Annotated in this window: 55 protein-coding genes (2 of these 55 cut by a window edge); 17 read left to right on the forward strand and 38 right to left on the reverse strand. The window is 52.3% G+C overall.

Features of this window, described 5'->3' with window-relative positions:
• On the reverse strand, window positions 1-77 hold the start of the coding sequence (locus E9531_RS10220) for an Rne/Rng family ribonuclease (protein WP_136573657.1). The gene continues 3,040 nt to the left of window position 1, outside the view; 77 of the gene's 3,117 nt are visible here — the first part of the coding sequence; it begins with the start codon at window positions 75-77; the stop codon falls past the left edge of the window.
• 179 nt (window positions 78-256) lie between these two features.
• The gene (locus E9531_RS17645) at window positions 257-538 is read right to left on the reverse strand and encodes a hypothetical protein (RefSeq protein WP_211343414.1); all 282 of its coding nucleotides are present in this window, start codon (window positions 536-538) and stop codon (window positions 257-259) included.
• 340 nt (window positions 539-878) lie between these two features.
• On the opposite strand from E9531_RS17645, the gene E9531_RS10230 reads away from it, so the two are divergent.
• The 8 genes from E9531_RS10230 (at window position 879) to E9531_RS10265 (ending at window position 8,178) form a co-directional block, all read left to right on the forward strand.
• Window positions 879-1,877: an RluA family pseudouridine synthase gene (locus E9531_RS10230; RefSeq protein WP_136573659.1), complete on the forward strand. Its 999-nt coding sequence runs from the start codon at window positions 879-881 to the stop codon at window positions 1,875-1,877.
• 329 nt (window positions 1,878-2,206) lie between these two features.
• On the forward strand, window positions 2,207-2,524 hold the full coding sequence (gene grxD, locus E9531_RS10235) for a Grx4 family monothiol glutaredoxin (protein ID WP_136573660.1): 318 nt from the start codon (window positions 2,207-2,209) through the stop codon (window positions 2,522-2,524).
• A 21-nt stretch (window positions 2,525-2,545) separates the two neighbouring features.
• Entirely contained in the window at window positions 2,546-3,931 is a 1,386-nt protein-coding gene (gene guaD, locus E9531_RS10240; RefSeq protein WP_244610070.1) for a guanine deaminase, read from the forward strand.
• A 37-nt stretch (window positions 3,932-3,968) separates the two neighbouring features.
• Entirely contained in the window at window positions 3,969-4,370 is a 402-nt protein-coding gene (locus tag E9531_RS10245; RefSeq protein ID WP_136573661.1) for a group II truncated hemoglobin, read from the forward strand.
• A gap of 223 nt (window positions 4,371-4,593) precedes the next feature.
• Window positions 4,594-6,375 carry a methyl-accepting chemotaxis protein gene (locus tag E9531_RS10250; protein WP_136573662.1) on the forward strand — a complete coding sequence of 594 codons (1,782 nt, stop codon included), beginning with the start codon at window positions 4,594-4,596 and terminating at the stop codon, window positions 6,373-6,375.
• Between the two features lie 182 nt (window positions 6,376-6,557).
• On the forward strand, window positions 6,558-7,055 hold the full coding sequence (locus E9531_RS10255; RefSeq protein ID WP_136573663.1) for a MarR family winged helix-turn-helix transcriptional regulator: 498 nt from the start codon (window positions 6,558-6,560) through the stop codon (window positions 7,053-7,055).
• The gene (locus E9531_RS10260) at window positions 7,052-7,825 is read left to right on the forward strand and encodes a DNA alkylation repair protein (RefSeq protein WP_136573664.1); all 774 of its coding nucleotides are present in this window, start codon (window positions 7,052-7,054) and stop codon (window positions 7,823-7,825) included. The genes E9531_RS10255 and E9531_RS10260 overlap by 4 nt, the downstream gene beginning before the upstream one ends.
• A gap of 14 nt (window positions 7,826-7,839) precedes the next feature.
• Entirely contained in the window at window positions 7,840-8,178 is a 339-nt protein-coding gene (locus E9531_RS10265) for a DUF6616 family protein (protein ID WP_136573665.1), read from the forward strand.
• 109 nt (window positions 8,179-8,287) lie between these two features.
• On the opposite strand, the gene ggt is transcribed toward E9531_RS10265, so the two are convergent.
• The 8 genes from ggt to E9531_RS10305 all read right to left on the reverse strand — a co-directional run bounded on the left by ggt (window position 8,288) and on the right by E9531_RS10305 (window position 19,069).
• Window positions 8,288-10,258: a gamma-glutamyltransferase gene (gene ggt, locus E9531_RS10270; RefSeq protein WP_136573666.1), complete on the reverse strand. Its 1,971-nt coding sequence runs from the start codon at window positions 10,256-10,258 to the stop codon at window positions 8,288-8,290.
• Window positions 10,259-10,377: 119 nt separating this feature from the next.
• Window positions 10,378-11,646, reverse strand: coding sequence for a phenylacetate--CoA ligase family protein (locus E9531_RS10275; protein ID WP_136573667.1), 1,269 nt, complete (start codon window positions 11,644-11,646; stop codon window positions 10,378-10,380).
• A 169-nt stretch (window positions 11,647-11,815) separates the two neighbouring features.
• Window positions 11,816-12,625 carry an ABC transporter ATP-binding protein gene (locus tag E9531_RS10280; protein ID WP_136573668.1) on the reverse strand — a complete coding sequence of 270 codons (810 nt, stop codon included), beginning with the start codon at window positions 12,623-12,625 and terminating at the stop codon, window positions 11,816-11,818.
• 213 nt (window positions 12,626-12,838) lie between these two features.
• Complete coding sequence (locus E9531_RS10285) at window positions 12,839-14,167, reverse strand: ABC transporter substrate-binding protein (protein ID WP_136573669.1); 1,329 nt, start codon at window positions 14,165-14,167, stop codon at window positions 12,839-12,841.
• 98 nt (window positions 14,168-14,265) lie between these two features.
• Entirely contained in the window at window positions 14,266-15,342 is a 1,077-nt protein-coding gene (locus E9531_RS10290) for a branched-chain amino acid ABC transporter permease (RefSeq protein ID WP_136573670.1), read from the reverse strand.
• Between the two features lie 24 nt (window positions 15,343-15,366).
• Entirely contained in the window at window positions 15,367-16,296 is a 930-nt protein-coding gene (locus tag E9531_RS10295) for a branched-chain amino acid ABC transporter permease (RefSeq protein WP_136573671.1), read from the reverse strand.
• A gap of 30 nt (window positions 16,297-16,326) precedes the next feature.
• On the reverse strand, window positions 16,327-17,133 hold the full coding sequence (locus E9531_RS10300; protein ID WP_136573672.1) for an ABC transporter ATP-binding protein: 807 nt from the start codon (window positions 17,131-17,133) through the stop codon (window positions 16,327-16,329).
• A 1-nt stretch (window position 17,134) separates the two neighbouring features.
• The gene (locus E9531_RS10305) at window positions 17,135-19,069 is read right to left on the reverse strand and encodes an AMP-dependent synthetase/ligase (RefSeq protein ID WP_136573673.1); all 1,935 of its coding nucleotides are present in this window, start codon (window positions 19,067-19,069) and stop codon (window positions 17,135-17,137) included.
• 260 nt (window positions 19,070-19,329) lie between these two features.
• Between E9531_RS10305 and E9531_RS10310 the strand changes: the two genes are divergently transcribed.
• Window positions 19,330-20,046: a Crp/Fnr family transcriptional regulator gene (locus tag E9531_RS10310; RefSeq protein WP_211343415.1), complete on the forward strand. Its 717-nt coding sequence runs from the start codon at window positions 19,330-19,332 to the stop codon at window positions 20,044-20,046.
• Between the two features lie 324 nt (window positions 20,047-20,370).
• Here the strand turns inward: E9531_RS10310 and E9531_RS10315 are convergent, their stop codons facing one another.
• The gene (locus E9531_RS10315; RefSeq protein ID WP_244610071.1) at window positions 20,371-20,907 is read right to left on the reverse strand and encodes an outer membrane protein assembly factor BamE; all 537 of its coding nucleotides are present in this window, start codon (window positions 20,905-20,907) and stop codon (window positions 20,371-20,373) included.
• A gap of 54 nt (window positions 20,908-20,961) precedes the next feature.
• On the opposite strand from E9531_RS10315, the gene E9531_RS10320 reads away from it, so the two are divergent.
• The 3 genes from E9531_RS10320 to E9531_RS10330 all read left to right on the forward strand — a co-directional run bounded on the left by E9531_RS10320 (window position 20,962) and on the right by E9531_RS10330 (window position 23,345).
• On the forward strand, window positions 20,962-21,180 hold the full coding sequence (locus tag E9531_RS10320; RefSeq protein WP_136573674.1) for a DUF3460 family protein: 219 nt from the start codon (window positions 20,962-20,964) through the stop codon (window positions 21,178-21,180).
• A 110-nt stretch (window positions 21,181-21,290) separates the two neighbouring features.
• Window positions 21,291-22,229: a segregation and condensation protein A gene (locus E9531_RS10325; RefSeq protein WP_136573723.1), complete on the forward strand. Its 939-nt coding sequence runs from the start codon at window positions 21,291-21,293 to the stop codon at window positions 22,227-22,229.
• A 93-nt stretch (window positions 22,230-22,322) separates the two neighbouring features.
• A complete protein-coding gene (locus tag E9531_RS10330) occupies window positions 22,323-23,345 on the forward strand; it encodes a DUF3014 domain-containing protein (protein WP_136573675.1) in 1,023 nt (340 codons plus the stop codon).
• A gap of 21 nt (window positions 23,346-23,366) precedes the next feature.
• Here the strand turns inward: E9531_RS10330 and xerD are convergent, their stop codons facing one another.
• Together xerD and E9531_RS10340 are read right to left on the reverse strand one after the other, a co-directional pair.
• Window positions 23,367-24,266: a site-specific tyrosine recombinase XerD gene (gene xerD / locus E9531_RS10335; RefSeq protein WP_136573676.1), complete on the reverse strand. Its 900-nt coding sequence runs from the start codon at window positions 24,264-24,266 to the stop codon at window positions 23,367-23,369.
• 82 nt (window positions 24,267-24,348) lie between these two features.
• Complete coding sequence (locus tag E9531_RS10340; RefSeq protein ID WP_425293580.1) at window positions 24,349-25,326, reverse strand: tripartite tricarboxylate transporter substrate binding protein BugE; 978 nt, start codon at window positions 25,324-25,326, stop codon at window positions 24,349-24,351.
• Window positions 25,327-25,731: 405 nt separating this feature from the next.
• Here E9531_RS10340 and E9531_RS10345 point away from each other — a divergent pair, with 405 nt between their 5' ends.
• Window positions 25,732-26,418: a hypothetical protein gene (locus E9531_RS10345; RefSeq protein WP_136573678.1), complete on the forward strand. Its 687-nt coding sequence runs from the start codon at window positions 25,732-25,734 to the stop codon at window positions 26,416-26,418.
• 84 nt (window positions 26,419-26,502) lie between these two features.
• Here the strand turns inward: E9531_RS10345 and fghA are convergent, their stop codons facing one another.
• From fghA to dusA, 5 genes are all read right to left on the reverse strand, one after another.
• The gene (gene fghA / locus E9531_RS10350) at window positions 26,503-27,333 is read right to left on the reverse strand and encodes an S-formylglutathione hydrolase (protein ID WP_136573679.1); all 831 of its coding nucleotides are present in this window, start codon (window positions 27,331-27,333) and stop codon (window positions 26,503-26,505) included.
• Between the two features lie 100 nt (window positions 27,334-27,433).
• Window positions 27,434-28,543: an S-(hydroxymethyl)glutathione dehydrogenase/class III alcohol dehydrogenase gene (locus E9531_RS10355; protein WP_136573680.1), complete on the reverse strand. Its 1,110-nt coding sequence runs from the start codon at window positions 28,541-28,543 to the stop codon at window positions 27,434-27,436.
• A 144-nt stretch (window positions 28,544-28,687) separates the two neighbouring features.
• A complete protein-coding gene (locus tag E9531_RS10360; protein ID WP_136573681.1) occupies window positions 28,688-28,975 on the reverse strand; it encodes a metal/formaldehyde-sensitive transcriptional repressor in 288 nt (95 codons plus the stop codon).
• 296 nt (window positions 28,976-29,271) lie between these two features.
• A complete protein-coding gene (locus E9531_RS10365; protein ID WP_136573682.1) occupies window positions 29,272-30,483 on the reverse strand; it encodes a M20 aminoacylase family protein in 1,212 nt (403 codons plus the stop codon).
• A 100-nt stretch (window positions 30,484-30,583) separates the two neighbouring features.
• On the reverse strand, window positions 30,584-31,573 hold the full coding sequence (dusA, locus tag E9531_RS10370) for a tRNA dihydrouridine(20/20a) synthase DusA (protein ID WP_136573683.1): 990 nt from the start codon (window positions 31,571-31,573) through the stop codon (window positions 30,584-30,586).
• Window positions 31,574-32,136: 563 nt separating this feature from the next.
• Here dusA and E9531_RS10375 point away from each other — a divergent pair.
• Window positions 32,137-32,880, forward strand: a complete 744-nt coding sequence (locus E9531_RS10375) for an IPTL-CTERM sorting domain-containing protein (RefSeq protein WP_136573684.1) — start codon at window positions 32,137-32,139, stop codon at window positions 32,878-32,880.
• A gap of 54 nt (window positions 32,881-32,934) precedes the next feature.
• On the opposite strand, the gene E9531_RS17485 is transcribed toward E9531_RS10375, so the two are convergent.
• From E9531_RS17485 to queG, 14 genes are all read right to left on the reverse strand, one after another.
• Window positions 32,935-33,105, reverse strand: coding sequence for a hypothetical protein (locus tag E9531_RS17485; protein WP_158291760.1), 171 nt, complete (start codon window positions 33,103-33,105; stop codon window positions 32,935-32,937).
• Window positions 33,105-34,655 (reverse strand): phospholipase D-like domain-containing protein, encoded by a 1,551-nt coding sequence (locus E9531_RS10380; protein WP_136573685.1) that lies wholly within the window; start codon window positions 34,653-34,655, stop codon window positions 33,105-33,107. The genes E9531_RS17485 and E9531_RS10380 overlap by 1 nt, the downstream gene beginning before the upstream one ends.
• Window positions 34,656-34,842: 187 nt before the next feature.
• Entirely contained in the window at window positions 34,843-36,714 is a 1,872-nt protein-coding gene (ptsP, locus tag E9531_RS10385) for a phosphoenolpyruvate--protein phosphotransferase (RefSeq protein WP_136573686.1), read from the reverse strand.
• Window positions 36,715-36,776: 62 nt separating this feature from the next.
• Window positions 36,777-37,046 (reverse strand): HPr family phosphocarrier protein, encoded by a 270-nt coding sequence (locus tag E9531_RS10390; RefSeq protein ID WP_136573687.1) that lies wholly within the window; start codon window positions 37,044-37,046, stop codon window positions 36,777-36,779.
• Window positions 37,015-37,491 (reverse strand): PTS sugar transporter subunit IIA, encoded by a 477-nt coding sequence (locus E9531_RS10395; RefSeq protein ID WP_136573688.1) that lies wholly within the window; start codon window positions 37,489-37,491, stop codon window positions 37,015-37,017. The genes E9531_RS10390 and E9531_RS10395 overlap by 32 nt, the downstream gene beginning before the upstream one ends.
• A gap of 60 nt (window positions 37,492-37,551) precedes the next feature.
• Window positions 37,552-38,814, reverse strand: coding sequence for an MFS transporter (locus E9531_RS10400; RefSeq protein ID WP_136573689.1), 1,263 nt, complete (start codon window positions 38,812-38,814; stop codon window positions 37,552-37,554).
• Between the two features lie 104 nt (window positions 38,815-38,918).
• Complete coding sequence (locus tag E9531_RS10405) at window positions 38,919-39,674, reverse strand: YggS family pyridoxal phosphate-dependent enzyme (RefSeq protein ID WP_136573690.1); 756 nt, start codon at window positions 39,672-39,674, stop codon at window positions 38,919-38,921.
• Window positions 39,675-40,004: 330 nt separating this feature from the next.
• On the reverse strand, window positions 40,005-41,051 hold the full coding sequence (locus E9531_RS10410) for an AbrB family transcriptional regulator (RefSeq protein ID WP_136573691.1): 1,047 nt from the start codon (window positions 41,049-41,051) through the stop codon (window positions 40,005-40,007).
• 159 nt (window positions 41,052-41,210) lie between these two features.
• Window positions 41,211-42,716, reverse strand: coding sequence for a tripartite tricarboxylate transporter permease (locus tag E9531_RS10415; RefSeq protein ID WP_136573692.1), 1,506 nt, complete (start codon window positions 42,714-42,716; stop codon window positions 41,211-41,213).
• Complete coding sequence (locus tag E9531_RS10420; protein WP_136573693.1) at window positions 42,713-43,150, reverse strand: tripartite tricarboxylate transporter TctB family protein; 438 nt, start codon at window positions 43,148-43,150, stop codon at window positions 42,713-42,715. Before E9531_RS10420 ends, E9531_RS10415 begins: the two co-directional genes overlap by 4 nt.
• Before the next feature lie 164 nt (window positions 43,151-43,314).
• On the reverse strand, window positions 43,315-44,352 hold the full coding sequence (locus E9531_RS10425; protein WP_136573694.1) for a Bug family tripartite tricarboxylate transporter substrate binding protein: 1,038 nt from the start codon (window positions 44,350-44,352) through the stop codon (window positions 43,315-43,317).
• Between the two features lie 190 nt (window positions 44,353-44,542).
• Window positions 44,543-45,916 (reverse strand): sensor histidine kinase, encoded by a 1,374-nt coding sequence (locus E9531_RS10430; RefSeq protein WP_425293581.1) that lies wholly within the window; start codon window positions 45,914-45,916, stop codon window positions 44,543-44,545.
• A 110-nt stretch (window positions 45,917-46,026) separates the two neighbouring features.
• Window positions 46,027-46,698: a response regulator gene (locus E9531_RS10435; RefSeq protein ID WP_136573724.1), complete on the reverse strand. Its 672-nt coding sequence runs from the start codon at window positions 46,696-46,698 to the stop codon at window positions 46,027-46,029.
• Between the two features lie 6 nt (window positions 46,699-46,704).
• Window positions 46,705-47,838 carry a tRNA epoxyqueuosine(34) reductase QueG gene (queG, locus tag E9531_RS10440; protein ID WP_211343416.1) on the reverse strand — a complete coding sequence of 378 codons (1,134 nt, stop codon included), beginning with the start codon at window positions 47,836-47,838 and terminating at the stop codon, window positions 46,705-46,707.
• A 156-nt stretch (window positions 47,839-47,994) separates the two neighbouring features.
• On the opposite strand from queG, the gene tsaE reads away from it, so the two are divergent.
• Together tsaE and E9531_RS10450 are read left to right on the forward strand one after the other, a co-directional pair.
• Complete coding sequence (gene tsaE / locus E9531_RS10445; RefSeq protein ID WP_136573696.1) at window positions 47,995-48,462, forward strand: tRNA (adenosine(37)-N6)-threonylcarbamoyltransferase complex ATPase subunit type 1 TsaE; 468 nt, start codon at window positions 47,995-47,997, stop codon at window positions 48,460-48,462.
• Window positions 48,463-48,548: 86 nt separating this feature from the next.
• Window positions 48,549-50,066 (forward strand): N-acetylmuramoyl-L-alanine amidase, encoded by a 1,518-nt coding sequence (locus E9531_RS10450; protein ID WP_136573726.1) that lies wholly within the window; start codon window positions 48,549-48,551, stop codon window positions 50,064-50,066.
• 131 nt (window positions 50,067-50,197) lie between these two features.
• Here the strand turns inward: E9531_RS10450 and E9531_RS10455 are convergent, their stop codons facing one another.
• Genes E9531_RS10455 through E9531_RS10480 form a run of 6 tightly spaced genes read right to left on the reverse strand, consistent with a single transcriptional unit; the run spans window position 50,198 to window position 56,847 of the window.
• Window positions 50,198-51,832: an Ig domain-containing protein gene (locus tag E9531_RS10455; RefSeq protein ID WP_136573697.1), complete on the reverse strand. Its 1,635-nt coding sequence runs from the start codon at window positions 51,830-51,832 to the stop codon at window positions 50,198-50,200.
• 39 nt (window positions 51,833-51,871) lie between these two features.
• Window positions 51,872-54,022: a type IV pilus secretin PilQ gene (locus E9531_RS10460; protein WP_136573698.1), complete on the reverse strand. Its 2,151-nt coding sequence runs from the start codon at window positions 54,020-54,022 to the stop codon at window positions 51,872-51,874.
• Between the two features lie 12 nt (window positions 54,023-54,034).
• Window positions 54,035-54,568, reverse strand: a complete 534-nt coding sequence (locus E9531_RS10465) for a pilus assembly protein PilP (protein ID WP_136573699.1) — start codon at window positions 54,566-54,568, stop codon at window positions 54,035-54,037.
• 36 nt (window positions 54,569-54,604) lie between these two features.
• Window positions 54,605-55,219, reverse strand: coding sequence for a type IV pilus inner membrane component PilO (locus E9531_RS10470; protein WP_136573700.1), 615 nt, complete (start codon window positions 55,217-55,219; stop codon window positions 54,605-54,607).
• 21 nt (window positions 55,220-55,240) lie between these two features.
• Window positions 55,241-55,813: a PilN domain-containing protein gene (locus E9531_RS10475; protein WP_136573701.1), complete on the reverse strand. Its 573-nt coding sequence runs from the start codon at window positions 55,811-55,813 to the stop codon at window positions 55,241-55,243.
• Window positions 55,813-56,847 (reverse strand): pilus assembly protein PilM, encoded by a 1,035-nt coding sequence (locus E9531_RS10480; protein WP_425293577.1) that lies wholly within the window; start codon window positions 56,845-56,847, stop codon window positions 55,813-55,815. The genes E9531_RS10475 and E9531_RS10480 overlap by 1 nt, the downstream gene beginning before the upstream one ends.
• 287 nt (window positions 56,848-57,134) lie before the next feature.
• Here E9531_RS10480 and E9531_RS10485 point away from each other — a divergent pair, with 287 nt between their 5' ends.
• A protein-coding gene (locus E9531_RS10485) for a penicillin-binding protein 1A (protein ID WP_136573703.1) crosses the window boundary here: on the forward strand, window positions 57,135-57,671 show its start. The gene runs 1,878 nt beyond the window's last position; 537 of the gene's 2,415 nt are visible here — the first part of the coding sequence; its start codon is at window positions 57,135-57,137; the stop codon falls past the right edge of the window.

Raw genomic sequence — 57,671 nt, forward strand, 5'->3', positions numbered from 1 at the left:
TCGAGTAATTTCTGCCCATCAACGATGGCTAAACGACGCTCTTCTGCCTGCGTGGCATTGATCAACATCCGCTTCATGGATGCATTCCTTTATTCGATTGGTCAGGTGCATAAAGCAAGCCTCACTTGCATCAGCAATACACCAAACCAGGTGTTCAAACGTTGGCAGACTCTTTCAATCTGCCTCTGGCGCCTTTGCTGGCACTGAACATCAATCGACCAAGGAAACAGTAATACCTACCACGCACACACTGCACTTACCGTGTCAGCCTTTCGGGTGGAGGCAATACCAAGATAGAAGCGACAGCAGAATACATCTGACGCAACACAGGCTTTCTCCTGCGCGCTGCCAACCACTGCTCAACCTCTTGTTGAATGGCGTGCCAACCTGCAGTGCGGCAAGCGCACTGACGCGTTTGCTCGAGCACCAGCCCGAGCAACAGCAAGGTTAACAATACAAGCATCAACATAGGATCGCTCAACAACAAAAAGCAGCGCGCCGCCAGCACCTGTGCTGTTGGGCTATTGTCGTGGTGCATTGAGCACACACTGCAACTGCTTCTTTTAAAAATTCCAATCGATTATTTGTTCAATGCCATCTATTGGCACTGCTGCATCCAAGTTGTTATCGGCTTATGGCAAGCAGCAGAACCAATCTGGCTCATTTGCCCTATATATGGCCCCGCAAAGAGAAAGGCGATCCTTTGGCGCTGTGAAATTGGCCGAAATAGCCTGCAGCTATGCTTTGCGTGACGACAATCCCTCTAATGCACTACACTCGCAGCGCTTCAAAGGCCGTCATCAACCTTTCATATAGGCGGGCCAATTATAGAGGCCAAATACATGATTACGCACGCGGCCTGACACTCTTTATCAAAAATGGCACCCCCAACTCCAAAGCCGTCGGCACCTCAAGTTCAGTTTCTCACCGTGCAAGAAGAGTGGGCTGGGCAGCGGCTCGACAATTTTTTATTCCGCACAGTCAAAGGGGTTCCTAAAACCCATATTTATCGCCTCATCCGAAGTGGGCAAGTGCGCATCAACAAAGGGCGTGCGCAAGCAGACTCCCGCCTAGCTGAGGGCGACGTCATTCGCGTGCCACCAGTGCGCCATGCGGATGAAGCAAAAACCGCAACGTCTGCACCACAAGCGCCAGCAAAAAGTTTCCCGATTTTGTTTGAGGATGATTGGCTGCTGGCCATCAACAAGCCTGCAGGCGTAGCCGTACATGGAGGCAGCGGTGTCAGCTTTGGCGTTATTGAGCAATTGCGTGCAGCCAGACCAGAAGCACGCTTTCTTGAGTTGGTCCATCGCCTAGACCGCGAAACCTCCGGCATCTTGTTAATCGCCAAAAAGCGCAGCGCCTTGACCCATGTGCAAAACCAATTTCGAGAACGCAGCACTGGAAAAACCTACTTGAGTTTGGTCAAAGGCCTATGGCCAGCCAATCTGAAGGTGATTGATACCCCTTTGCGCAAATACTTGCTTGCTGATGGTGAGCGGCGCGTGCGACCAACAAACAAGGACGACGCAGAAGGCATGCGCGCACTCTCGCTCGTGCAAGTACGCCAAACCTTTGCGGCCGTCCCGCAACACGGCTTGCCTGCAACCAGCCTGATTGAAGTCACCATCAAAACGGGGCGTACGCATCAGATTCGCGTTCACACAGCCAACAGTGGTCACCCAATTGCAGGCGATGACAAGTACGGCGATTTCGACTGGAACAAAAGATTAGCCAAACACGGCCTGGGCCGCATGTTCCTGCACGCATGGCGCCTGCGTTTTACACATCCCAACAACGGCCAATCGATTGAATTATTGTGCGAGCCCGGCAATGATTTATTCAATCCAGTTGATACACCTAGAACTGCGAACTAACTATCCGAGTCAGTCACAGGAGCTAATTCTCTTGTGCCACGCAAGCGTAACCGTAGAACCTGTTAATGACCTCCACACAGTCACGCAAGACTTTAAAAAAAAGAGGCAATGGAAGACGCCTGTTGCAGCACATACACCTTTGTGCGCAAAACGGGCAACGCCGCAATGCACTTTTTGAGGCCTTACCCTTTGGACTCCAGCGCGTTCTGCGTGACAGATCGTGAACACGTTCCTAGGGTTTCACCGCAGTTTCGCTGCAGCAACCTGAAGAATTTGACACAATCACGCTTAATCAAACGTATTACCCAAGACAAACAGGATTACTTCCCATGAGCGACGTTCAACAACGCATTGACCAATTGGTTAAATCCAACCCTATCGTTCTATTTATGAAGGGCTCGGCCAGTTTCCCGATGTGCGGTTTTTCCGGCCGTGCCACCCAAATTCTGAAAGCCTCAGGCGTTGATCTCAAAACACTGACCACAGTGAATGTTTTGGACGACGCCGAGATTCGCCAAGGCATTAAAGACTACAGCCAATGGCCCACTATTCCGCAGCTCTATATCAATGGCGAGTTCATTGGTGGCTCAGACATCATGATGGAGATGTACGAGTCTGGTGAATTGCAAAAGCTGTTGGCGGCGTAAGACCCACACGCCAAGTCCGCTTTGGCACAAGCATCTTTGACACCGCATAAGCCGCACGGCGCACCCCGTCTTCAAGGGTATCGTGCGGCTTTGCTGCGTTTTGACAGCCAAGGCCAGCCACTGTTTGACAGCGATGGACTGCTCATTGTGGAGACTGCACTAGCACACGCCGCATCCAGCACAACAAAGGCAACGTCCTCGCGCCCAGGGCTGATTGTTGCGGCAGGCTCCTATTCAGCTTTACACCGCCAGTATGCAGAGGTCCCAACCACGCACTGGCCAAGGCACATCATTGCACCCGGCTTCATAGACCTGCATGTGCACTACCCGCAAACAGACATCATTGGTGCGCCAGCTGACGGATTGCTGCCTTGGCTGGAGCAATACACCTTTCCTGCTGAAACCCATTTCTCAAGTGACTCGCATGCACAGGAAGTCGCCGTTTTTTTCCTGCAAGAGTTGCTGCGCAATGGGGTAACGACTGCTTTGGTGTTTGCCTCCTCCCACCCTGAATCGGTCAATGCCCTCTTTACTCAAGCCCAGCAGCAGCATTTGCGGTTGATCACCGGTAAAGTCCTGCAAGATCGAAACAGCCCTGAAGGGGTGCGCGACGATACAGAACAAAGCCTATTAGACACAGAGCAACTCATTCACCGTTGGCACCAGCATGAGAGGCTCGGATACGCCATCACTCCGCGCTTTGCGCCTACCAGTAGCCACCAGCAACTCTATGGCGCTGGCGAGCTTGCGCTGCAGTATCCAGATACCTGGATTCAAAGCCATGTGGCAGAAAATCTCGATGAGCTGCGTTGGGTCAAGACACTGTATCCGCAAGCACGCTCCTACCTCGATGTCTACCGCCAAGCGGGCCTATTGCGTCCACGCGCCATTTATGCACATTGCATTCACCTAGACGATGCGGACAGGAGATTGATGCACGACACGCACACCGCCGCAGCCGTCAGCCCCACCAGCAATTTGTTTTTAGGCAGTGGTTTTTTTGATTTTGCTGCCGCCAAACACACCGGCATGCCGTGGGCCTTGGCCAGTGATGTGGGAGCTGGCACCAGTTTTTGCCCACTGCAAACGATGCTGGCTGCCTACTATGTGGGACGAGAAGGCCAAACGAAAGAAGGCCTCTCTTTAGCGCCCTCCACACTTTGGTGGCACCACACTGGGGCTGGGGCTGCTGCTCTCGGTTTGCACAATCACATAGGCAATCTGCAGCCAGGCCTTGAGGCTGATTTTGTTGTACTCGACCCTCACGCGAGCCCATTACTGTCACGCCGCAGTCAGCAAGCCAATACTTTGCAAGAGCAATTGTTTGCCCTGATCGTGCTGGGTGACCAACGCGCTATTGCCCACACCCACATTGCTCCGCGCATTGCCCTTTCGAATGCACTTTAGGTCAGTTGCCCAACCGTCCAATCTCTATCACCAAACCATGCAAACTATTGAAGAGCCGACACCACATGCCACGCCATTTGAATGGATTGGCAAAGAAGAGCGCGTACGCGCGTTGGTTGACCGCTTTTATGACTTGATGGATCTGGAGCCCGCCTACCAAGCATTGCGTGCCGCCCACGGCAGCACACTAGACGATGCACGTAACAAACTATTTTGGTTCCTGTGTGGCTGGCTTGGTGGCCCAGATTATTTTGTGGAGCGGTTTGGCCACCCACGACTACGCATGCGCCATATGCCGTTCTCGATTGGTATTCGCGAACGAGATGAATGGGTTGCCTGCATGATTCAGGCGATGCAGGAAACGGATGTTCCGCCCGCCCTACAAGAAAAACTGGCCCACAGCTTCATGCAGACAGCAGACTGGATGCGCAATCGCTAGTGCACACACGCCTCCCCTGGTCAAAACCAATATAGTGAATATGCACTGAGTCAGTCTGTCCATTTCTGCCGTGCCACAACAGTATTGCTCGCAACCATTGAGACGCTACACTTTGACACTTCATTCAAGTTGCTGTTTACTCGCGATACGATTCGTAAAGCGTGTGCGCTGACGCTCCGCCCCTTCAAGCCCGACCCAACCCAAAAGCCAGAAAGTACTGCGTATGTGGTTTTCCAATCTCTCTATTCGCTCTAAGCTTTTGTGGGCTTTTTTCTTGCTCGTAGCCTTAGCTGGTGTGCTGGGGGCCGTATCGCTGCGCCAGCTCATGAACGTGCACTTGAGCAGCGAAGAAGTCAATCTGCGCTGGTTACCTGCGATTGCTGAATCCGGTGAGCTGGCTGCGTCCTTAAACCGTGTGCGCCGGGTTGAAGCGCGCTTATCCACAGCACTGGATCGCGCAGACCTAACGCAAATGCAAACGCTCATTCAAGAACGCTTGGGCAACGTCAGTACCCATGAAAAGCAATTTGAAGAGATTGCCAAAGACCCACAGGCTAGTGCATTGATGCAAGAGTACGTGCGAATGCGCACAGCCTATGACGCGACACGTGCCAAGATATTGGAAGACATGCAGCGCGCTATTCAATACTTTGAAACCCAAGGCAGCCGCGACCAGGCCTTACTGCAAGAAGTGCGCAACTACTATGCAGGCCCGATGGATGATTCTTTCGCGCTGGTTGAAGACCAAGTCTCCAAACTCCAAAGCTGGAGCAGCGAAAAAGCCAACGAGGCCAATATCCTTGTTGCCAAAGCCTACCAACGGGCCATCGTTCAAATCAGCGTAGTGCTGGCCTTGGCCATTGCGGCAGCAATCACGCTTGCGCTGAGCATCACCCGCTTAATCACAACCCCGTTGCAACGCGCCGTTTCGGCCATGCAAGCCGTATCCCAAGGTAACTTGACGGAACGTATCGCAGGCGCCGGGCAAGACGAAATGGGGCAGATGCTGAAGGCCCTGGAATCGATGCGCAGCAAGCTTGAAGACGTGGTGTATGGCGTTCGCAGCAATGCCGAAGGCGTCGCCGCTGCCAGCAGTCAAATTGCGCAAGGCAATAACGATCTGTCCATTCGCACAGAGCAGCAAGCCAGTGCGCTGGAGGAAATTGCAGCCTCCATGGAAGAGCTCGGATCGACCGTGCACCAAAATGCAGACCATGCCCGCACCGCCAATCAAATGGCCATTGCAACGACACAGACCGCAACGCAAGGCGGTCAAGTCATGCAACAAGCTGTCCAGACGATGCAAAGTATTTTGGATGGTGGGCGCGAGATTGAAGACATCATCGGTGTCATTGACAACATTGCCTTTCAGACCAATATTCTTGCGCTCAATGCAGCCGTGGAAGCAGCACGTGCGGGCGAGCAAGGGCGGGGCTTTGCGGTGGTAGCCCATGAAGTACGCAACCTGGCCCAACGCAGCGCAGAATCCTCCAAAGAAGTGAAGGCACTGGTAGCTAACAACGCCTCCCGCGTCAACCGCGGTGCCGAACTTATCGAACAAGCTGGCAAAGCCATGCAGGAAATCGTTCAGAGTATTCGCCGCGTAACCGATCTCGTAGGTGAAATCAGCGCCGCTAGCACGGAACAAAGCGCAGGGGTTTCACAAGTAGGCGAGGCTATTGTGCAAATGGACCAAGTCACCCAACGCAACGCGGCATTAGTCGAAGAAAGCGCAGCCGCAGCAGCCAGCCTCAACCAACAGGCGCAGGAACTGGTGTCTGCAGTAGAAGTGTTCAAATTGGCCGAAACGCGTAATCACACAGCGTTAAACAGCACCAATCGACCGGCAATGCTACCGCCCCACAGCAATCCACCCCATGCCCGGCATACCAACTTTTCGGCAGCAATGGCCGCATCGTCTCCCCATGCTACTGCACCGGCCCGCAGCAACCATTTAGCCTCCCCTCGACATTCCAAAGATGACGAAAACTGGGAAAGCTTCTAAACACCTGATCCCCACTGCAAGCGGACCGCCATCCCCTGGCCTCTGATCTTGTAATGCCCCTATCTCGCGCACCTGCCGATACTCAATTCAAGCACGCTCTCTGCGTGCTTTTTTATTGCATGCTTCATTTATAAAGATAATTCAAGATAATATAATTAGCCACCCAACAAAACATAAGAACCATGAAACTTGAACAGAAATACGAAGCACTGCTCGGTGAAATGCTTGAGAAAAAATCACAAGGCATACATCAGATTCGTGCTTGTTTCCAACTCTTATCACTGGCATCGTCGATTGACCGTGATTGCGCCACCCGCCTAGCACCGCACGGTCTTTCCGAAGGGCGGTTTGTGATGCTGTTTCTGCTCAACGCAGCATTTCCGAACGGTTTAGCACCTAACGTGCTCGCAGAAAAAGCTGGCATCAGTCGAGCCACGGTCACAAGTCTGCTCGATGGTTTAGAACAGCTCCAACTGGTTACTCGCCACGCTGATCCCAATGATCGTCGTGCGTTGCAAATTCACTTAACCAATGAAGGGCAAGATGTGGCTAAAACAGTCACTGACCAACATGCCGAATGGATTGCCGGGCTGTTAAAGCCGCTGTCAGCCACCGAATTGGAGCTACTTAGTAGCCTACTTGCAAAGGTGGCCGCACCACTCAACAACAAAATCGCATGACAGTCAAACCATTGCGCAAAGGGGCCAGTCGCACGGCAGATATTCCCGCCGATATTCTTGCGGCGCTATCGCACGGAACAATACCAAGCGCCACCCTTACAGAAGGCCTCGCTCTTGACCAATCTATATTGGTGCGTACGACTTTCCCACACCTCTCCCCCCCTACATTGCAAGCAATTGATGCTGCGTGCAAACAAGGAATTCTGAAGCGAATGCGCAGTATCAGCGCAGCCCTACTGGCAGAACTGGGCAATCAAGCGATTGATCAGTGCCAAAACCACCTCTCTGACACGGTAAGGGGATGGGCATGCTTCATGGTGGGACACTCGCCCTATCAGGATGTGAACGCACTGCTTAACGCAATCCACCCCTTAGCCGATGATGCGCATTTTGGTGTCCGCGAATGGGCGTGGCTGGGCGTGCGCGCTGCGTTGAGTAACGACCTGCAAGGCTCCATTAGTGCATTGTCGCAATGGACTGCATCGCCATCAGAGCGGGTACGGCGCTTTGCTTGCGAGGCCTTGCGCCCCCGCGGTGTCTGGTGCGCGCACATAGCCGCACTCAAACGAGCCCCCAGCATGGCATTGCCTATTTTGCAGCCACTGCGTACAGACCCGTGCACCTACGTTCAAGACTCTGTCGCCAATTGGCTTAACGATGCAGCCAAAGACCATCCGCATTGGGTGCAAACACTTTGCACCCAATGGCTGCATGACTGCCCGTGTGAAGCCACCGCCCGCATTTGCCTGCGCGCTCAACGCAATCTGTAAAAAGGAAAGAAGCAATGTCTCATTACCTTGTCGAACTATACACACCAAATGCAGCATGGCGCACTCTTTCAACCGCCTTGCGCCAGCAATTCATCGCCAGCATTGTCCAAGCAATGGGACAGCTCAGCGAAATGGGAGTTGAGATAGTGGCACTCGGCCAAACCGCCCAAGAAATAGATTGCCCCACTACACACGAATTCGTTGGCATTTGGCGTTTTTCAACTCCTGAAGCGCGGAAGGCATTACTGGCAGGAATCAAAGCCTCCGGCTGGTACACCTACTTTGACCACATCAACGCAAGCTGCGATAACGACACATTTGCAAGCCACCTGCACCAGTTGGAAACTTGCTGAGCAACCACCCATAGCAACAAATCAAAAGCCTGCTTCCTTTTACCAAGGAAGCAGGCTTTTCCATTTATGCACAAACACCCCATGGTGCAAGTGCATTCGCTATGGCGGCTTATTGTGTGCCATCGCCCAAGACAATACCTTCACGACGTGGATCCACGCCGCCTTCCCATTGGGTCTTGCCATCACGTGTAACACGCATGATGGTGGAGATACCACTGGACTGGGCTGAATTAGAAATGGTGTGTCCCTTGGCTTTGAGGCCATCCATCAAACCACTCAAGTCCAAAGTCGTGTTGGCACCATCCACGCTGGTCGTGCGACTATTGCTTGCTCCAAAATCGACCAGTGAGGTCGCTTGTTGTGCATCCAGATTCCAATCCAATGCCCCAACGACCGTTTTCAACACATATTGAATGATGGTGCCACCGCCTGGGGAGCCTGTAGCCATCAAGAACTCGCCCGGCTCAGTACCTTTAAACACGATCGTGGGCGCCATGGTGCTGCGTGGGCGTTTGCCAGCATCCACACGGTTGGCGACCAAATTGCCGTTGGCATCCAGAGGGTTGGCAGAAAAGTCTGTCAATTGGTTCGAAAGCAAGAAGCCATCGACCATGTGGAAAGACCCCATGCTCGATTCGACCGTAGACGTGACTGATGCCACGTTGCCGTATGCATCGGTAATCGAGAAATGCGTTGTGCCATGTTCAACAGTCGTATCGATGCCTTGCCGCTGTGCAGATCCGAAGTCTCCTGCCGTAGCTACACCCATGCTTTGATCCAAACTGATCAAACTGGCCCGTTGCTTGAGGTAGTCTTTGTTCAGCATGCTGGCCACGCCTTGACCAGGCAGCGGCACAAAGTCGGTATCAGCCACGTACTTGTCGCGGTCTGCATAAGCCAGGCGAGACGCTTCGGAAACCAAGTGCACCCCCATCACGCTTGGAATACCACCTTCATTGTCCGGATCTGCGGGAGGGTATTGCTTCAGGTCGAAATTCTCCAAAATACCCAAGGCTTGCACAATCGCAATGCCACCTGAAGAAGGAGGCGACATGCTGCAAATGTAGTAAGCATTGCGGTAAGTTGTACACACAGGCTCACGCTTTTTCGGCTCGTAAGCAGCCAAATCCTGCAGGGTCATCAAACTGGGAGTCATAGGCGTGCGAGCCGCGTCATCACCCACTGTCTGACCGGCCTTGGCCACAATTGCCTTAGCAATTTCACCTTGATGCAACGCATCGGCACCTCGTTCAGCCAAAGCCTGCAAAGTTTTGGCGTATGGCACGTTGGTCATGGTCTCGCCGCTCTTGCGTGGCGATCCATCTGTATGGAAAAAGGTTGCTACGGCGTTGGCATCCAGCGCCAGATTATTGGCATTACTGGCAATGGCACTGCCCAAACGCGCAGGAATCACAAAGCCTTGATCAGCCAGCTTAATGCCCTCATCAAAGAGCTGATTCCATTGCAATTTGCCGTGCTCAGTCTGAGCCATCTCAAGCATACGCATGACGCCCGGCACGCCAATGGAGCGTCCACTGCGACGCGCACTTGGCACGGGTGCCCCGGAATCTGCATCTGCTTGTTCTTGCCGCTGCAGGTAGTAGTTGGTTGCAGCAGCAGGCGCTGTTTCACGGCCATCATAGGCCGTCACTTTTTTGGTTGCGGCGTCGTAGTACATCATGAATGCGCTACCGGCCAATGTGCTCGATTGTGGCTCCACCAAGCCCAAAACGGCTTGTACTGCGACAGCGGCATCAGCGGCCGTTCCGCCTGCGCGAAGCACCTCACAACCTGCTTTGCTGGCCAAAGGCGTATTCGCAACAACCATGTAGCTGTTGGAGTATTTAGCTTTGTAGCCCAGACGGTAACCAGAAGGAGCCTCAGGCGCTGCAGGGTCGCCAGGTTGGCCGGACCCGACAACTACCCCAGCCCCGTTACTGGAGCTGACGGTGCAGCTATTGGGGTTGGTGTCAACAATCAAGCCATTATCGACAACCAGATTGTCGCTACCACCGCCACATGCAGCCAAAAAAATTGCGAAGGCAATGGGGGTAAGCAATAACAACGGTTTATTTTTCATCAAGGAGCCTTTACGGTAAGACGTAGAAAAGTTCTGCAAAATGTGCGGCCATCATGCATGCATCTTCAGTGCCAGAACTTTTGTTTTTCTGTAAACAAAGCAACAAAACCAATGCACCCTCAGGTGTAGCTTCTGGCGTCTTCAATCACCTTCCCATCGTTTGGCAAAGCTCCTGGGGCAAGGCATTGCACATCCCCCCTTAGTTTGGTCACTTCACGAATGGCCGCCGCCAAGGGCGCCTGCAAAGTTTCAGCGCTATCTGCCGTTTCAACCTGAAGCGTCATTTGGTCATTGGCCATTTCACCTGTGACAACCAAACGCGCTTTGCGAATCGCAGGAAAACGTCCGATGATTTCTGCCACTTGCCCTGGATGCACAAACATGCCGCGAACCTTGGTGGTTTGGTCTGCACGGCCCATCCAGCCCTTGATACGCGTATTGGTCCGCCCCGTCGGGCATGTGCCAGGCAACACAGCAGAAAGGTCTCCAGTTCCGAAGCGGATCAAAGGGTAATCGGGGTTCAGCGTCGTCACGACCAACTCGCCCACTTCGCCCTCTGAAACAGGTTCGCCCGTACCGGGGCGAACAATCTCCACGATGACATGCTCATCCAAAACCAAGCCCTCCCGTGCTTGGGTTTCGTAGGCAATCAGTCCTAAGTCTGCCGTGGCATAACACTGGTAGGCTTGGACGCCACGCGCCGCGAACCAATCACGCAAAGATGGAGGAAAGGCCTCCCCCGACACCAGCGCTTTGCGCACACTGGCTATCGACACGCCCAATTCCTGCGCCCGTTCAAGCAGCAATTTCAAAAAGCTGGGTGTGCCAGCGTACGCGGCGGGCTTGAGCTCTGCCATGGCATGTACCTGCTGTTCTGTCTGGCCCGTCCCCCCAGGAAAGACCGAACACCCAAGCGCATGCGCGCCGCTTTCCATCATGGAACCCGCAGGTGTGAAGTGGTAGCTGAAGCTATTGTGAACCAAGTCACCGGCCTGAAAGCCTGCCGCCCGCATGGCACGGGCCATGCGCCAGTAATCTGCGCGAACACCTTCTGGCTCATATATGGTGCCTGGACTGGCAAATACGCGTGGCATTGCTGCGCCATAGCCAATAGCGCTGAAGCCACCGAAGACATCGCTCTGGCGCTGCTGCTGTTGCCGCTGCAGCAATTCGTATTTGCGAATCACAGGCAACCGGGCCAACGCCTGACGATTATCGATCGAAGAGGCGTCAACACCTTCCAAGAGCTGCGCGAAAGCGCTGGTTTGGCGCTGCGCGTGTGCAATCTGCATGGGTAGCGCAGCCATCAAAGAAGCTTCACGTTCCTGCGCGGAGCGCTCCTCCTCCGGGGCAAGCGCTACAGCTTGCGTATGATTGGGGCTTGCCATCCGTTGTCTCCTGTCTAATTGATGTCACTGGATTTGCGTTGCAAACACCCATAGTGCTGCAACTGTCTCTGCAGACTGCAATCAAAGTTTTTGGTGAAGGGCTTACATGCACATCAGCATGAAGCATTTGCAACACGCTTGCTGCGCGAGCGTTCCTGATAGGCCTAGGTCATGCAAGCCAACGTTTGCGGCGCTTATAGCTTTTGACATCGCGAAAACTTTTGCGACCATCCCCACCGACGCCCAGATAAAACTCTTTCACGTCAGAGTTATTGGCCAAGTCTTGAGCCTTGCCATCCATCATGATGCGACCGGACTCCATGATGTAGCCGTAGTCTGCATACTTCAGCGCCATATTCGTGTTTTGCTCTGCCAATAAAAAAGTCACTTTTTCTTTGGTATTGAGGTCCTTGACGATATGGAAGACCTCCTCAACGATTTGCGGCGCCAATCCCATCGATGGCTCATCAAGCAACACCAGATTAGGGTTGGTCATCAAGGCACGACCAATAGCACACATCTGCTGCTCGCCTCCTGAGGTGTAAGCTGCTTGCGACGCACGGCGCGTTTTCAGCCTTGGGAAATAGGTGTAGACCTTATCCAAATTGGCGGCAACTTCACCCTTGTCGGCACGGGTGTAACTGCCAGTCATGAGGTTCTCTTCAATGGTGAGGTGGGCAAAGCAGTGCCGCCCTTCCATCACCTGAACCACACCGCGTTTCACCAAATCTGCTGGCGAGAGGTTTTCGATACGTTCGCCTCGCAGCTCAATCGAACCTTTGGTGACATCCCCACGCTCGGCCTTGAGCAGGTTGGAAATGGCCCTTAACGTGGTCGTTTTACCTGCGCCGTTGCCACCCAGAAGGGCCACAATCCCACCTTCAGGAACCTGCAGCGAAACGCCTTTGAGCACCAAGATCACATGGTTGTAAATCACCTCAATGCCGTTGACGTTGAGGACGATGTTGGGCTGACTCATAAAGGGCAACTCCAGTAGTTTGAACTGTGTGTCAAAAAATAGGCCTTTGGCACCACCTTCGCTATCACGGACAGGATGAGGTGCCTAGCACTGTGGTCAATCTGACCTGAGCTGCCTACACGATACGAAACAAACACCGGTAGACAGTTTTTCGCGATTTTGAAGAGTCTGGCCCTCCTGACCCTTCATAAAACGCGTAGTGCAGCAATCACATTACGCCCCGCAATCGGCTTGCTCACGGCGCTTGAGGTTCTTCTCTGCCAAGTATTTGTCTGCACCGTCTTTGATCATCTTGTCGAGCACGGCTGGATCAGCTTCATACCAATCAGAGAGATTGCCCCATTGCTTACCATCCCACTCGTGCACACGCACACTGGTGGAGCCCATATGGTTGGCGCAGGTGGTTTGCAGCGGACGGATGATGCCGTCAAAGCCAAGTTCCTTGAGACGCTCTGCTGTCAGATTCAGGTTCTCCATACCCCACTGCACTTGTTCTGGGGTCATCACCTTGCCCTTGCCAAATTTTTCCTGCGCAGTGCGAATAGCCTCTACCGTCAGCATCTGAATGATCACGCCACGCGTGTACAGCACTGAGCCAACTTCATTTTTGTCGCCTGTGCCTTGCCCTTTGCCATGCACATAAGTGAGGATGTCTTGCGCGACTTTGGTGTCCTGACCATAGCCATTCAACGCAAGTGCCTTGTAGCCTTTGGCACCATCACCAATGTCGCGCACATCTGGCTCTGCACCTGCCCACCACACACCGTAAATTTTGTTGCGCGCGTAACCAGTAGCCTGCGCCTCTTTCAACGCCGTAGAGTTCATCACACCCCAGCCCCACAGAAACACATAGTCAGGGCGGCTTTGACGAACCTGCAGCCAAGTGGATTTTTGCTCTACACCAGGTGCGGTCACAGGCAACAGCTGCAATTCAAAACCGTGCATTTTGGCGCGCTCTTGCATTACAGGAATAGGCTCTTTACCAAAAGGGCTGTCGTGGTAAACCAGCGCGATTTTCTTGCCTTTGAGCTTATCCAGACCACCTAACTCTTTACCCAAATGCTGAACCAGCGCATCCGCACCAGTCCAGTAACTACCCAGATACGGGAAGTTCCATTTGAATGCCATCCCGTCGGCAGCAATAGACAGGCCATAGCCCAAGGTAATCAAAGGAATTTTGTCTGTATTGGCCTTTTCTGTCAGGGCAAACGTGACACCAGTTGATTGCGGATCGAACAAGGCCACACCTGGACGACTCTTCAAGCGTTCATAGCACTCCACGCCACGGTCTGTTGCATAGCCAAACTCACATTCCTCGAACGACATTTTCACGCCATTGATCCCACCATCGCGCTCGTTGACCAGCTTGATGTAGTCCTGCTTGCCGTTGGCCCATGGAATGCCGTTTGGAGCATAAGGCCCCGTACGGTAGGACAGCAATGGAATGAACTGCTCCGTCTGCGCTGAGGCAACAGGGGTAAAGCCCATGGTCGCCGTGGCCAAAACGGCGGCGGCCAAAAGAGTGGTTTTGATGCGCTTCATGGTTTGTCTCCTTAACGGTTGTTTATGGTTGCGGGAACGAAAAAACTCACACGAAATACAACGAACAGCTTGGTGCATCTATTGCGCGGCCTTGCCAATCAATGCGGGAAAGGCCAAATACGCAGCTTCTGTTTGGCCGTTGACCACAACTTGGCCAAGCCATGCGGCTCCACAATCAGGAACCACACGATCAATGCGCCAAAAATCATCAATTCGGTATGGGCCACACCTGCGGTGGAAATACTCAAACCAAACAGGCCAAACAGCCAAGGCAAAAATTGGTTCAGGAAAATGGGTAAAACCACAATAAACCCTGCCCCCAAGAAGCTGCCCATGATGGAGCCCAAGCCGCCAATAATGACCATGAACAGCAGGCGAAAGGACACCTCAACAGAGAATGCAGCAGGCTCCCATGCGCTCAGGTGGATAAATGCCCACAACGCGCCAGCCATACCGATGATGAACGAACTGACCGCAAAAGCGCTGAGCTTGGCGTACATAGGGCGAATACCAATCACCGCAGCGGCCACATCCATATCACGAATGGCCATCCATTCGCGTCCAATCGCACTGCGCACCAAATTCTTGGCTAGCAAAGCAACGACCACTAGCAGCGCCAGACAGAACAAGTAACGCGACAAGGCTGAATCAAGCGGATAGCCAAACACTTGCAGGTGATTGACCGAAACCGAACCTGAAGGCGAGTAATTGGTGAACCATTTCACGCGCAGGAACATCCAGTCAGCGAAAAACTGTGCGGCCAAGGTCGCCACAGCCAAATACAACCCCCGCACACGCAAGCTGGGCAAACCAAACAAAATACCAAAAAACATGGCACACAAACCGCCCAAAATTACCGCAGGCACCAAAGGCATGCCTTGAAAACGGGTGTAAAAATTCCAGGCACCGTAAGCCCCTACGGCCATAAAAGCGCCCGAGCCGAGTGAAATCTGGCCGCAATATCCAACCAGAATATTCACGCCCAAGGCAGCCATCGACATGATGACCAACGGTATCAAAATCGCACGAAAGAAATAATCGCTAGCGAACATGGGCACCACCACAAAAAGTGCCGCCAAAATCAGTGCCATGGCGATTCGATCTTGCCGAATAGCGAATATTTGCTGGTCAGCACGGTACGTGGTTTTGAACTGACCGTTTTCTCTGTAAAACATGGGTTGTCTCCTTGGTTGATTTGGTCAGACGCGATCAATGATTTTTTCGCCAAACAAACCTTGAGGCCTGAAGAGCAGGAACACCAGTGCCAGCACATAGGCAAACCAAATCTCGATACCGCCGCCCACATAAGGCCCCAAATACACCTCTGAGAGCTTCTCTCCTACACCAATAATCAGCCCGCCGATGATGGCGCCGGGCACAGACGTCAAGCCGCCCAAAATCACTACAGGCAAGGCACGTAACGCGATGGTGGTTAATGAAAATTGCACCCCCAATTTGCTGCCCCAAATCATCCCCGCCACCAGTGCGACCACGCCTGCGACACACCACACAATCACCCAAATACGATTCAGAGGAATACCCACTGACTGCGCGGCCTGATGGTCATCAGCCACGGCGCGCAACGCCCGGCCTGTACTCGTTTTCTGGAAAAACAACGTCAGCAAAGCCACCAGCGCAGCGGCGATCACTGCGGCATACAGGTCTTCTTTGTTGATCATCACACCACCATCGAACACCGAATCAAGCATGAACACCGGGTCTTTGGGCATGCCGATATCAATGCTGTAGACATTGCTGCCAAACAAAGTTTGGCCCAAGCCGTCAAGAAAGTAGGTAATCCCCAATGTGGCCATCAACAGGGTTGCTCCTTCCTGGTTGACCAGATGCCTCAACACCAAACGCTCAATCACCCACGCCACGGCAAACATGCACAAAGCGGCAATCGCAAAAGCCAGCAAATTGGCCAAAATTTTGCTTTCAAAGCCAAACCATTGCGGCAACCAAGCCGAGAAGCGAGCCATCGCCAGCGCTGCGAACAACACCATCGCACCCTGCGCAAAATTGAACACGCCTGAGGCCTTGAAAATCAACACAAAGCCTAACGCGACCAAGGAATACAGCATGCCTGTCATCAGGCCGCCAAACAAGGTTTCAAGAAAAAATGCCATGCCTAGAGTCTCCTGTTGCGTGCGCCATCATCAGTGTGAGCTGCCCAAGTAGGCCCGGATCACTTCTTCGTTATTGCGGACCTCATCAGGAGAGCCGTCGCCAATTTTTTTCCCGTAATCAAGCACAACCACCCGATCAGAGATATCCATTACCACGCCCATATCATGTTCAATCAACACAATGGTGGTGCCAAACTCCTCATTAATCTCCATGATGAAGCGGCTCATATCCTGCTTCTCTTCCAGGTTCATGCCTGCCATGGGCTCATCAAGCAGCAATACCTGCGGCTCCATCGCCAAGGCACGCCCCAAATCCACGCGCTTTTGCAAGCCATATGGCAGTTGCCCAACAGGGGTTTTGCGAAACGCTTGAATTTCTAAAAAGTCGATGATGTTTTCAACAAACTCGCGGTGCTTGATCTCCTCACGTTCAGCCGGGCCAATGCGCAATGCCTGCAGCAAGATATTGCTTTTGATTTTGAGGTTACGCCCCGACATGATGTTGTCGATCACACTCATGCCTTTAAACAGCGCCAGATTCTGAAAAGTACGCGCAACCCCCATCTCAGCCACCTGGCGCGAGTTCATGTGTGAAAACGTCTGACCACGAAATGTGATGCTTCCCTCTGAAGGCGTATAGACCCCGTTGATACAGTTGAGCATCGAACTCTTGCCCGCACCATTGGGGCCAATGATTGAGCGGATTTCGTGCTCGCGCACATTGAAGGAAATATCGGTCAAGGCCTTTACGCCACCAAAACGCAGACTGATGTTTTGCACATCCAAAATCACCTCGCCTGTTTTGCGGCCTGCCGTAGATTCGTTGTAGTTGCTCATGTCAAGCCCCCTTTGTCGCAGCGGGAAAAGTTTGAGCAGGCAGAATGCTCAGCGTGGCACTCACGCTGCCAGTGCGGCCATCCTCAAATTTCACCAGTGTTTCAATGAACTGCTCGCTCTTGCCGCCATACAACGCATCAATCAACACTGCGTATTTCTCAGCCACAAAGTTGCGGCGAATTTTGCGTGTGCGGGTCAATTCATCGTCATCGGGGTCGAGCTCTTTGTGCAGCACCAAGAATCGCTTGATTTGGGTCGCTTCCATACCCTCTTCAGTCGCAAGCTCTTGGTTGATTTTTCCAACGCATTCGGCGATCAACTCCAACACCGCCGTTTTGCCAGCCAAGTCGACATAACCGGCGTACGGCAGGTTGCGTTTTTCTGCCCAATTGCCGACCGCTTCAAAATCAATATTGATAAAGGCACACACCTCGTCACGATCATGGCCAAAGCACACGGCTTCTTTGATTTGAGGGAAAAACTTGAGCTTGTTTTCAATGTAGTTGGGCGCAAACATCGCCCCGCCATTGAGTTTGCCCACGTCTTTGGCGCGATCAATGATGCGCAATTGCCCATCAGAATCAAGTACCCCGGCATCGCCCGTGAGGAACCAACCTTCGGCATTGAAAATTTCAGCTGTTGCCTCAGGGCGCTTGTAATACTCTTTGAGGATCGAAACCCCTTTGACCAATACCTCGCCACTCTCGGCAATTTTCAACTCAATACCAGGCGCGGCTTCGCCCACTGTATTGAGTTTGACGCGGCCATTCTTTTGCAGGCAAACATAGGCACATGTTTCGGTCTGTCCATACAACTGTTTGAGATTGATGCCGATGGAGCGGTAAAAACGAAACAATTCAGGCCCAATCGCAGCACCTGCGGTATACGCCACCCGAATACGCGAAAAACCCATGACGTTGCGCAAAGGCCCGTAAATCAGCGCGTTGTACAACGCATACATCAACCGGTCGGCAGCACCAACTGATTGGCCATCCAAAATATCAGCCCCGACACGTTGAGCCAACCCCATCGCTTTGCCATACAACCAACGCTTGAATTTGGATGCATCTTCCATACGGATTGAAACCGTCGTCAGCAGCCCCTCAAATACCCGTGGCGGCGCAAAGTAGTAAGTCGGACCGATCTCTTGCAAATCGATCTGCACCGTCTCGGCCGACTCGGGACAATTGATCGTGAAACCGGCAACCAACCATTGGGCAATTGAAAACAAATGGTCCCCCACCCAAGCAGGAGGAAGGTAGGTAATCATGTTGTCTTTGGCGTTTAGACCATCAACATCCATCCCCCCTTTAGCAGCACTCGAAAACGAGCGGTGCGTTTGACAGACCCCTTTGGGTTTTCCCGTCGTGCCCGAGGTGTACAAAATGACAGAAACATCATCAGGCTGCCCAGCTTGCAGCCAAGCGTCCCAAGCCCCTGGGTTGGCTTGATCCCACTGCTGCCCGCGTTCAAGCAATTGCGCCACACTCACCAAACCGGGTTGGTCGTAACTGCGCATACCTCGGGGATCGTCGTACACGATGTACTGCAAACGGCTATCGGATTGTTGGATTTCCAGCAGCTTATCCACCTGCTCCTGATCTTCTGCAAACGCAATGTGGGCGTTTGCATCTTCCAGCACATACGCCATCTCAGCTGCCACAGCGTCTTGGTACATTGGCACGGGCACGGCGCGCAAGCACTGCGCTGCCAGCATGCTCATGTAGAGATAAGGTCGATTGCTAGAAACCAGTGCTAAGTTATGCCCCTGCTGCAATCCAAGAGAAGCCAGACCGCAGGCCAGATAGCGCACGTCACGCGCTACATCGCTCCAGCTCCACGTCTGCCAAATGCCGTATTCTTTTTCCCGAATGGCCGGGTCCTGTGGTCTTTGCTGTGCGTGCTGCTGCATCAACCGCGGAAATGTTGTCTCCATGTCCTTTGCCTTCCTTTGCACAAACGTTTTTCGTTAATGGGGGCTTGACGTTTTATGGTGGATGGAGCGCTTGCTCATGCGCTATCCATGCAGGCATCGTAGTGGCAACTTTGACGTTTTAATGTCCTTACAACGACAATCTTGGGAAAACCCTAGACAGGAATTTCCCTTGGATGTCTTGGCCGAGACCGCTCAAAACAACCATTTTCCCTGACCATTTCATGTGTATCTAATCTCTATACAGGCCTTGGACTTCGCCCATGAAAACGCCAAACGAGCGCAAACTCCCCTACATGCTGCAAACGCGGCGCACGCCGACTGCACAGGAACTCGCAAGCATTCCGTGGCTGGTCTCCCTCAAGCCCCAAGACAGGCGTTTGGCTGAGCAAGCACTGGAAGTCGGAGATTGCCTTCAAGGCGACTACGTCTGCATTGCCGGCAAACCGGTACGCTATTGGCTAGGTGTGATTGATGGCCTGCTGAAGATGAGCAACAACCGCGCAGACGGCAGCAGCATCAGCTATGCAGGTCTCCCCACTGGGGGCTGGTTTGGGGAAGGCACAGCGCTCAAACGCGAGCACTACCGCTACGACATTCAAGCCTTACGCAAAAGTACCATTGCAGCTTTGCCAGTAGATACTTTTCATCTGCTGCTGAACCGATCGATTGAGTTCAACCGCATCATCATGAACCAGCTCAGTGAGCGCGTGGGGCAATTCATCACCAGCCGTGAGACCGACCGAATGAGCAATCCTGACTCACGGGTAGCCCGCTCATTGGCCGCCTTGGTCAACCCCGTTCTAGCCCCAAGCTCAGACAATGCCCTGCGTATTACCCAGCAGGAACTCGCCTATTTGGTTGGCCTATCACGCCAGCGGGTGAATATGGCCTTGGTCAAACTAGCACAAGAACAGTTGATTGCACTCGAATATGGTGGCTTGCAAGTGCTAGACAGGGCCGCATTGACTGATTATTAAGCATTGTTTGCACAGGCGTTATGCACAAACACAGTGCGCCTGTGCTGTCTTCAAGTCTTCATCAGTCTGTCACCATTTTGAAATGCATTATTTTCAACAATCAATCGTAAGCTATTGTTTTAAATAAACTTAATTCACAAATCACAGATTGATTAAAAAATAGGCAACGTAACAAATACAGGTTGATGACGCTGTTGTGGAGCGTCACCCACCTGTTGTCCACAAAGTTATCCACAGTTTCTGTGCATTACTCACAAACACCTATACAAATCATTCAGTTACTGAATATTAAAGAGAAAGAACTTGCAAACCAGTTGCTAAAAATCAGCGTTGGCCACCATTGCGGTACTCTTCATTCATATCGGGGCCTGTGTACGCACGCAAAATGATGCGTTGCTTATCCAGCACAATGGTGAACATTCCAGAGGTGGTGGGGTCCTTCAAATAACGCCAATCCACATGCTGCTCCTGCTTAAGCGGGTACCACATTTCCTTGGCCGGCTTGCCCAACAAGCGCCGCGCTTGGTCGTAAGCCATTCCTGGTTTGATCTTGGCAAACTCCTGCTCCGTCAATACCTGCTTGATTTCCTGAAGCTTGCCATCCGCGCCTATGGTGATCATGTAGTTCACATGCCCAGCAGGCTGGCGGTTGTATTCGAATGTTCTTGCGCCACCAGCTTCATTCCAGACCATTTCTGGTGTGCCCATCGCATCCCGCACGTCCGCCTCGGTGGATTGCCCGACCTTGAGCTTGTCCAGCGCAATGGGATCGCACCCTGCCACTACCAGTGCCATCACAACGCAACCAAGCCAGCGAGGCCATTGTTGCCGCTGCAGCTGTCTGCCCGTTAAAATGCGCATCGCATTCTCCTTGATGCCCTCTGCATCGATTCATTGATTACAACGTGAGAGTCTATGTCATTCTTTCAGCGCCCCCACTACCGTTCTGAAGCCACCCAGTTCCTGGACAAGCTCAAAGCAGATCGCCCACATCTGGATGCCCAACAACAAGAAGGGCGCAAGCTGCTTTGGGATAAGAACGTGAATGCACACGTTTGGGCTGACTACCGTGCAGCACAAGTGGCACAAAAACCCTATGTGTACCAAACCAGTACAGAAGCAGACCAAAAATAACCAAGGTCACTGCATCTCGCCTCGCAATCATTGTGTCCAACGACGAAACCACATCCCCTGTTGCACCAACCGGTGCAACCCTTGATGCTGAAAACGTCGACACCTCAGTCATGCCTGACCTTGAGCAACCACCCGGGCAATTGCTGCACGATGAAACTATCGAACCGGCCACCGATGCCGATTCCGTCCGTGAGGCGACCATCGTTCAAGCAGAGCAAGCCCAGATTGCAGCGCTGGCCCGGCTTTATGGCGAGCCGCTTTTCGAGCTGCCTGCCGATCTGTATATTCCACCTGATGCATTAGAGATTTTTCTTGAGGCATTTGAAGGCCCGCTGGATTTGCTGCTCTATCTGATCCGCAAACAGAACTTCAACATCCTTGACATCCCCATGGTGCCGCTAACACAGCAATACATGGGTTATGTGCAAGAAATCCGCTCTCGCAACTTGGAACTGGCAGCCGAATATCTGCTGATGGCGGCCATGCTGATTGAAATTAAATCACGCATGCTGCTACCGCGCCCGCCCGCTACCGAAGAAGAGCAAGAAGAAGACCCTCGCGCACAATTGGTCAGGCGTTTGCTGGAATACGAAAAGACCAAAATCGCAGCACGCAAGCTCGATGAACTCCCCCAAGACGGCCGTGACTTCTGGACACCGCAAGCCTTCTTTGACTTGCAATTGGCGCCAGAGCTGCCCAACGTCGCTCCAGACGATTTGCGCAAAGCTTGGCTGGCGATTGTCAAACGCAGCCAATTGGTAGCGCACCATACGATTACGCGCGAAAAGCTCAGTGTGCGCGAATACATGAGCCATGTGCTGCGTGATCTCAAAGACAAACCCTACTTGCCATTTGAAGAGCTTTTCAAACCAGAACTGGGCATTCCCGTTCTGGTCGTCACATTCATCGCCATGCTGGAGCTGGCCAAGGAAACGCTAATCGAAATTACGCAGGCAGAAGCGTTTGCGCCTATTTATGTGATGGCACGCAGTCAGCATGACGAACATCAGGGCGCAGCGCCAGGAAGCAGCATGACAGCGACCTCCTGAAACTCTTTTGTGCGCAGCGACTCCCAACTGCATTCATCCGGCACCTGCTTGGTAGGGCTACACTAAAAGCCTGTTCATAAGGACTTAATCGCTATGGGGCAACGAATTCGCGCAAATGCACAGGGCTTGAATCAGAATCGAGCTGCATCGCCTCTTTTATGGGGACTGGTCATCACGGCCGTGATTGTGATTCTGGGGATCGGTTGGTGGGTATGGCGCTCGCCAGAGCAGGCGAAGCAAAGCTTGCAGAGTCTTCAATCGAATATTCAATCCCTGACAGGGCAAGAGGCCAACACGCCCAGTCCATCGGTCGAGCATGACACACCGCCAACAGATACTCCTGAGATCACATCTGAACAAGCACACGTCGATCCATTGGCCCTTGAAGACGAAGAGCCGCTCAACCCGATTGAGGCCCCTGAAGAGCTCGCCAGCGAGCCTCTGCCTTCTCTTGAAAGTTCAGACAAAAGCATCGGCAACGCTTTGAGCGCATGGGGGGCAACGCAGCAAGCTCGCGCACTCATTCGCAATGAGCAATTTATACGCCGCTTTGTCACAACCATCGACAATCTCACGACCCCCCGCGCGCCGTCAGCACTGTGGCCAATCTACCCGACAGAACCGAAATTTACCGTTGAAGACCAAAACGGAGGGGTAGAAACGCAAATTGCCCAGGCCAACAGTGCGCGTTACACATTGGCAGTGCAATTTGTACAAAACCTCAACGTGACACAAGCGGCACGTGACTACCGCCATTTCTATCCACTGTTTCAACAAGCTTACGAAGACTTGGGCTACCCCAACCGATATTTCAATGACAGACTCATCGCCGTAATCGACCATCTGCTTCAAGCACCTGAACCCATTGCGCCGCGCGTGCACTTGATGAAGGTGCGTGGCCAAATCGCATCTGAGCAGCCTTGGGTACGTTACGAATTTGAAGACCTTCAACTAGAAGCATTGTCTGCAGGGCAAAAAATCCTCGTTCGCATGGGGCCAGACCATGCCCGTGCAGTCAAAGCCAAATTGCGCGCCTTCCGTGATGCAATTGCCTCAGCCCCTGCACCACATAGCACGCCTACCTCGAGCCCCACCCTCACACCAGCATCCAACTAACATTGTGCCCTCCCCCACCTATCAACCTCGTGGATGGTGGGTGGCGTGTACGCTTTTTAAACGCTCACGGGCAACATGCGTGTAAATCGTTGTGGTTGAAATATCGGTGTGGCCCAGTAACATCTGAACTGCGCGCAAATCTGCTCCGTGGTTGAGCAAATGGGTGGCAAAAGCATGGCGCAAAGTATGCGGCGACAGTGACTGAGTGATGCCTGCAAGCTGTGCATACTTTTTCACCAACACCCAGAACATCACCCGTGTCATGCCATGGCCGCGTGCAGTCACAAAGTAATCGTCCGTGAGTTGACCAGCCAAAATTTGAGGCCGAGCCTCTTCGGCATAGCGCGCCAGCCACTGCTGCGCCACTGCGCCAAAAGGGACCAACCTCTCTTTACTACCCTTACCCATGGCGTGCAGCACCCCGTCTTGCATACGAATTTGGTAGGTCTTCAACCCCACCAACTCGCTCACCCGCAAACCACTGGCGTACATCAACTCCAACATGGCTTTGTCGCGCAAACCCAATGCATCAGAAACCTCTGGAGCTGCCAGCAAAGTATCCACCTGCGCCTCCGTCATCGTTTTGGGAACGCGCAATGCTTGCTTGGCCGCCTGCATACGTGCCGTAGGGTCTTGCTGAAGCAAACCCTCGCGAAACCCCCAACGGTACAGACGCTTGAGCACGGTAAGCCGACGGTTGGCCGTGGTCGCTTTCGTTTGGCTATGTTTGGCAGCGAAATACTGTTGCAGCGTGATTTCTGTCACATTCAATAGCCCAACGGGAGGCTTTTGTGTTTGCAGCCAGCCAGCAAACAGTTCAACGTCTTTGCGGTATGCATACAAGGTATTGCGTGATAGCCCTTCGTGGAGCCACAAACTGTCAATAAAGCGGTCAATCAATTCCTGATCGTGCTCATCCATCATTATTCAGACCTCAACGAAAAAACCGGTGCAAAGAAAACTTTGCACCGGTTATCACTCTAGCGGAATACGCGGGGTTTGCTTATTCCAGCTTCAAATTCTGCTTTTTCACCACGTCACTGTAAACATCAAATTCCGCTTTGATTTCTGCTGCAAATTCAGCCGGTGTATTGGCCACCACAATAGAGCCCGTATCTTCAATACGCTTGCGCACTGCAGGCTCTTGCAACACCTTCTTCACTGCTGCATTGAGCTTGTCGACAATTTCTGGTGGCATGTCTTTAGGGCCCAAAATCCCATAGTAGGCCATGCGGTTAGCAGGTTCCAATCCAACTTCTTTAAAGGTCGGCACATCAGGAATAGCGGCAACACGCTCATTGGCAGCGACCACAATGGCCCTCAAGCGGCCGCTGGTGATAAATGGCAGTGCCGATGGAAGGTTGTCAAACATGATTGGAACTTGCCCTGCAACCGCGTCATTCAAACCCGGGCCAGCACCTCGGTATGGAATGTGCTGCATATCCAAGTTTGCCAGCGTTTTGAACAACTCAGTCTGCAAGTGCCCAATACCGCCTGTCCCTGAAGAAGCATAAGAATACTTACCTGGGTTACTGGAAACTTCCTTAATGAACTCTTCATAGTTCTTGGCAGGAAATGATGGGTGAACCACAACCACGTTAGGGGTTGCCGCCATATTGATCACAGGCGTGAAATCTGTCAGCGGGTTGTAGCTGATATTCGGGTTAATGGCCGGGTTCGATGCGGTAGTCGAGACCGTGGCAACACTCAAGTTGTAGCCATCAGGTGCTGCACGCGCAGCCTCTCCAGCACCAATCACACCGCCACCACCGCCCTTGTTTTCCACCACAATGGATTGCCCCAATTCTTTGCCCAAGGGTTCAGAAATTGCGCGGGCGATAATGTCTGTAGTTCCACCAGCAGCAAAGGGCACCAGCAAACGAATCGGTTTATTCGGATAGTTCGCTTGCGCAATAGCTGTTCCAGCACTGAATGCCAGCGCTACGGTCGCAGCCACGGCCAAACAAGTACGTCGAGTCAGTCTCATAGGTGTCCTCTCTTCATTCAACAAAATGATAAACACGGAGTTTTTAATACAAACAAATTGCAACACAAACAGGAATTACCCTTTATTTATCTTGAAATCAAGCACAAAGCCGTTGCTGCCCAAAGCGCTTAAACCCTGTAAAAACATTGCATTTGAGTACATTTCAAGTTGCAGTTGCACGTTACCTCTGTGCATGCCCGAACGATAATATCCTTTAGATCACCGAATCATCTGGCAGAAACACTGCATGCATACGGCCTTTTTGCTTCACTCCGATTGCCAGTAAACGCATCACATTCCTCGGCGCCAGCTGCTACTGCCCTCTCGGGTTAATCGGGTTGAAACTTATACGCGCTGGCGGATGGCCTTTCGCGCGGCTTGATCCACCAACACCCAGTTATGAACCGCACTTCACCTATCTTTGATTACGCTTCAAGTACTCAAGGCCAGCTCACTACCATTGTGCTCACCGCCTTGGCCTTGCTCGGTGGCTATTACTTAGCGCCTTATCTTCCCCCTGTCTGGGGCTGGGAAAATGGCCTCATTGAAAATGCCCAAGTATTGGTTTTAATCGCTGGCAGCTTCTGGGCTATCCGCGAAGCACGCCACTCTCAGCGGCAACCTCATCGGGCCTTCTGGTGGATCATTTGCCCCATTTGGCTAGCAATGGCGCTGCGAGAGCTCAGCTGGGGGGCCTGCTTGTTGATGCCGCTGCACATAGACCCTGTCACTGGCCCTACCTTTTCATCGTCCCAACAGTTGTTCTATAAGCCATTCATTGCACCAACCTTGGCTGCAATGCTGCTCGTGCAAGCGCTGTTGGCTCTCCGTTGGCGTGTTGACAAATTACTGCCCCAGCTGTGGCGCATGCGTGCAATTCCATTGATTGAAATCGGGATTTTTGTGGTCAGTTTTTTGGTTTCCACCGCCGCAGAAGGACATATGGGTATGCATTTAAGCGGCTTACCAGAAGGCAGTGACCAACTGCTTGAAGAATGGGCCGAGTTATGGGCCTACTTGGCGCTATTTGCAGCCCAAGCAAGGGTCGCCATGGCTCTTCGCATTGCGCGCACACCCCCCACATAAAAATCCCTCTCCCCCAACGAATCAGCCACGCCATGGACTAATCCATTGCGTGGCTTTTGCATAGTCAAGGTGCTGATACAAGCCTTACTTCAAATACGCCGCGTGGTGAGCGATATGCTCCTCCATAAAACTGGCAATGAAATAATAGCTGTGGTCGTAACCTGGCTGCAGCCGCAATGTGAGTGGATGATTGCTGGCTTTGGCTGCGGCCTCAAGCAAGCCCGGTTGGAGCTGTGAATCCAAAAAGTCATCCTGCAAACCTTGGTCTACCAGCAGCGGCAGTCGCTCCTGCGCCTTGGCGATCAGCGCCACAGCATCATGCGCAGCCCATTGCGCTTGATCTTCCCCGAGATAGGCGGTAAACGCTTTCTGCCCCCACGGCACCTGCGAAGGCGCCACGATGGGTGAAAATGCCGACACACTCTGGTAAAGGCCTGGGTGGCGTAACGCCAACGTCAATGCACCATGCCCCCCCATACTATGGCCAAAAATGCTTTGCTTGCCCGTAGTCACAAAGTGCTTGGCCACCAAAGCGGGCAACTCTTGGGTCACGTAGTCTTCCATGCGAAAGTGTGAGGCCCACGGCGCTTGCGTGGCATTGAGATAAAAGCCTGCGCCTTGCCCCAGATCATAAGCATCATCATTGGCAACTCCCTCACCACGCGGGCTGGTATCAGGTGCAACGAGAATAATGTTGTGCGCTGCGGCAAATTGCTGCGCCCCTGCTTTGGTGATGAAATTCTGTTCCGTACACGTCAGCCCCGAAAGCCAATAGAGCACAGGGCAAGCCTGACCGGCCAAAGCAGCCGGTGGCAAGTAAACCCCCACCTTCATTTCTACGCCTAAAGCGCTGGAAGCATGCTTCCAAACCTCTTGGCGCCCCCCCCAGCTGGCATGCTGTTCGATTCGTTCCATCAGATAGTCTCCTAACGGCAAAAGTCAAGGCAGGAGAAATGGGCGCCCAGGCATGCAATCGCCTTGTGAGCCCCCTAAAAATCTCCCAACACGATGCAGATCAATACTTGATAACCGAACGGATAGATTTGCCCTCATGCATCAAATCAAATGCATGGTTGATCTCGCCCAAGCCCATGGTATGGGTCACAAACGGCGCCAAATCAATGTCGCCCTTCATTGCATCTTCGACCATACCTGGCAATTGGCTGCGACCTTTGACACCACCGAAGGCCGTACCCAACCAGCGGCGGCCGGTTACCAATTGAAATGGACGTGTAGAAATTTCTTGCCCAGCGCCCGCCACACCAATGATCACGGATTGGCCCCAACCACGGTGAGCACACTCCAGCGCAGCACGCATCACATTCACATTACCAATGCACTCGAAAGAGTGGTCAACACCCCATCCCGTCATCTCCACAATCACTTGCTGAATTGGTTTGTCAAAATCTTTGGGGTTGATGCAATCGGTCGCACCAAATGTCTTGGCCAAATCAAATTTGGAAGGATTGGTATCGATCGCAATGATGCGCCCGGCCTTGGCTTGCCGCGCACCTTGAATCACGGCCAAACCGATTCCACCCAGCCCAAACACAGCCACGCTATCGCCTTCTTGTACTTTGGCAGTGTTGTGCACAGCGCCAATGCCAGTAGTCACGCCACAGCCCAGCAAGCATACCTGCTCAGGATTAGCTTCGGGGTTGATTTTGGCGAGCGACACTTCAGCCACCACGGTGTACTCACTGAATGTTGAGCAGCCCATGTAGTGGTAGATAGGTTGCCCGTTATACGAAAAACGGCTGGTGCCATCAGGCATCACCCCTTTACCTTGCGTGGCACGCACTGCCGTACACAAGTTGGTTTTACCACTCTTGCAGAACAGGCATTCACCGCACTCTGCCGTGTACAGGGGAATGACATGGTCACCAGGCAGAACGCTGGTTACGCCTTCACCCACTTCAACCACAATGCCTGCGCCTTCATGCCCCAGCACCACAGGGAACAAGCCTTCAGGATCTTCACCAGACAGCGTAAACGCATCAGTGTGGCAAACACCAGTATCGGTAATGCGAATGAGCACTTCCCCCTTCTTAGGCGCAGCCACATCAATTTCTACAATTTCCAACGGTTTTCCAGGGCCAAACGCCACTGCTGCACGAGATTTCATTTTCAATTCCTTTGGGTAATTCAACAAAGAAGAGACTCAACGTAGAGGTAAAAACATTTGCTTCGCATATCGCTGGCCCAAGGCTGAAATGCCGGGCATGCACCAACAACTCAACTGCGAACCACCTCACGCGTGCGGGTCAAGTTATTTCAGATAGCTTCGGATGATCTTCATTAACTGCTCAATATCCTCTGCAGGCGTCAATTTGCTTGGCTTGACTGCCCCATCTTCGGCCAGAAAAGTTTCACGAAGGTGACTCTCCAAGACTTCGGCCATCAAGCCATTGGTTGCACCACGCAGTGCCGCCAATTGCTGAAGTAAATCATTGCAGCTTGAACCCGCATTGACAGCACGCTCCAAGGCCTCTGTCTGGCCTTTGATGCGGCGCAAACGTGTGATCACACGTTTTTTATCCTCTGGAGAATGGGGCATGACTTTTTAAAAAACAGTTCAATGAAACAGCATCGATGGCACATCCAAAGATACAGCTAGGGAGTATACACAAATACTCCCTACCAGTATAAAAATACGCACCGTATAAATGATCATTAGCTGTTGTCAGAGCTGCATCAGAAAAGGTCCTGGTAAGCCCCGCACAAGCTAAACAAAGGCTGGCGGGGTAACTTTCGCACCACCGTCAGTCCATAAAAAAAGCCCCAGATTGCTTCTGGGGCTTGATGACAGTGAACCAAGGCACGAGCCTTCAGGTGCACAGCCTTAGCGTCTGCTCACTCAGACTTTGCCAACCATTGGCGCGCCAAATGCACTAAATAGCTGGCCCCCAAAGGCAACAGGGCATCATTGAAATCGTAACTCGAATTGTGAACCAAACATGGACCTTGGCCATGCCCTGGCTCACGATGCGCTCCATCACCGTTGCCGATGAAGGCATAGCATCCAGGAATTTTCTCCAACATGAATGCAAAATCCTCGGCAGCCATAATGGGCGCTTGCGCAATGAGTTGCCCTTCTCCCAACATCCCCTGCAGCACGCCACGCGCAAACGCTGTTTCATGGGCATGGTTGATGGTCGAAGGATAAATCCGGTTGAACTCCAACGTACACGTTGCCCCATTGGCGGCACCAATGCCCGTCACGATTTCCCCCATACGGCGCTCCACCAAATCCAAGGTATCTTTGGTGTAAGCGCGCACTGTCCCAGTCATCATGCACTCGCCAGGAATGACATTAAACGTATCACCTGCGTGGATGGTCGTTACGGAAATAACAGCGGCCTCCAACGGCGATTTGCTGCGGCTGATTACCGCTTGCAAAGCTGGAATGATTTGGCTGGAGACCCAAATCGGATCGACTGCCAAATGCGGCATGGCCGCATGCCCCCCTTTGCCCTGAATGCGAATTTTAAATTCGCTGTTGGATGCCAAAACTGGCCCTGGCGACAAGGCAAACGTGCCTTCGGCAATACCGGGCATGTTGTGCATGCCAAAAACCGCCTCAACCGGAAATTGCTCCAACAGGCCCTGCTCCAGCATGACTTGGGCACCACCACCGAACTCTTCTGCAGGTTGAAAAATCAGCACTACAACACCCGCAAAGTCACGTGACTGCGCCAGCTGCTGCGCAGCGCCCAGCAGCATTGTCGTGTGCCCATCATGGCCACAGGCATGCATACGGCCAGGAACCGTGCTGGCATGTGCAAAGGTGTTGTGCTCTTGCATTGGAAGTGCATCCATATCTGCACGCAGCCCGACCATGCGCGCAGCCGCTTTGGCATCAGCCGTGTGCTGGCCACGAATCACCCCAACCACCCCCGTACCGGCCAGCCCCCGATGCACCTCAATCCCCCACTCCTGCAACTTGCCTGCCACCAAATCGGCGGTGCGGTGCTCTTCAAACGCCAATTCTGGATGGGCGTGGATATCGCGTCGAATCGCCGTCAATTCCGCATGGCGGGCCACAATAGCATCAATGGGTTTCATATCAATTCTCGATGAATAGCCGCGCACATCAACTGCCCCAAAAGCAAAGCTGAAAGCACAGCAACAAAAACAATGCGTATAACGGAGAGATACCGCAACATCATTCCCCAAAACGGTAGCGAACAGCCGCTTCCTGAGCCTGCTGGTAAATCATTCTTGGGGGCAGTTCCTTGCGCTTGTGATCACTCCACACTTGTCGCCAGGCTCGTGCGCCAGAAACCCCATTGCGCAAACCCAGCATATGCTTGGCGATGGTAAGTACCGGCACGCCTTTGGCTACTTCTTTTTCCATGTAGCACACCATAGTCTCTTCCACTTCATCGCGATCAAGTGCAGAAGGTTTTGCATCAAAAAACGTTTCATCCCAAGTCGTCAAATCCCAAGGTGTGTGGTAGGCCTGGCGGCCAATCATGGCGCCATCGACATGCTGCAGCTGCTCTTGAATCTGGGCATTGGTTTGCAAGCCTCCATTAATGGCAAACGTCAGCGAAGGGAAGTCTTTCTTCAACTGGTGCACCACGTGGTAGCGCAAAGGCGGAATATCTCGATTCTCCTTGGGGCTGAGGCCTTTAAGCCAAGCATTGCGTGCATGCACGATGAACACCGAACACCCTGCCTGCGCCAACGCACCGACAAAATCCCGCACCGGCGCATAGTCCTCGTTCTTATCCAGACCGATGCGGTGCTTGACAGTGACGTCGATGGTGCATGCATCGCGCATGGCTTTCACACCATCGGCCACCAAAGCGGGCTCAGCCATGAGGCACGCACCAAAGCTGCCACGTTGCACGCGCTCACTGGGACAACCACAATTGATATTGACCTCGTCATAACCCCATTGCTGCGCCAGCTTCGCACACGCGGCTAAATCGCTGGGCGTACTCCCCCCCAACTGCAATGCCAGGGGGTTCTCCTCAGCATTGAAACGCAAAAATCGTTCAGCCCCGCCATGCAAAATGGCGCCCGTGTGAATCATCTCGGTATAGAGCCTGGCATGCTGCGTGAGCAGGCGGTGAAAATAACGGCAATGCCGATCCGTCCAATCGAGCATTGGCGCCACCGATAAGCGCCAAGGGCTATATTTCTTCATAATTTGTTGATTTTATTGAATTACTCATAAAAAAATTCAAAAGCACTTCCTTTTAAATTTTGCATATAACAGTGCATTTGCGAGTATTTCTTGGTTAGAAGTGCATCCCTGAAGGCTGTTGTGCACCGAATTTATTCCCCTTATTGCATCAACCAAGCACGGCAATGGCAAATGCGCTCAAATCCGCATAAAGAAATCGGGCGCCATTATATTTAGAGAGCCAAAGACCTGTATGGGCCGAGCTGTTTCTGCATAGGGAAAGCCGCTAAAAACATAAGCCTGACAAGCTTATTTGCACACATTCAATTCCATGTGTGAGTCCCTCAAACCCAATCCCTATCCCAGACGCAGTGCATCTGCATCACCGGTCATTGATTCAATCCGTTCATTGGCGGGAACATCTGCAAGCAAGGGCTTCGCATGGAAGGAGTTGCGCCGATAACCAACCAAGCGCCTACCAAGCCTCTTTTGCATAAAAATCACCTCAAAATACCTGAAATCAGTGATAGACAGTGGCTTTTTTTGAGCGTAGATTCTCGGTGACTTTGTTAACCAATTGAAACATGAAACACACTCTCAAATTGATTCCTGCCGCCCTGCTCGCTTTTTCTATGACTGCGCATGCTAGTGTCGAACTTGTCATCCAACAAGTTGGCGCCGATGTTGTTGTGCGTGGCTCGGGGAGCCTGACCACGGGAAATATGTGTATGCCCCATTCAGGCGAAAATGCACCGAGGTCCATCAACAGCAAAGACGCAAACACAGACCTACCATTTGCAATAGTCTTACAACCACTCATGCTTCTATTTAATGCGTCACTATTCAGTGCGCCAGAAGCTTATTTGCAGTGTCAGTATTCAGTCACTCAAAAGAGAGGAACAGGCATCAGTTCCGAAGCAGAAATTAGTGAAGAATTCAGTGAAGGAGTTAGTGAGGGAGATCTATTTGGCCTTTTCGAAAATCCGAACCAAAGTGAAAACGATCAACTGTCAATAATACTTCCACCCAACTACTCAAGCGGATCGCCCCTTCAGTTTTCTGGAGTCATAGCGAATAAAACCTTGCAAGACCTTGGCTTGACGGTTGGCGGCAGTTATTCGTGGACCTTGAGCACTGAGCCAGTCGAGCAGCCATCCCCTACACGACTCAAAGCGGCAGGTACGGAATTAGTGTCCATTGTTGTTCAGGCTGCAGCCGCGCCGAACACAGCCACGCCAGTCCCAGCGCTCGGCGCCTTCGGCCTCATGGGCCTAGCCGGTGCCATCGGTGCTGCCGGTGTTGCAATGCATCGCAGACGCAAGCGATAAACCCAACCAGCTTCCCCAGCCGCTTTCGAGCGGCTTTTCTTTTACCGAAGCCCGCTATGCCGCAGGCGTTTTCTTTGGAAAAAGCATGGTTTCAGCAGCAGCGCGCTGATACCAAGTTACCCATCCCCAGCCCCATTGCGCTGCATAAAAGTTGTGAGAAGTCCTGCAGTCTGCCTTGCGATGGTGCATTAAAAATACCAGCAGAAACGAATTGGCGATCACCATCACAGCTCAAAAGCAACTGAACGCACCATCCCCTCAAGCAAATCACGCGCAAAACCAGGCATCTGCGGTTCATAAGGCTCAGCCTGCTGGCGCAAGCGTTGCAGCAACACATCCACGGCCTCAATCGACTCCAAACTATAAAACGCGGTCATGACTTCATAATTCAGAAACAGGCTGCGTGTATCCATATTGGCTGAACCACACAGCGCCATCGCATCGTCAATGACCACGACTTTGGCATGGCACATGCCATCAATCCATTGCACATGCGCACCTGCCTGAGCCAGCTGCCGCAGCGGACGCATGCGTGCGATGTCTGCCAAACGGTGGTTCGATGTGCGCGGCATGAGCAACTCCAACCGCACGCCACGGCGCACGGCCAATGCCAGCGCTGCAGTCAATGCGTCGTCGGGCACGAAATAAGGCGTGAGCATCGTGATGCGTTGCTTTGCATGAAAAACGCCTGTGAGCAACAGGGAGTAGATGGTGTCGTCAGCTTGGTCAGGGCCGCTGGCGATCATTTGCAATGTCTGGTCCTGCAATGCGGGCGCCAACACCGCAGCATGGGGCTGCTGGGCACTGGCTGAGGTGGCGGCGCCTGACCAACTGCTCATCACCAAATCTGCCACATGCTGCCAAGTCCCTTGCAATCGATAAAAAGCATCGATGGCGCTATGTGCCAATGCCTCACTGACTACGCGCCGTGCGCCCCAAAGAAGCGGAGCCGAAGCGTGTGTCCAATCTGATGCAAACAGCGCCTGAAAATGCTGTGCAATGGCCCCTTCTGCTTGAAAGCTCACATCCTGCCATGCAGGGTGGCGTGGTTGATCCAGAAAATACTCCACTGCAAAATTGCGCCCACCCGACCATACGTAGCGTCCATCGGCCACCATGTACTTGCGGTGGTTGCGCAAATTAGCCCGTCCTTTGACACTGTTGTGCCATATCGGCATAAATCGCCGCAAGGCCACTGCATTTTGCTCCAAGCGGAGCATACTGGCTTTGCGCAACCGCAAACTGCCAATGGCATCCACAATCACCCGCACCCGCACCCCGCGGTGCGCCGCAAGTACCAAAGCATCAACCACACGGGCTGCGACCACATCATCGTTGCCTAGGATGAAGGTGCACACCAACAGCTCGTGCTCAGCACGCTCAATAAATTCGAGCACGCCCAACAAAGCCACTCGGCCATCCGCATCAAAATGCAGCGCCTGTACCCCCACTGCAGCAGGAATATGCATGGCTGAAAGCACATCCTTGGCCCATGAAGGCGCATGCCGAGGCTGCGTATCGCCCCCCACAACCTTCTGGCTTTGCTCTTGCCCTACCAAAGAGGTTGCTGCGTTGGGAACCTTAGTCACCTTGCGCAAACCGAAAAATAGGTACAGCGGCACGCCCAAGTACGGAAAAGCCACCAACAGCAATACCCACGCTACCGCTGAACCTGGTGAGCGCCGCATGTGGTGCACACGATTGGTGAGCACATACAGCAGCAATGCCAAACACACAATGCTGAGGTGGCCCAATGAGAGAGGCAATGCGTACATCTACAAGAACAAGGTTGGCGGCTTAGAACGTGTGTAAAAGAGAGATGCGCAAAAGGCCAGGCCCCTGAACACCACAGAAAGCAAGCATTGCAAAATGTGGGGTTAGCGCAGCGCAGATGAAAACCATTGTGCCTACCCCTTCCATGTACCGCACTAGCGTGGGGGTACTGGCCCGCTGCACAAAACGTTATGCCGCCTGCTGCACCTCCAACGCATGCTGTGATATGAGTGCTTGTGGGTCAGCAGAGGCAAGCACGCTGCGAGACCAATGGGACAAGGTCTGTGTATTGGCATGCAAGATGCGTTCTTTGACCGCCAATAGCTGGACGGGGTGCATGGAAAAGCTCTCCAAGCCTAAGCCGAGCAGCAAATCGGTAACCTGCGGGTCACCAGCGATTTCACCACATACACTCACATGCTTGCCGCGTTGCTGGCACTGCGCAATCACATGGGCAATCAACCGTAAAACGGCAGGGTGTGTCGCATCAAACAAATGCGCCACCGCTTCGTTGGCACGGTCAACGGCCAAGGTGTACTGCGTCAAGTCGTTACTACCTATGGAGACAAAGTCCAAATCATCCAGCAACAACTCAATCATCAACGCGGCTGCAGGTACTTCCACCATAGCCCCCAGTTGCACGAGGCCAAATGGCAAGCCCTCCTTCTGCAACTCTTGGCGAGCCAACTCCAGCTGCACGCGTGCTTGTTGCACTTGTGCGGCGTGCGAAATCATCGGCAGCAGAATGTTCAGAGGTCCATGTGCAGCCGCACGCAGCAATGCGCGCAGCTGCGTTCTGAACATATCGAGGCTGGACAGACTCCAGCGAATAGCGCGTAAGCCCAGTGCGGATTGGTCATGCACAGAACGCCCTTGTGTTGCAGCATCAAGTAACTTGTCAGCACCAATATCCACCGTTCGGATCGTCACTGGAAGCCCGTGCATGGCTTCCACCGCCTCACGGTAGGCTTGGTATTGCTCTTGTTCATCGGGCAGTGCGCCATGCCTGCCCATGAACAAAAATTCGCTGCGGAACAGCCCAACTCCCACAGCACCTGCAGCCATTGCGGCTTGGCAGTCTGCAGGAAACTCAATATTCGCCAATAGCTCAATGCTCTTCCCATCCTGCGTAGTCGCTGCCGTGTGGCGTAACTGCTCCTGCCGCTCGCGGATGCGCAAGTCCTCCTTTTGCAATTGGCTGTAATGGGCCAGCGTGGCCTCATCAGGGTTGATGATGACCAACCCCGCATCGGCTTGCACAATCACGATCGCATCTTGGCTGATGCGCTTAGATGCGTCAGTGGTTCCCACCACAGCAGGAATATCCAGACTGCGCGCCACAATGGCAGTGTGCGAAGTAGCTCCACCAGTATCGGCAATAAAACCCGCAAATGCGTCATGCTTGAAATGCAGCATATCGGCAGGTGCCAAGTCATGGGCCACGATGATGCAAGGCCAATCCATCGTATGGTGCGCGCCAACACGCAGCGGCACATCTTGCGAGGCACTTTTGAAGTGCTCAGCGTCTTGGCCTTCATGCCCACTCAAATCAATCAGGGCCTGCTCCAGCGCATCTCCCGCAGGCGTTGCGCTCCCTACAGATGCAGCAGGCGCAGTAGCTGCGCGCATACAGTGCACAACACGCGAGACCAGTTGCTCCAGATCGACTTTGCGCTCACGCAAATAGCTGTCATCCATCGCGTCGAATTCGCGCGAAAAATGTGCCAGCTGCTGCATCAGCGCCCATTCAGCGTTATAGCGCCGCTGCTGAATAAATGCGGTCGCACCATTTCTAAGTTCCGGATCTTCAAGCAACATGGCATGCACATCGAGCAAGGCATGCAGCTCCGCCGAAGAGGCGTCATTGGCAATGGTTTTTTGAACGCGGCGCAGCTCCACAATCGCTTGCGCAAACCCAGCATCCAAACGCTTGATTTCGCGTTCAATGTGTTTGGCGCTCACCAAGTAATGCTTGACTTGCAAAGGCTCGCGCCCCAATAACAAAGCCCGACCGATGGCAATGCCTCGCGACACGGCAATGCCGTTGATGCGTTCATTCATGGTCTTCACTCCTTCTGTTGGCGATGCCTGCGCTGCGACAAGCACACATACATCGCACGCTTTCACTGTTCTTCGCCAAACTTGTCAGCAATCAAGGCCAACAACGCTTGCATCGCGTCCTGCTCTTGCGGACCATCGGTTTCAATCTCTACTTCGCTGCCAATGCCTGCAGCCAGCATCATCACACCCATGATGCTTTTGGCATTGATGCGCCGGCCATTTCTGCTCATCCACACTTGACAAGGAAAGCTCCCGGCCAGTTTGGTCAATTTGGCTGAAGCGCGGGCATGCAAGCCCAGTTTATTGATGATGGTGGTTTTGGTCTGAATCATAAGAATGTCGTACTGATTGCTGGCGCCCAGCCTTGGGCACCACATTGGGCGAGACGGCAATAATGCCTTGCACGCCGCCAGACTCGGCCCGCTCAACCCATTGGGCCAAGGGCTCATCGCTGTAGGTGATTGCACGCAGCAGCATGGGCACATTGGCACCTGTAAGCACGCGCGCCTCCATCCCTTGCTCAACACACCAATCGGCCCAATCGCGCGCAATATTGAAAGGGGTCGCCCCAAACACATCGGTCAGCAAAAGAACCGGTGCATTGGAGTCTCCAAGCCACTCACCAGCCTTTGCATGCCAGCTCGCGACGTCGTGCTCGGCGGTCACGTCCACCACCACAATCTGCTCGGCACGATCGGCAAACACATGCCGTGCGCAGGCTTTCAACGCACTGGCCAACGGTGCATGGGCAATCAAAACAATACGGCTATCCGGCATAAGGCATCGATGTCCAAAGAATAAGGGGAAAGCGCCATGAGTAGTCAGGCCAACCAGAACTCATGCAGCTTGCGCAAGCGAAGCAGCAGGCACACGAAAACGTAAGAACCAGCCCAATGCTGCCACGTTAACACCCCACAACAGCCACATGGCATTTTGGTAAGCGCCAACCGTGTCAAAGCCTGCAGCGAGAAATGCGTCAATAGCCACACCAATCGTCCACTGCATAAAGAATGTGCCTGAAAAAATGGCTAAATTGAATGCGGTCAGGGTGCGCCCCGCCAAGTGGCTAGGAAAGCCTTGCGCCAGCTTCGGCTGTACCATAGAAAAGGCCGTAATGCTCAGGCAATACGCAGCCCAATAAGGCCAACCTGCCGCAGAACCACGCCAGACAACAACCGGCAAAATCAACAAACCCAAGGAAACTGCGCGCAATGCCAGTTGCTCAAGCGTCATGCCTGCACGTTCCAATTTAGGCGCCGCCCAGCCCCACAACAAAAAGGCACACATCATCAATACATTAATGGCCAGCAAGCCTGATGCTGCTTGCTGGGGTGTTTGACCCGCCACGTTCTGCAGCCAAGGGCCTGCCCAGAGCGTCAAAATCGCAAACAAACTGCCGTAGCAGCAAAAACCCAGCGGTACCACACTGATGAAACGGCGATCACGCACGATAGTGCCATAGCCCTTCAAAATCTCCCAAGCTGAAGGCGGTTTTTGCGTGCTGCTGGCTCTTGCATTCTCCCAACGGGGCAACCCCAACAGCAACCCCACCAAAGCCACGCAGCCAATAGCGGCCCATACCCAAAACACACCACGCCAGCCCCACAGCGGCAACAGCCACTGTACCGGCAGGGTAGACAGGAGCATCCCCAAGGCACCAACCATTTGCATCCATGCACTGGCACGCACCAACGTGGCTGGCGCATACCAACGCCGATAAGCAGTCAACGGAGCCATCAAACCTGCGGCCAAGCCCAACCCCAATAAAGTTCTTCCTACCAAAATACCTACAAACGATTGGGCAGTTGCCACACACACACTGCCCACCAAAGCCACAGCGAGAAACACTGCAGCGGTACGTGGAGGACCAAACCTATCCAAGCAGATGCCCAGCGGAATCTGCATCAGACAAAAGCCGACAAAATAGCTCCCCGCCAACAACCCCAACTCAGAAGCTGAAAGCGCAAAGGTAGCGGTAAGTTCCGGCGCCAGTGTTGCCGTCACTGCGCGCACCATCGTGGAGAGGATGTACACCAACGCAAACACCATAAATACGCGCACTGACGCGCCTGCGCTCAGAAAAGTTGAAGTTGGTTGCATGAATCAAGCTCTCTTGAATAGTTTTCTTTCATGCGCCAAGCATGCATGGGCTGCATGCGAGCGCCTGTCTCGCGTTTGGCGTTCACACACCTTGTATTGGCTGCTCACTGTGCGGGCCAATAATGGCTATCAGGTAATGCGCGCGCACCAAAAATGGCTTGACCAACACGCACGGTAGTCGCTCCCTCTTCAATAGCCCATTCAAAATCACCAGACATGCCCATGGACAATTCCCGCAAGGCACCAGCATACGTCGTTTCCTGCTGGACTTGATCGCGCAGCGCCCGTAAAACGCGAAAGCATGCACGCACACGAGACTCTTCAGAGGTATTGATCGCCAGCGTCATCAAGCCGCACACTTGCAAACTGGAAAACGCGGGCAACTGCTTTACAAATGCCACAGCCTGGGCGGGTTCAAGGCCAAACTTGCTCTCTTCGCCTGAGGTGTTGACCTGCACCATGACCTTTAAACTACGCCCCAATACTTGCAAGCGCTTATCCAGCGCCTCAGCGACACGCAAGCTGTCAAGCGCATGGAACTCGCTGGCAAACTCGGCCACGACCTTGGCTTTGTTGGTTTGCAAGTGCCCAATCACGCACCACTGCAAATCCGTCAGGTCACCCATAGCCTGCCACTTGCCATGCGCCTCCTGCACTTTGTTTTCCCCCATCTGGCGCACACCAGCTGCATAAGCTGTTCTCAGCCGATCAACCTCAACCGTTTTAGTCACGGGCAACAGTCGTACTTCCTGCGCACTGCGCCCTGCCCTTGCACACGCAGCCTGCATGCGCGCATGGATTGCCGCTAGGTTGTGTTGTATATCTTCAAGGAGCAATGCCGGTTGGTAGCGTTCAGACATGGTAAAAGCAAAAGCCCGTCACCTCACATGCTGCAGTTACAACGCGTCAGGGTCTGTGCATAAAAGGGGATCGAAAAAACATCAACAGCCACAGCACAACCATCTTGGTCAACATGGCTTAAAAACGTGTTCGGGATCACCACCCAGGCTGCGTTGGAGTCCCAAAAGATGCGGTGCGCGGCAACAGGCGCCTTGCTCTGCCTCTTTTAAGTATTGCGCGGTCTTTGTGGAGATCCTAAGCACGTTCTAAGGATTGTACTGGCGCAAGCGTGTTGCAAATACAGGGCCCTATCAGGCTAAGCCCTTATCTATTTGTCGCATCCCAAACCGTCAACGCCGATCTATGCGCTGCCGCGCACCCGCAAGAAAGCGTTCGTATAGCCACCCCGTACTGAGCACCACACACAGCATGCGCGAAACCTGCAGTGCAGTCACCAAAGGCACCCCTAAACCCAACACTTTGGCAGTGATCGTCATCTCAGCAATGCCACCAGGAATCAAGGCCAGGATCAAAGTTGCTGGAGGCAGTTCAATTGCAAGCGCCAGTAACCAACCCAATAGCGCAGAAAAGGCGATCACCCCCAACGACAGCGCTGCAACGACTCCAAGCAACCTGGGGGCTGACCGCAGAAAATCTGGCCGGTATTTATCTCCCAAGGACCAGCCAATGCACAATTGTCCAGCCCATGACAACCATGGCGGTAATGCCGACAACTCAATACCTGACAAGGTGATCAACATGGCAAATGCCATCGGTCCAAGCATCCATCCATTGGGCAAACGTAAACGCTGAAACAGCCAGCCGCAGACCCACGCGCCACTCACCAACCAGAAAAAACCTGGCCATTGCACATCACGCACATCCATCGGGCGCACCATCGGCGCATCTGCAAACCATTGAAAAGCAAACGGAACGACTACCACCACCAACAGCACCCGCATGCTGTGCGCAGAGGCCACCTGGTCTACCCGCGCCCCATGGCGTTGGGCCATATTGGCCATCTCGCTGGCACTTCCAATTGCTGCAGCGAACCACGCGGTTGTTGGGTCCATGTCAGCACAGCGCATGTACACCGAGCGCCCCAAAAACGCCAAGGCAATGGCGTAGGCCATGCCAAAAACCATCAACGGCCAGTAGCGCATGACGCTCTCTGCCACTTGAGGTGTGAAATACAGCCCCAGCGAGAGGCCAATCATCCAGCGCCCGAACTGGTTGAATATCGGCGCGCAGCGGCTTGGCACATGTGATATCCGGGTTGCAGCAGTCAGTAACAGGGGCCCCAACATCCACGGCAGCGGAATATCTAACCACAGAGCCAACTGAGCCCCTAGTAATGCTATCGCCAAGCCTAATACCAATCGCCACAACGTATTCATGCGTTCATACAGTCGCAGCCACACTACGACCATCCCTCAATTTCCAGATAAACCAACGCAAACAACAGTCTCTGCGTTACACATAAAAAAGATGCCAACAGCAAAGTGCTTTGCTGTTGGCATGCATTACGCGTGGCGGCACTTTAGCAGCCAACCAGGTTATTTTTTCGATTTAAAGCGACGATACACAAACGGGAAGGCCACGACAGCGACTGCACCAATCCAGAATGCCACCGTGACCGGACTGGCAAACAAAATAGACACGTCACCGTCAGAAATCGCCAGTGCCCGGCGCAGGTTCTGCTCCATCATATTCCCCAGCACCACACCCAAAATCAGCGGAGCCATAGGCATATCTGCTTTACGCAAAAAGTAGCCAATCAACCCGATACCAGCGACCATCAGCAAATCAAACTGCGTCGCATTGATCGAGTACACACCAATAATACTGATGCAGATGATGGTAGGCACCAGCAACCAAGGTGGCACCGACAGAATGCTGGCAAATACGCGAACCATTGGAATATTCATCACCAGCAAAATCACGTTGGCCACCAGCAAAGAAGCAATCAAGCCCCATACCAAATGCGGTTGTTGTTCAAACAGTACAGGCCCAGGCGTAATGTTGTATAGCGTCAAAGCCCCCATCATCACAGCCGTTGTACCCGAGCCCGGCACGCCAAGAGTCAGCATTGGAATAAATGAACCTGTGGCAGAAGCGTTATTGGCTGACTCAGGAGCAGTCAACCCGCGCATATCACCCTGACCAAACTTGGCATTCGGATCTTTTTGTTCATTGATGCGTTTTTCATTGGCATACGCAATGGCAGACGCCACACTCGCGCCTGCACCAGGCAATACACCCAAACCAAACCCCGTCAAACTGCTGCGAATCACACTGGGTAAGGTGTACTTCCATTCTGCGAAGTTAAATAGCTTTCGACCACTCTTAGGCACTTTGACCGACATGCCGCCGACCACGTTCTCAAGCATCTGCAGCATTTCACTGATCGCAAATAAGGCGATCACGACAACCACAAAATCAATGCCATCAGACAGGTTCGGCGAATCAAATGTGTAACGGTAAACCCCAGAGTTGGAGTCAACCCCTACAGTAGAAATTGCCAAGCCGATCATCGCAGCGAGCACCCCCTTGACAGGCTGGTTGCCCAGCAATCCGGTCAGACAGCAGAACGCAAACACCATCAGCACAAAATACTCCGCCGGGCCAAAAGCCAGTGCCCACTTCGCCAGCATCGGTGCAAAAATCACAATGCCAAAAAAGGCCACCAAAGAACCGACAAATGAAGCCCATGCAGACAGCGACAAAGCCACACTGCCCAAACCTTGCCGTGCGAGCGGGTAGCCATCCAGCGTAGTCATTACCGATGCGGCCTCACCGGGCACATTGATCAAAATCGACGTAATGCGCCCACCGTATTCGGCCCCGACATAAACCGCAGCCAACAAAATCAAGGCCGTCTCAGGCGGCAAATTCATAGCAAACGCGACCGGAATCAACATGGCCACGCCATTGATTGGCCCCAAACCAGGCAGCACGCCCACAATTGTGCCAAAGAAAGAGCCAATGGCAGCCACCATCAGATTGGTTGGCGTCATGGCCACGCCAAACCCTTGGGCTAAAGCACCAAAAATTTCATTCATAACCAAGCCTCCAAAACGCCCAAAGGCAGGACTACGTCTAACACCCGGTCAAACAGGTAAAAGAAAAAGACAGAGCTGATGACACCACCAATGGCAGGCTTCAGCCACCCGCCTCCAAACAACTTACCAACCAGCATGGTCATCAAAGCGGTTGCGATGATGAACCCCGCGGATTGATAAATCAGCCCGTAGCCCACCACAATGGCAAACATTGCGGCGATACGTACATTCGCGCCAGGAGGATTTGGTTCGGTCTGTCCGCCGCCTTTGACGACTAACCAGATGCCACACAAAGCCATGACGGCAGCAATCAATAAGGGAAATGCACGCGGCCCCAAGGGCTCGTAAGAGAACGGCGCCTCCAGCCCCACCCCTTGCCAAAACATGACACCAGCAAGCACCACTGCCCCGATGCCCAATATTCGATCGTTCATTGTTATTGTCCTTTTGGATATTTTTTCAAGCACGTAGAGCAGCGGCGCCCAAACGCGCGCACCGAACGCACAGCGCTGGCTTTTACATTCAGCAGGAAGCCGGTATGACGGCGCTGTTTTGGCAGCCCATCACACCTTGTACGCCATAGTTGAACGATGAGGAATTACTTGATCAAGCCAAAAGATTTGGCCAGCTCGCCGTATTCCGTGACTTGCTTTTTGACGTAAGCATCCAGTTCAGTACCAGTCAGACTGAATGGAAACAAGCCCTGCTGTGCTTGCAGTTTGGCAAATGCTTCGCTGGCCATGGTGGTTTTGAAGGATTCGACCCACCAGTTGTAATCTTCATCAGAGACTTTAGGGCCCAAGTAGAAGCCGCGAATAATGGGCCACTCGATATCAAAACCTTGCTCTTTGGCTGTAGGAACGTCTGCCAAGCGGCCTGGCAAGCGTTCGCTATGGAACACAGCCAAAATCTTGATCGGCGAGCCGCCTTCCATCATTGTCACCGCTTCAGCGGCATCGCCCATATACGCTTGGATATGGTTGCCGCGCAAAGCGGTGATCCCTTCACCACCGCCTTCAAAAGCCACAAAACGCATACGGCGGAAATCCACCCCTGCAGCTTTGGCTGTCAACGCGGCCTTCATCCAGTCTTGGCTACCCACAGTGCCACCAGCACCGAACACCACTTTGGTGGGGTCTTCCTTCAAAGCATTCATCAGCTCTGGCAAGCTTTGAAAAGGGGAATCCTCACGCACCACTGCCACGCCGTAGTCAGCTCCGACAGCAGCCAGCCAACGCACGTCGTCTACCGTGTAACGACCAAACTTACCTTGCGCCAGATTCAACAAAGAACCACCAGAGAAAGCCACAATAGAGCCGCCTTCACTCGGGCGTTGCGCCACGATGTTGTTGTAAGCCACCGCACCTACGCCACCTGGCATATACACAATGCGCAACGGGCTCTTCAAAACACCACTTTCTTTCAATGCCGATTGCGTTAAGCGACATGTCAAATCAAAACCGCCCCCCGGCTGTGCTGGCGCAACACATTCAGGCCGGCGAGGTTCCGCCTGCGCAGCAGGGGCAGTAAAGCTCAATGCCAACAAGCCAGCACTGACCGTGACGGTCAGTGCTGTGCTGGTGCGACGCTGCAGTGCTACAAGCCATTGGCGGGGAGCAAAAGTGTTTTTTGTCATGATGAAAGTCTCCTTAGTCATCTGCTGTTTATGGCGCATGCGGGCTTGTCTTCGTATGCATGGATAAGCCCATACGCACACAGCCGCCGCATCCCTCAAAAAACCGCCACTTAAACAAGCTTTTTTCTTGCTAAAAAATGGCGGTGATTCAACCGCTTGAAGGTATCGCACCAAGGCTTACAGAAAGCTTTCAATCACGCACCAAAACGGTGCAAAATGCATTTTTAAGACCTAGGAAAAACACCAATTCCACCAGCAATCCATTTGTGCGTACAGGCGACATCAGGCGCATTTCCCCTTGGTGAGCGCGCACAATTGCCCCAACAATCGCCAAGCCCAAACCCGCGCCGTTATTGGCCTTGCCTGCAGCCCCACGGCGAAAACGCACCCCTGCTTGTTGGATATCAATTTCACTCATGCCTGGGCCACTGTCCTCCACGATCACACAAACTTGACCTTGACGGATGTCAAGCCTCGCGATGACCGTGCCACGCGCTGGCGTGTACTTGATGGCATTGTCTAAGAGGTTCAATATGGCCTCCTGCAGCAACAGGCGCATGCCGCGCATCTGCACTTTGTTGTCCGGCACCTCCAAGCCGTAATCCAAACGCTTAGCTTTAGCTGCTGGCAGCATCAGCCGCACACACTCCTCCAGCAAAGCCCCTAATTCAAATCGTTCAGCAGACTGCGTGGGAACCGTCAGACTGGCATCGTGAACCTTGGCCAAGGACAGCATTTGGTTGGTCACACGTTCAGCCCGATCCAGACCCGAGCGCATCGCCAGCAGTGCCGCACGCAATTCTTGCGGGTCGCTTTCACGAAGTGCATAGTCAACCCCAGTGCGCAGCGTTGCCAATGGGGTGCGTAACTGATGAGATGCATCATCGAGAAACTGGCGCTGCATATGCGCATGCTGGGTAAAGCGTGCGATGTGGCCATTAATAGCATCGACCAATGGCACCACTTCTTCAGGAATCCCCTGGCGAGAAATGGGGCGTAAATCATCCTCGTCACGATGCGTCATCTCGCGCTGCAAACGCTGTAACGGGCGAAACGCCACAAATACACCTAACAGCAAGGCCGCCACCAAAAGCAATAGCACCACAGCATCGCGCCCCACACTGCGCCACACCATTCGTGAGGTGTAGCGGTCACGTTCACTAAGGCTTTCAGCCACCTGCACAATCACACGCTGATCTGCGCCACCAGCCAGCAAAGGCGGATCCATTGGGCGAATCAACATAGCAACCCGCACTTCTTCACCATCTAAATAGGCGGCATCGTAAAAATGCAGCACACCTGATGGCGGTAAAGTTTGAGGCGTAGGCATAGTGGCAAAACCAATATCAGCTAAACCATCTTCCGTAGCCACACGGTAAAAAACATTGCCCGTAGCCGTCAGCTCAAACATTTCAAGCAATTGGTAAGGCTGCGCCAATGCCAAGCCACCACTTTCTGTTGAGATATTGAGATCAATAACACGCACCACGCCAGCCAAGGCGCGGTCATACGCCTCTTGCGCTTGCTGCCGCAGCAGCAAGGTCGAGCTCCAGATATCAACCATGCTGCCCACTACCACGATAGGCACGATCGAGCACAACAATCGCGCCTTAAGACTCAACGCCTGCCAGCGTCCTCGGATAGCGCCATGCGCTGCCCCAGACAAACGGCCGCTCACTCGATGGCCTCCAGACAATAGCCCAAGCCCCGCATGGTGATGATATGCGCTTGGCTCACCTGCAGTTTTTTACGCAACCGATGCACGATGACCTCAACCGCTTCCAAGCTGATATCTCCGTCTTCGGGCAAGATGCGGTCGAGTATGGCCTGTTTGGCAACCGGCTCCCCACTTTTCTGGATCAGCACCCGCATCACGGCATGCTCACGGGGCGTCAAGGCCAGCACCTCGCCCTCAACGGAAAAACGTTGGCTGCTCAAGTCATAGAGCAAATTGGCACAAGCCATGCGCTCAAACTGCCGACCTCTACTGCGACGAACCAGTGCTTGCAAGCGCGCCTCCAACTCTTCCAGCTGAAAAGGTTTGGGCAAAAAGTCATCAGCCCCTTCTTGCAATAGCCCAACACGCTGCGCCAGTGAATCTCGCGCAGTCAGCACAATCACTGGTGTACGGTCATCTCTGCCCCGCATACGCGCCAAGACTGTGGCACCATCAATTCCAGGCAAACCTAAGTCGAGAACGACGGCGTCGAACTCCTCTAGCTCCAAACGCCTATCGGCCAATAGACCATCAGCCACCCAATCGACCGCAAACCCCTCCTGACGTGCCAGTGCCTTAAGCAACCAATGGGCCAGTTGTGCCTCATCTTCTACCAACAGTATTTTGATCATGCCTCACTCCTCCTCCACACCCGCCTGGCACACAGGCTCTGGCGCTTGCTGCAGCGCCCATTCAATATGCTCGCGCACCACTGCACTGGTTTGCGCATCAGCCAACCACGCATGCAATTGTCTGCAAATAACTTCACGATGCGCATATACAAGTGTTTCTTGCCGCAATGCATTGCCACAGACCACGGCCAAGTTGCGCTGCCAGCGTTCAAAACCAATGCGTCGAATGGGGCTGCCTTCGGTATAACGTAAAAATTGCGCTTCACTCCAGCCAAGGAACTCCAATAAATCATTTTTTTGCCAAGACGCACGCGCCTGAAAATCAACCAACTTGGCTGGTTTAGCAAATTTATTCCACGGGCAAGCCAACTGACAATCGTCACAGCCATAGAGGTGGTTGCCGATCAATGGCCGCAAAGCGGTATCGATCACCCCTGCATACTCAATCGTCAAATAGGAAATGCAAAGTCTGGCATCGACTTGCCCTGGCGCCACAATCGCCTGTGTTGGGCATGCTTGTATGCAGGCGCTGCATTGGCCGCAATGTGCACTCGTAGCGGCAGTTTCTGGCAAGGCAATATCCAGAAAAATCTCCCCCAGAAAGAACATTGATCCCGCATCCCGCGAAAGCACCAGCGTATGCTTACCACGCCAGCCCAAACCACTGCGTTTGGCCAACTCTGCTTCCAACACAGGCGCTGAATCGGTAAACACCCGATGGCCCAGCGGACCGATCTCCTCCTGAATCTGCATCGCCAGCTTTTGCAAACGATTGCGCAGCACCTTGTGGTAATCACGCCCTCGTGCATAAACAGACACCACGGCCTGTTGCGCATCAATCTGACGTGCCCATTCCTGCGCCTGCCATTGGGCTGATGTATCAGGCGGTAAATAATCCATGCGGGCAGTCAACACGCTAACAGTGCCCGGCACCAGTTCTGCAGGGCGTGCGCGCATCAAGCCATGACGCTGCATGTAATCCATCTGACCGTGAAAGCCTTGCTCAAGCCAGGCCAGCAACCCCGCTTCTGCATCAGCTAGGTCGACACCAGCTACGCCAATCTGGGAAAAACCCAACTCGCGAGCCCAGCTGCGGATTTTTTCCAGCAGCGAATATGTGTCAAGCTTTGTCGTCATCCGGTGAAATTGTAGGTGCTACGCACTGCGCGCGCGCCACAGTCGTTACACTTGGGGCAGATCGTGCCGGAGCTGCACGATTGCCTCCGTCCGATCACTCTTTCGCTGCTGTTTTGTTTTGTGACTTCACCCACGTCAACCGCCACATTACGCCTCATGACTGAAGAAGATACCGCGCAATTGGCGCAGTGTTTTGCCAGTCAGGCGCATGCATTGGCACAATTAAGCATTCACTTATATGGCAACTTGGGGGCAGGAAAGACCACCTGGACACGGTATTTGTTGCGCGCGCTTGGCGTACAAGGTCGCATCAAAAGCCCCACTTACGCTTTGCTTGAACAATACGAGCTAGACGACCATTCTTTTGAGGCATACCACTTTGATTTATATCGGCTGGAAGCCCCTCAAGAATGGTTGGAGTCGGGTTTGCAAGAAACCGTCCAAGGCCCAGGATTGAAGCTCATTGAATGGCCCCAGAAGGCTGGGGAACTTTTGGACGCACCAGACCTCACCCTATCTTTTGAATTCCTGCCAACCTCCGCGCAGCAACGCCAAGTACGCCTCACCGCGCACTCTGCCGCAGGCCAGCAGCTCGCAGAAAGTGTGCTGAAATGCGCTCAGTAAACGCCTCGCACCCCATAGCCAATCAGGCCAGTCCCGATCACGCATTGCACAGCATAGTGACCACTGCCGCACAACACCCAACGGATATGGCGACATGCCCCGCGCCAAATGCACCCGTCAATCGCCGCAGCATGCTGCGAGCCAGTGTACTGCTTTGCGCCTTGAGTGTTGAGCATGTTGCAATGGCACAAATCAGCCAACGCCATCAACCCACCACCGCTGAGAAAGGCAAGAAAAATGGCATTGTTGCCGTTCGGATTTGGCCAGCACCAGAATACTCGCGTGTAACGATTGAGTCTGACGAAGAGCTTGAGGCCACTTACGACTTTGCCAAAGACCAGCCCCCGCGCTTGTTCGTCGACATCAAAAATCTTCTCCTTGGCCCAGAACTGCGCAATATGGAAACACGCGTGCAGGCTGACGATCCCAACATTGCAGCCATCCGCATTGCGCAGAACTCTCCCACCATCGTTCGCATGGTGCTCGACCTGAAACAAAACGTTCGCCCAGAAGTCTTCACGCTTAAGCCTATTGCGCCTTACCGGTATAGGCTAGTGTTTGACTTATACCCTGCACGTGCGATTGACCCGATGCAGCAGTTGATTGAGGAACGCCTCAAAACCATTGCGGAAGCACCTGATACAGCGGCCAGCCATCCATCAGCAGAGCCTGCGCCGCCTACGCCAGCCCCAGCCCCAACAGGGTCTGATTCTTTAGATGGATGGTTTGAACAGCACGGATCATCCACACCACCACCAAGCCCTAAGCCACCGCCGCCTGCTCCCAGCCCTACACCTGCGCCTGTACCGCCGCCGCCAGCCCCCGTTCCAGCGCCGCCGCCCAGGCCCGCACCAAGCGCTCCTGCGACCAGTAAACAAACAGACCGCATTTATATTGTCGCGCTTGACCCCGGGCACGGCGGCGAAGACCCTGGCGCCATTGGCCAAGCCAAAACTTTTGAGAAACACGTGGTGCTGGCCATTGCACAGCAGGTTCGAGACCGACTCAATCGATCCCGCGTCAATGGGGTTCCTCTGCAAGCATTTATGACGCGCGACCGAGATTTTTTTGTGCCGTTGGCCTCGCGTGTTGAAAGAACCCGGCGCGTGCAAGCCGACCTCTTTGTCAGCATCCACGCTGATGCAGCAGAAAACTTTAGCGCCAATGGCGCCAGCGTCTATGCACTCAGTCAACGGGGTGCCACCAGCACTGCCGCGCGCTTGCTGGCCGAAAAGGAAAACCTCTCGGATGCTATTGGCGGGCTCAATATCAACAACGCTGATCGCCATGTGCAAAGCACGTTGGCAGACATGAGTATTTCAGCCCAAATTCGCGACAGTCTTATTTTGGGTGCGCTCATGCGACAAGAAATTGCCAAATACACGCGCGTACGCGGCAATAAAGTTGAGCAAGCAAACTTCGCAGTACTGCGCAACCCTGACACACCCAGCATCTTGGTGGAAACAGGCTTCATCAGTAACCGAAGTGAAGAGCAGCTCCTGCGCTCAACATCCCATCAAGCCAAACTAGCCGATGCCATTGCGGCTGGCATCATGACCTACCTCAAAACACACCCACCATTACCGCGCGTGCGAAGCGTGTAATCAGAGAAACGGCGGTTGCTCCGCGTCTAAGCGGCTATATAAGTCTCAGAAAAAAGCCTCTAGACGATCACATCTAGAGGCTTTTCAACATAGCCAATACTCAACTAGATTGACTTTGACTTGCTCATCCCTTAATTACAGACAGCACCATTGCGGTTCAGGGTAAACCGTGCCATGGTTGAAATACTTTCAGTACCCGATGTCAACGTAACTAAAAAGCCATATCCACGGTCAGTGTAAGTCGTTGTGGTCACTGGAGTTGCAGGCGGTTCTGGATTTGTTGTCGTGACGGTCACATTCAAATCATCACACGTCAATGCTCGGTTAGAACGAATTTGCGCGTTGGTTGCATCAAAGCTCAAGAAGCTCGGCAACTCAGAAACAGACCACGTGTAAGTACCGGTTCCGCCCTTGGCAGACAAGGCCTGCAAATAGGCAATTCCAACAGATGCGTTCGCCATTGCACAGGTATCCGTTGCTTCAGCACCACCAGTGCAAACAATCGCCAAACCACTATCGTATGGCTCAACATTAATGGTGATATTGGCTGTCACCCGTTGGTTAGCAGGGAATGGGAAGGTATTCGCAGCAGAATCACTAACCACCATTTTGATACGATTGGAACCAAGAGTCGTTGGCGTGCCAGAAATAACTCCGTTGCTACCCAAGGTCAGACCAGCAGGCAAAGTACCATTGCCAACACTCCATAGATATGGAGGAATACCACCGGCCGCATTCAAGACTTCTGAAAACGGTCGATTCAAATGCGCTGTGTAAGTGGCATCTTCAAAAACCAGTGCCGAAGGCGCAGTGAAGTCAGGAATATGATCCAAAGCCCAGACAACAGCACGATGCGTCACCGCTTCCTGAATACCGTTATCAACATTATTGTCCGCACGATCAGCCTCGACCAACAGATCGATACGCCCTGGCTGATTTCCGCTAACTACCGTATACGTTGCACGTCCAGTCACAGTTGGAACCAGAATTGATTTCCCGCTAGCCGTGCCACCAGCCCTCAAACTAGCGCCATTGCCAGCAGCACTAGTTGGCAAAATGGTGACACGCACATTATTGCCAGTTGGCTTAGATACGGGTTGACCGAAATCATCAAACACTGAAGACTGCATCGTCAGCTGCTTGGTAATACCTGTTGTTCCCGCAACCACATTTTGCGTCAGCATATATCCCATACCACCAACCTCAGTGGTCTCGATATAACTACCGGACGGATTTCCACCGTAGTCTCCCACCTTAATGGAGATTTCTGCTACACGATCTTGGTTATTTTCGAGCGTACAACGAATTTTTGCGGTACCCGCACTATTAGACGCATGAAAGTGGAAACTAGCAGAACCAGAGTTCGCCCCCAAAACAATACTACGGCTAGCCATAATATTGTCATTTTCATCCTTAGGATCTTCTCCGTTTAGATAATAAAGAGCGCCTACCTCAAGGCCTTCCACGATCGCACAAGCAAAATCACCACTAGGGACAGGTCGATTTGCAGTAATTGCATCAATATAAAGTGCTGTAGTGAATGGACCATCCTTCGCAGAAATATTTGGTCCAACGTGCATCAGATTCAAAGGCAGCTCAACTTTAGGAGTGCCATCAGCACGTGTTTCGGCACGCAACGTCAAATCGTAGGGCTGATTAGGATTACTCCCGCCACTTCCACCGCCACCGCCACATGCTCCGAGCAGCAAAGTTATTGCAGAGACGGCACCAAGTACACATCCCTTTTTCAATCCATATAAGCTCATCAAAAACTCCTTAAACCTATCCAATTCAATACTTCACAATCAACGCCGCATTGTATTTTGATCTGTCACGATCTTAGGTGTGATAAACACCATCAATTCACTCTTTTGTGTAGTTCGGGTGGTCGATTTAAATAAACGCCCAGCAATAGGCAAATCACCAAGAAATGGTACTTTTGTTTCGCCGGTTGATTCAATCAACTCAAAAATACCGCCAATCACGACTGTCCCACCATTTTCAACCAAAACCTGTGTTGTCACCTTTTTGGTATCAATAGAAACTGTATCGCCAGAAATAGTAGGACTATCTTTATTCACTTCCAGATCGAGAATCACATTACCTTCAGGGGTAATTTGTGGCGTAACCCCCAATCGCATCACTGCTTTTTTGAACTCCACAGTTGTTGCACCATTGGGCGCTGTCGATGTGTAGGGAATTTCGGTACCTTGCTCAATAAATGCCTCAACTTGGTCTGCAGTCACTATTCGTGGGCTAGATATCACACGTCCCTCACCAGTACTCTCTAAAGCCGACAATTCCAAATTCAGAAAACGATTGGCTGCAGAATTAAAAATTGACAATGCAAAACTTGCAGCAGCAGTATTACCAATACCAGAAGCTCCAAAATTAAAAAATTGCCCTGAACTACTAGATCCTGAACCTGCTCCTGAACTCGTCAGCACATTGCCGTAGTTACCGCCAATCACAACACGGTTATCCCCTCCGATGTTGTAACCACCTTCCCCTCCTCGTTCAGCGCGCAGATCATTACCACCCAGGCGAACACCAAGGTTACGGCCAAAATTATCCGTAGCCTCTACAATGCGGGCCTCAATCAACACTTGACGCACAGGAATATCCCAACTGGCTATCAGCCGTGCGACTTCTTCAAGCCGTGAAGGGGTATCAGTCACAAACAACTGATTGGTTCTTTTCTCAGCAATGGCTGAGCCTCTCTCAGTCAGGAAACGATTATTTCGTTGGTCTGTGCTTCCAGAAGAATTAGAGGAAATCAATTGCTCTGCTATATACTCAGATCTTGCATAATTGAGTTGAAAAATCTGCGTCCTAAGCGGCTCCAACTTCTCTAAAGCCAACTTAGCCTCGAAATCCTTTTGTCGTCGCGCATCAAGTTCATCCTTTGGGGCAACCCATAAGACATTTCCATTCTTCTCGTACCCTAAACTTTTCGAGTCGAGAATAATTTGCAATGCCTGATCCCAAGGTACATCTTGCAAACGCAGCGTTAATGACCCCTGAACAGAATCAGAAGTCACGATATTGAAGTTGGTAAAATCTGCAATGACTTGCAGCAAAGATCGAATCTCAATATTCTGAAAATTCAAAGATAGCTTTTCGCCAGAAAAGCCAACCCCTTGCGTCAATTTAGTCGGATCAGGCTCAACCTTGCGAACCTCGAGCACGTACTGACCATCCGCTTGATAGGCACTTTGCGTCCAATCACCGCTAACTTCGACCTCCACCAGCGTTGAATTGCCTACTTGCCTAGCTTGCAAAAATTGAACTGGCGTCCCGAAATCAGTGACATCCAATCGATTTCGAAGCGCGGCTGAAAGTGTAGAGTTTGGAATTTCGAGAACAATTTTCCGCCCCTCTTGACGCAGGTCAACATCAGAAGCATCACCAGGCATACTGAGAATAACTCGCCCAGCACCATCAACGCCTTTACGAAAATCCAAATTCTGCAAACTATTCTGAGCCGACTGTACCGATTGGAGCTTATCTGAATGACCTACACCCAAGCTCTTACTAGCCACAGAATGGCCAACCGAGTTGGAATTCAGCAACACGGATACTGTATTACCTGAGCGTTGAATCTGGTATGTAGCAGTTTCACGCAAATTAAGTACCACACGAGAACGATCCCCTGACTCAATGGCATGGATTGAACGCAAATTCCCTTGATTCACCTCAACATTTTGCCTGCCAGACTTGACGTTAACCGATGGAAAATCTAAAGATATACGAGCAGGAGACTGAACAACAAAAGCAACTGGATCAAAATCAATCGGCTGATCAAGTTGAATTTGAACCAACTCTCGCCCATCCCGCTGAGCCCCAGACACAGAGACGATATCAACAGCGAAGGCATTTAAAACAGATGAAACACAGCCAACAAAAATTAAAGTTTTTATTAGCGGCGTATATTTTGTGAGTTTTTTTTCGCACATTCTCTTATTCCTTTACTCTTGCAGTTCCAGCAACGTTGATCTTTCGGACCATTCCCCCGTCGCATCTTGCACCACCTCATGCAACTGCAACTGCGATTCAGATATATCCTCAATTTTCCCGTAGTTCTGTCCCAAATAACTACCTACATTAACTTGATATAAATGTTGTTCAACTTCAAGCAGTGCTGTCGGCCGCCCTTCTTTCTCCATAAATCCAACCATCTTTATGGAGTCCAAGGGGTAAGCTTCTAAAACTTCCTTACGGCGATTGATATGCATTGCAATGAGGCTGTTATCACCCTTAACTTTCTCTTGCGCAAAAATTCTTGCTAATTTAGCAACAGAAAAAGGGTCTTCTACTTGTGCGGCATCATAGTCTGCAGGAACAAATACTGTAGGAGCTTGCAAGGGAGCCACTCTCGGAACGGCTTGACTTTTTTCTCGTGCCATCCAAGAAAGCACCTCATCCTCCCGGGACTCCACGCAACCAGAAGCAAAAACAGCCATCAGCAGCATAAGAGAAAAGTGCAAAAACCTTTTAATCATGAAATTTAATTCCTATACCACATAAGTTATTACTTTTTATTTTGAATTCTTCGTGCGCTGCTGCTCTTCCAAACTCAAGTAGCGATAAGTTTTTATTCCCGCCCTCATGGAAAGCAAGTTTCCCTGTGAAGACTTAGACAAATCAAGATCACCAATCGTCACGATCCTAGACAAATGGGCGACATCCGATGCAAACTGAGCAATCGCATCATAGGATCCAGTCACCGATATTTCAATTGGCTGTTCCGCATAATATTCCTTAACCTGAGGTGCTCCCGGCTTAAAAACATCAAATTGCAACCCCCGACCAATACCCGCCTGGTTAATATCAGACAATAGAGCCGCCATCTCAGCCTGATTAGGAAGCTGCTTCTCCAAAAGATTCACATACTCGATAACTTGCTCTTTTTGCTTCTTCAACGCATCGAGGTTAATCGCCTTCTTATAGTCACGACTAAAATCCTGCCTCAAACTTAACTCAGTTGCACGAGAAGCATCTAGTTCATCTCTAAAACCAGAAAGCCACAAAAACCATAATAAAACTGCAACAAAAATCGCAACAAAGAAAAACAAAAACAAGCGCGGAACAATAGGCCAAACCCAAGGGTCTCGACCACTGGTTTGCTGAAATTGCGACAGCCATTTATTCATCGATCAATCTCACTTTAAAAATTAATCTTGCTTAGCAACAGGACTCAACAAGAAGTTCATCGAGAAATCGTAAACACGGCCAAATCTTCCAGAACCGAAATCCATCGATTTAGATTTTGTCTCAATCAACTGTGGCTTCGAGTTCCATGGCATCTCATCAGATACAACCTTCAGCAAATCAGAAACTGTCTGATTCGACTGCGCAACCCCCAAAAGAGAAACCTGAGTCCCAACTTTTTTCAACGATGAAATATAACTACCATTCGGTATTTTATTTGCCACTTGGTTAAAAAGTTCGACAGGCGTATTGCGCTCGGACTGCAAATCCTCTACAGCTTTTTGCCTTGCCTTCAGTGCTGAAATCTCTTGCTCAATAGAGACAACTTCTTTAATCTTCTCTTTCAACCGGGCATTCTCAGTCCGAATCAATTGATTTGCATTCTCCTGATCAGAAATAAGATACTGAAAATACATATACCCTAAACCAACCATCAAAACGCCAACCAAACCAGAAAAACCTAAAGAAGCAAAAAAAGCATTTTTCTTAACTTTTTTAGCTTCCTCGCGATGGGGCAATAAATTTATCCGAATCATCAATCAAATCTCCGCAAAGCCAAGCCCGTAGCAGTCAAATAGGTGGAGGCCTCTTTCATGATATTTTTCATGCGTACGCCCCCCCCCATCTCCATCCCCTCAAAAGGACTGACCACTTGACAGGCTGTTTCTGTTGCTTGCGTCACCGCAGCAGCAAGCCCAGCGACAGAACTCCCACCTCCAGCCAAAAGAATGCGATCAACAGCATTGAACTGGGAACTGGTATAAAAAAGCTGCAATGCTCGGGCAATTTCTTGTGTCAAACCACTCACATAAGGGCGCAGTACAGCGACTGGAAAATCTTCTGGCAAGTCAGCATTGCGTTTTTTATTTTCAGCTTCCTCAGCTGATATTCCATAGTGACGAGCAATGGCCTGGGTAAGCTGTGCACCGCCAAATGATTGTTCGCGCTCAAAAAGGATTTCATCACCCTGCGTCACAAGCAAATTACTACTGGCGCCCCCAACCTCAACCAAAGCAACCAAAGGTTGCTCCGATGATTTTGGCCAGCCTTTAGCCAAGCGGGCTATGGCAACATGCGATGCGTAGGACTCAATGTCCAGCACAGCTGCAGTCAGTCCAGCAGCCTCAGCCAAACCTTGTCTGTCTTGAACCTTGTCTTTTCGGGATGCCGCAATCAAAATTTCTACATCATCCGAGGAATTTTTTGACGCCCCAACGACACAAAAATCTAAGCTCACCTCATCCAAGGAAAATGGAATGTAATGACTCGCCTCGGACTCAACTTGGATTTCCAGCTCTTCATCAGACAGACCTGCTGGCAGAACGATTTTTCGTGTAATGACTGAAGACGATGGAAGAGCAAATGCAGCACGCCGGGTTTTCGTCCCGCTTTTCTTCACCAACCTGCGCAGCGCTTCTGCCACTTCATCGAAGTTTTCGATGTTGCCTTCGCTGACCCAGCCTTTTTCCAGTCGCTCAATGGCAGCACGTTCAACCGTAACTTTCCCGTCACGCGAGCCCCCCAGCTCAACGAGCTTCAAACTGGATGCACTGATGTCAATCCCCAGCATGGGCTGTTGCCTAGAACCGAACAATGATCTCGGAGAACCCACAATAACCCCTTATTTACACGTTAATTAAGAGCAACAAAACGTACAATTTGACACGCATCCTATCAGCATGCCAACTGAATGAAAAGAATAAGTTAAGCTGTAAGTTTAAGCCTTGTTGTCAAAAGAATACGAGACTGTCATTAATATTTAAGCAAACGATTGTGTTGTATCCTTGCTCGATAAATCTTTAGTTAAACCCACAACAAAAACTAGATAAAACAGGGTTTGCTCTCTCAGTATCCATCATGACTTCTGACTCGCCTCGCAACACTAGTGCGCGCCGTCATCAAGACGGGCCGCACTCTAAACGCAATCAGCCAAAAATCCAACGGCACTGGTTTATCCGGCTAATTTACTGGGGTTTGGGCCTCGCAATTGCTGGTGCAGCCATAGCGGCAGCGCTCGTTGTCGTGGCTATTGCTACTATTTACCCACAATTGCCTGATGTATCAGACTTGGCTGACTATCGGCCTAAACTGCCGTTGAGAGTGTACTCTGCAGAGGGAGCTCTCATAGGTGAGTTTGGAGAGGAAAGGCGCAAGCTCACCCCTATTGAAGACATACCACAAGTGATGAAAGACGCGCTGCTGGCAGCAGAAGATGCGCGTTTTTATGAGCACAGCGGAATTGACTTCCGAGGCATTGCACGCGCAGCACTGGCCAACTTGAAAGACCTGCGCAGTCAAGGCGCATCGACCATTTCAATGCAAGTGGCCCGCAATATGTATCTCTCCTCTGAACGCACCTTCACTCGTAAATTGTATGAAGTGCTGCTCACCATC

It is taken from the genome of Lampropedia puyangensis (assembly GCF_004833285.1).
Lineage (GTDB): Bacteria > Pseudomonadota > Gammaproteobacteria > Burkholderiales > Burkholderiaceae_C > Lampropedia > Lampropedia puyangensis.

What these genes read in the sequence shown, in the direction of transcription:
- E9531_RS17645 (WP_211343414.1), bottom strand. Translation starts at nt 538, where the DNA reads ATGCACCACGACAATAGCCCAACAGCACAGGTGCTGGCGGCGCGCTGC.
- E9531_RS10230 (WP_136573659.1), top strand. Translation starts at nt 879, where the DNA reads ATGGCACCCCCAACTCCAAAGCCGTCGGCACCTCAAGTTCAGTTTCTC.
- grxD (WP_136573660.1), top strand. Translation starts at nt 2,207, where the DNA reads ATGAGCGACGTTCAACAACGCATTGACCAATTGGTTAAATCCAACCCT.
- E9531_RS10245 (WP_136573661.1), top strand. Translation starts at nt 3,969, where the DNA reads ATGCAAACTATTGAAGAGCCGACACCACATGCCACGCCATTTGAATGG.
- E9531_RS10250 (WP_136573662.1), top strand. Translation starts at nt 4,594, where the DNA reads ATGTGGTTTTCCAATCTCTCTATTCGCTCTAAGCTTTTGTGGGCTTTT.
- E9531_RS10255 (WP_136573663.1), top strand. Translation starts at nt 6,558, where the DNA reads ATGAAACTTGAACAGAAATACGAAGCACTGCTCGGTGAAATGCTTGAG.
- E9531_RS10260 (WP_136573664.1), top strand. Translation starts at nt 7,052, where the DNA reads ATGACAGTCAAACCATTGCGCAAAGGGGCCAGTCGCACGGCAGATATT.
- E9531_RS10265 (WP_136573665.1), top strand. Translation starts at nt 7,840, where the DNA reads ATGTCTCATTACCTTGTCGAACTATACACACCAAATGCAGCATGGCGC.
- ggt (WP_136573666.1), bottom strand. Translation starts at nt 10,258, where the DNA reads ATGAAAAATAAACCGTTGTTATTGCTTACCCCCATTGCCTTCGCAATT.
- E9531_RS10275 (WP_136573667.1), bottom strand. Translation starts at nt 11,646, where the DNA reads ATGGCAAGCCCCAATCATACGCAAGCTGTAGCGCTTGCCCCGGAGGAG.
- E9531_RS10280 (WP_136573668.1), bottom strand. Translation starts at nt 12,625, where the DNA reads ATGAGTCAGCCCAACATCGTCCTCAACGTCAACGGCATTGAGGTGATT.
- E9531_RS10285 (WP_136573669.1), bottom strand. Translation starts at nt 14,167, where the DNA reads ATGAAGCGCATCAAAACCACTCTTTTGGCCGCCGCCGTTTTGGCCACG.
- E9531_RS10290 (WP_136573670.1), bottom strand. Translation starts at nt 15,342, where the DNA reads ATGTTTTACAGAGAAAACGGTCAGTTCAAAACCACGTACCGTGCTGAC.
- E9531_RS10295 (WP_136573671.1), bottom strand. Translation starts at nt 16,296, where the DNA reads ATGGCATTTTTTCTTGAAACCTTGTTTGGCGGCCTGATGACAGGCATG.
- E9531_RS10300 (WP_136573672.1), bottom strand. Translation starts at nt 17,133, where the DNA reads ATGAGCAACTACAACGAATCTACGGCAGGCCGCAAAACAGGCGAGGTG.
- E9531_RS10305 (WP_136573673.1), bottom strand. Translation starts at nt 19,069, where the DNA reads ATGGAGACAACATTTCCGCGGTTGATGCAGCAGCACGCACAGCAAAGA.
- E9531_RS10310 (WP_211343415.1), top strand. Translation starts at nt 19,330, where the DNA reads ATGAAAACGCCAAACGAGCGCAAACTCCCCTACATGCTGCAAACGCGG.
- E9531_RS10315 (WP_244610071.1), bottom strand. Translation starts at nt 20,907, where the DNA reads ATGCGCATTTTAACGGGCAGACAGCTGCAGCGGCAACAATGGCCTCGC.
- E9531_RS10320 (WP_136573674.1), top strand. Translation starts at nt 20,962, where the DNA reads ATGTCATTCTTTCAGCGCCCCCACTACCGTTCTGAAGCCACCCAGTTC.
- E9531_RS10325 (WP_136573723.1), top strand. Translation starts at nt 21,291, where the DNA reads ATGCCTGACCTTGAGCAACCACCCGGGCAATTGCTGCACGATGAAACT.
- E9531_RS10330 (WP_136573675.1), top strand. Translation starts at nt 22,323, where the DNA reads ATGGGGCAACGAATTCGCGCAAATGCACAGGGCTTGAATCAGAATCGA.
- xerD (WP_136573676.1), bottom strand. Translation starts at nt 24,266, where the DNA reads ATGGATGAGCACGATCAGGAATTGATTGACCGCTTTATTGACAGTTTG.
- E9531_RS10345 (WP_136573678.1), top strand. Translation starts at nt 25,732, where the DNA reads ATGAACCGCACTTCACCTATCTTTGATTACGCTTCAAGTACTCAAGGC.
- fghA (WP_136573679.1), bottom strand. Translation starts at nt 27,333, where the DNA reads ATGGAACGAATCGAACAGCATGCCAGCTGGGGGGGGCGCCAAGAGGTT.
- E9531_RS10355 (WP_136573680.1), bottom strand. Translation starts at nt 28,543, where the DNA reads ATGAAATCTCGTGCAGCAGTGGCGTTTGGCCCTGGAAAACCGTTGGAA.
- E9531_RS10360 (WP_136573681.1), bottom strand. Translation starts at nt 28,975, where the DNA reads ATGCCCCATTCTCCAGAGGATAAAAAACGTGTGATCACACGTTTGCGC.
- E9531_RS10365 (WP_136573682.1), bottom strand. Translation starts at nt 30,483, where the DNA reads ATGAAACCCATTGATGCTATTGTGGCCCGCCATGCGGAATTGACGGCG.
- dusA (WP_136573683.1), bottom strand. Translation starts at nt 31,573, where the DNA reads ATGAAGAAATATAGCCCTTGGCGCTTATCGGTGGCGCCAATGCTCGAT.
- E9531_RS10375 (WP_136573684.1), top strand. Translation starts at nt 32,137, where the DNA reads ATGAAACACACTCTCAAATTGATTCCTGCCGCCCTGCTCGCTTTTTCT.
- E9531_RS17485 (WP_158291760.1), bottom strand. Translation starts at nt 33,105, where the DNA reads ATGGTGATCGCCAATTCGTTTCTGCTGGTATTTTTAATGCACCATCGC.
- E9531_RS10380 (WP_136573685.1), bottom strand. Translation starts at nt 34,655, where the DNA reads ATGTACGCATTGCCTCTCTCATTGGGCCACCTCAGCATTGTGTGTTTG.
- ptsP (WP_136573686.1), bottom strand. Translation starts at nt 36,714, where the DNA reads ATGAATGAACGCATCAACGGCATTGCCGTGTCGCGAGGCATTGCCATC.
- E9531_RS10390 (WP_136573687.1), bottom strand. Translation starts at nt 37,046, where the DNA reads ATGATTCAGACCAAAACCACCATCATCAATAAACTGGGCTTGCATGCC.
- E9531_RS10395 (WP_136573688.1), bottom strand. Translation starts at nt 37,491, where the DNA reads ATGCCGGATAGCCGTATTGTTTTGATTGCCCATGCACCGTTGGCCAGT.
- E9531_RS10400 (WP_136573689.1), bottom strand. Translation starts at nt 38,814, where the DNA reads ATGCAACCAACTTCAACTTTTCTGAGCGCAGGCGCGTCAGTGCGCGTA.
- E9531_RS10405 (WP_136573690.1), bottom strand. Translation starts at nt 39,674, where the DNA reads ATGTCTGAACGCTACCAACCGGCATTGCTCCTTGAAGATATACAACAC.
- E9531_RS10410 (WP_136573691.1), bottom strand. Translation starts at nt 41,051, where the DNA reads ATGAATACGTTGTGGCGATTGGTATTAGGCTTGGCGATAGCATTACTA.
- E9531_RS10415 (WP_136573692.1), bottom strand. Translation starts at nt 42,716, where the DNA reads ATGAATGAAATTTTTGGTGCTTTAGCCCAAGGGTTTGGCGTGGCCATG.
- E9531_RS10420 (WP_136573693.1), bottom strand. Translation starts at nt 43,150, where the DNA reads ATGAACGATCGAATATTGGGCATCGGGGCAGTGGTGCTTGCTGGTGTC.
- E9531_RS10425 (WP_136573694.1), bottom strand. Translation starts at nt 44,352, where the DNA reads ATGACAAAAAACACTTTTGCTCCCCGCCAATGGCTTGTAGCACTGCAG.
- E9531_RS10430 (WP_425293581.1), bottom strand. Translation starts at nt 45,916, where the DNA reads ATGGTTGATATCTGGAGCTCGACCTTGCTGCTGCGGCAGCAAGCGCAA.
- queG (WP_211343416.1), bottom strand. Translation starts at nt 47,838, where the DNA reads ATGACGACAAAGCTTGACACATATTCGCTGCTGGAAAAAATCCGCAGC.
- tsaE (WP_136573696.1), top strand. Translation starts at nt 47,995, where the DNA reads ATGACTGAAGAAGATACCGCGCAATTGGCGCAGTGTTTTGCCAGTCAG.
- E9531_RS10450 (WP_136573726.1), top strand. Translation starts at nt 48,549, where the DNA reads ATGGCGACATGCCCCGCGCCAAATGCACCCGTCAATCGCCGCAGCATG.
- E9531_RS10455 (WP_136573697.1), bottom strand. Translation starts at nt 51,832, where the DNA reads ATGAGCTTATATGGATTGAAAAAGGGATGTGTACTTGGTGCCGTCTCT.
- E9531_RS10460 (WP_136573698.1), bottom strand. Translation starts at nt 54,022, where the DNA reads ATGTGCGAAAAAAAACTCACAAAATATACGCCGCTAATAAAAACTTTA.
- E9531_RS10465 (WP_136573699.1), bottom strand. Translation starts at nt 54,568, where the DNA reads ATGATTAAAAGGTTTTTGCACTTTTCTCTTATGCTGCTGATGGCTGTT.
- E9531_RS10470 (WP_136573700.1), bottom strand. Translation starts at nt 55,219, where the DNA reads ATGAATAAATGGCTGTCGCAATTTCAGCAAACCAGTGGTCGAGACCCT.
- E9531_RS10475 (WP_136573701.1), bottom strand. Translation starts at nt 55,813, where the DNA reads ATGATTCGGATAAATTTATTGCCCCATCGCGAGGAAGCTAAAAAAGTT.
- E9531_RS10480 (WP_425293577.1), bottom strand. Translation starts at nt 56,847, where the DNA reads ATGCTGGGGATTGACATCAGTGCATCCAGTTTGAAGCTCGTTGAGCTG.